Genomic DNA, 56,657 nt, shown 5'->3' with positions numbered 1-56,657 from the left:
GCCGAACGGGGATGCAAAAGTAGCCAGAAGATCCGGCTTTCCAACACCCGGCCCCAAAAAAAGACGTGCCAACACCGGAAACGGCTGAGTGAGAGCGGGAAATGTTTTCAGGGCTTCGCCTTTTGCTCTGCAGGGCTATCATAAAAGCTCCGGTTGCCCCAACTCCCCCGCCCTAGCTTTAACAAGAAAGCCCCGGCCTTACTGGGGCTGGGGCTTTCTGCCTTTGATTATCTCGTTTTATACTTTAAGCAATCACTGTTTCTCTTTTCAGCGTGCTTTTCCTGTCCGGCCCTACTGATACTATAGTAATAGGTACTTGCAGGTGCTTCTCCAGGAATGCCAAGTAGTTGTTAAATGCCTCTGGTAGCTTATCTACAGACTCTATTTTATTAAGGTCTACTTTCCAGCCTGGCAGCGACTCATACATTGGCTCCAGCTCTCCGACTTCCATAGAGTGAGGAACCTTGTCAGTTATCTCGCCTGAAGGTAACTTATAGTGTGTGCATACTTGTATGGTGTCGAACTCCGTCAGCACGTCAGCTTTCATCATGTTCAGCTGCGTAACGCCATTCAGCATGATGCTATACTTTAGACTTGGCAGGTCTACCCAACCACAGCGGCGCGGACGCCCAGTAGTAGACCCGAACTCACGACCAGCCTGACGAATCTCCTCCCCTACTGCATCCAGTAACTCTGTCGGGAAAGGACCGCTGCCTACACGTGTGCAGTATGCCTTAAAGATGCCGTATACTTCTCCTATATGTTTTGGAGCAACGCCCAGACCTGTACAGGCTCCGGCTACTATGGTGCTGGACGAAGTCACGAACGGATAAGTACCGAAGTCCACATCTAACAACGCGCCTTGTGCGCCTTCGGCCAGAATACGCTTCCCGCTTTGAAGGGCCTCGTTAATCATGTATTCCGAATCTACCAGCTTCAGTGTGCGCAAGTACGCCACGGCTTCAAAGAAGTTCTGCTCCTGCTCACCTAGTTCCAGCTCCTGGCCATAGAACTCTACAGTTTTGCGATGGCGCTCTACCAGTTTATCATACCGCTCCTGGAAATCGTCGGCCAGTATATCGCCTACTCTCAGGCCGACACGACCAATCTTATCCTGGTAAGTCGGACCGATACCTTTTAATGTTGAGCCGATCTTACCACTACCCAGCGCCTCTTCGGAAACGCGGTCCAGCACCTTGTGTGATGGAAGTATAAGCGATGCTTTTTTAGAGACAAACAGGTTTTGGGCAGCGTCTACGCCGCGGTCCTGCAGTTTCTGCATTTCGGTACGGAACACGATCGGGTCCAGCACCACGCCATTGCCAATAATGTTTTTGATCTCCGGATGGAAGATACCAGATGGGATCTGGTGAAGCACGTGCTTAGTGCCTTCAAACTCTAATGTATGTCCCGCGTTCGGGCCTCCCTGGAAACGGGCTACAATGTCATAGGTCGGAGCAAGTACGTCTACAATCTTTCCTTTGCCTTCGTCGCCCCACTGCAGACCTATTAAAATGTCAACTGCCATTTAAGTATTTAATATGTTGATTCCTTTAAGAATTGCGCTGCGAAATCATCGTTCTCAGCTATTGTAAATATCGCGTTCAGCTTGGTTACTATAAGCAGCTTACGGATATGGTCGGATGGCTTTATTAGCACCAACTCGCCGCCGCGGTTGCGGAACTTTGTTAGCAGCGATACCAGCACTCCCATGCCACTGCTATCCATAAACCGCACGTTAGACAGATCTACGGCACAAAGCAGCACATTGCCTTCTTGCAGCCCATCCACGCTATCGATCATCTGCTGCGTGTCTGTGCCGGCAATCAGGTCGCCCTCCATCCGTATAAACAGGATATCATCCTTTAGTTCTGTCTGATACTTCATGCTGTTGTTCCTCTGTCGCTTTTCTAGCGCGGCAATCGCCGCATACACCATATAGGTTCAGGGAGTGGTGCAAGATATGAAAATTTAATAGTTCACCCACCAAACTTTGAATCTGATGCACACGCGGGTCGCAAAACTCCACCACTTTGTGGCACTCCGTACAGATTACGTGGTCATGCTGCCGATAGCCGTACGATTTTTCGTACTGTGCCAGGTTACGCCCGAACTGATGCTTGCTTACCAGATCATTTTCCACCAGCAGGTCCAGCGTGTTGTATACTGTGGCCCGGCTTACGCGGTAGTTTTTGTTTTTCATATTAATGTAGAGCGATTCTACATCAAAATGACCGTCGCTGGAGTAAATCTCTTCCAGGATAGCATAGCGCTCAGGTGTTTTACGTAGTCCTTTGCTTTCTAAGTATGCCGTGAAGATCTTTTTTACTTCTTCGAACTTCCTTGTATCTAATGCCATTTTCTTCTTCTATAGTATAAATAAGGCCTGCCCTTAATCAAAACGCTCTACGGTAAGTATACCGTTTACCTTGCTCATGCGCTGTATGAGCTTTTCGAGGTGGCCTGTATCGTTCACGAAAACCATGATGTTTCCTTCAAATATGCCGTCGTTGGAGTCGATGGTGATGGAGCGCATGTTTACCTTTAAGCTGGTGGAGATGATCTTGGTCAGGTCGTTCACCAGACCCACGCGGTCAGTTCCTTTAATGCGGATACCCACCAGGAAAGCCAGCTCCTTCTGCTCCGTCCACTTGGTCTTTATAATGCGGTTGCCGTAGTTCGACATCAGTTCCATAGCGCGCTTGCAGTTGGTGCGGTGTATCTCTATCCCGTCATCTTCTGTCTGGAAGCCGAACACGTCATCGCCCGGAATCGGGTTGCAGCACTTGGACATGCGATACTCCCAGTTTGCCGTCGTCTCCCCTATCACCAGCATATCAGAATTCACGCCCCTGATCTTCTGCACCTCCCTGTCAAAGGTTTTCGGGTCCAGCATGGATGTGCTCTTATCTGAGGCAGCGGTAAAGATAACTTCTTTAATGTTCTTGATATCAATATGGCCGGTGGCGATTCTATAGTATAGGTCCTGAAGCGTAGCTACGTTAAAGAAGGCCTGTAGCTTATTCATATTCTGCTGGTTATCGACTACGCCCAGATGCTCCATACGTGCATCCAACATGGCCTTGCCCTGCTCGGCCTTGTTCTTCCGCTCTTCGCGCAGGGCATCCTTAATGCGTGTACGCGCCCTGGAGGTAACCACATACTGCAGCCACTCCTCGTTGGGCTTCTGCTTCTGTGAGGTCAGGATTTCCACCTGGTCGCCGTTCTTCAGCTTGTAGCTGAGCGGCACCAGCTTCTGGTTAACCTTAGCCCCCAGGCAGTGCAATCCTATCTGCGAGTGAATCTCGAAGGCAAAATCCAGGGCCGTGGATTTGTCAGGAAGTATGATCAGTTCGCCTTTCGGGGTAAACACAAACACTTCCTCCACAAAAAGGTTCTTGCGGAACTCGTCCATAAACTCGAGTGCGTTGGCTGTGTTGTTCTCCAGCATGTCGCGCACCTTGTTTATCCACTGCTCCAGACCCGACTCTGCCGAGGCCGCGCCTTCTGTTTTATACTTCCAGTGGGCAGCGTATCCGCGCTCGGCAATCTCGTCCATTCGCTTGGTCCGGATCTGCACCTCCACCCACTGCCCCGATTTACTCATCACGGTAGTGTGCAGCGATTCGTAACCGTTGGCCTTCGGGGTATTTACCCAATCGCGCAGGCGATCGGGGTTGGGTTGGTAGAAGTCTGTTATAATAGAGTATACCTGCCAGCAGGCGGCCTTCTCATTCTCCAGCGGCACGTCAAGTATGATCCTGATGGCAAACAGGTCGTAGATCTCATCAAAGGTGATGTTCTGCTTCTTTATCTTTTTAAGGATAGAGTAGATCGACTTCGGCCTGCCTTTGATGTTGAACTTAAAGCCATACTTGCGCAGCTCATCCTCTATAGGATGGGTAAAGTCCTTGATGAACTTGTTGCGGGCAGCACGCGTTTGGCGCACTTTCCTCGACAGGTCCTTGTAGGTTTCGGTGTCGGTATATTTTAAGTATAGGTCCTCCAGCTCCGACTTAATTGCATATAAACCCAGGCGGTGTGCCAGCGGGGCATACAGGTACATCGTTTCGGAAGCGATCTTGAGCTGCTTGTGGCGCGGCATACTGCCCAGCGTACGCATGTTGTGCAGGCGGTCGGCCAGTTTTACAAGTATAACGCGCACGTCGTCGCTCAGGGTAAGTAGCATCTTACGGAAGTTCTCCGCCTGCTGCGAGCTACCGTAGTCGAATACGCCGGAGATCTTGGTCAGCCCCTCGATGATTCGCGCCACGCTCGGCCCGAACTCACGCTCAATATCGGCCACCTCCAGGTCAGTATCTTCCACCACGTCGTGCAAAAGGGCAGCTACTATGGAAGTAGTGCCCAACCCTATCTCCTCCACCGCGATCTGGGCCACGGCCAGCGGGTGCAGGATGTACGGCTCGCCGGATTTGCGGCGCATGTCCTTGTGCGCCTCCAGCGAGGTGTTGAAGGCCTTCTTGATGATTTTGGCGTCGTTATCCTTCAGAAAGGGCTTGGCGTGCCGAAGCAACCTTCTGTAGTGCCGGAGTATCTCTTTGCGTTCTGCTTCTAAATCAATCATGTTATGCAACTGTGCCATCGTGTGGTGCCGGGTTTGGCGGCGCACACTATAAGTATAAATAAGCTAACGGCTTTATAAGTTTCAAATATAACTGATTATAAGATGCAACCAATACCCCTCCCCTAATCCCGGCGGAGAGGCCGGCTATATGCAGGATGAAAAATATTTAAGAAATTTTAAGGTGCCGTATTGCAATTAAAAAATCGTTGCTTACCTTTGCATCACTAAACGAGCACAATCAAGCGGATGTGGCGAAATTGGTAGACGCACTAGACTTAGGATCTAGCGCTGCGAGGCATGGGGGTTCGAGTCCCTCCATCCGCACACACAACACGAACCCTCAACAAAACTTGTTGGGGGTTTGTTTTTAGTAGGTATTTCTAAAATCTTAAATTTTTATAAGCCTTGAATATTACATTAAACCAAACCGACAGCACCAATGCGCAACTGAAGGTGGTACTGGAAGAGGCGGACTACGCACCGAAAGTAGACCAGCAGGTAAAAGAATACAGCAAGAAAGCCCAGATCAAAGGCTTCAGACCTGGAAAAGTGCCTGCAGGGCTTGTAAAGAAAATGTATGGCAAGAGCATCTTGGTGGAGACGATCAACAAGACGCTCCAGGAGGAAATCTCTAAGTATATCCGTGAGAACGATGTAAAGCTGCTGGGCGAGCCACTTCCGGAGAACGACCAGCCGGAGATCGACTGGGACAACCAGAAGACCTTTGAGTTTACCTACCAGGTAGGCCTGCTGCCAGACTTTAACCTTCCGCTTGATAAAAGCGTAGAGGGCGTTAAAGTTGAGCTGGACCAGAAGACAATTGACGAGGCTTACGAAAACCTGAAGCGCCAGTTTGGCAAAACAGTAAACCCTGAGACGTCTGAGCAAGGCGACTTTATCTCTGGCGAGCTGAAGCAGGTGGACGGTGAGTTCCAGTCTAAAACATTGATCCCAACCAGCCGCGTGGTAGAAGGCCAGGACAAGTTTGTGGGTGTGAAGACCGACGACGTGATCCGCTTCGATATCCGTAAGACTTTTGGTGATGACAACGCTGCCCTGGCCCACGTAACCGGCCTGAGCAAAGAAGTAGCGGCTGACCTGAACGGTGAGTTCGAGTTCATCGTGGAGAAGATCAACCGCACGGAGTCTGCTGAGCTGAACCAAGAACTTTTCGACAAGCTTTTCGGTAAAGACGAAGTAAAGACAGAGGAAGAGTTTGACGCCAAGATCCGCGAGACAATCCTGGAGAACTATGAGCGTGAGGCCGACAACCTGCTGTACCGCAATATCATGGACACCCTGATCGATAATGTGGAGGTAGAACTGCCAACAGAGTTCTTCAAGCGCTGGATACAGGTAACCAACGAGGGCAAGCTTACTACAGAGCAGATCGAAGAGAACTTCGATAAGTATGTACGCGAGCTGAAGTGGTCTATGATCAAGAACAAGGTGGTTGAGGAGAACGAGCTGAAAGTATCGAACGACGAGGTAGTAGAAGCTACTAAGGAGAAGATGCTGGCGCAGTTCAACATGCCGGAGATACCTGAAGAACTGGTGGAAAGCATGAACAGCTATGCCCAGCAGTATCTGCAGCAGGACAACGGCCGTAACTACATTAACGAGTACGAGCAACTGCTGGCCGAGAAGGTGCTCGCTAAACTTAAAGAGAAGATGACTGTTGTTGAGAAGACTATCTCATCAGAGGACTTCAGAAATATGTCGCTCTAACTAGCAGCGCACATACATAACTTTATAAAAAGTCCTTCATAATTAGAAGGACTTTTTTATTTTTGAGAAAACCGTAAACCTAAACAAGATGATGTTTAACAAAGACGAGTTCCGCAAATTTGCTGTAAAAGGCCAGGGCATGAGCGGCCTGGGCGTAGACCAATATATTAACCATGTGGAAGGCCGTGCCATGCACACCATTGAAAGTATGACACGCTCGGTAATCGAGGAGCGCCCGACTAACTTCCGTGAGATCGACGTATTTTCACGCCTGATCATGGACCGTATCATTTTCCTGGGTACGCAGGTTGATGACTTTATCGCCAACATTATTACAGCGCAGCTGCTGTTCCTGGAGTCAGCCGACGCGAAGAAGGACATCCTGCTATACATCAACAGCCCGGGCGGTTCAGTTTATGCTGGCCTTGGTATTTATGATACCATGCAATATGTGAGCCCTGATGTGGCCACGATCTGTACCGGTCTGGCTGCCTCTATGGGTGCCGTGCTGCTGGCCGGTGGCGCTAAGAACAAGCGCTCTGCCCTGCCCCACGCCCGTATCATGATCCACCAGCCAATGGGCGGCGCCCAAGGCCAGGCTTCTGATATCGAGATCACTGCCCGTGAGATCCTGAAGCTGAAGAAGGAACTTTATGAGATCCTGGCTGATCATTCAGGTAAGTCTTACCAGGAAGTATACGACAACTCAGACCGCGACTACTGGATGCGTGCTGAAGAAGCAAAAGAGTATGGCCTGATAGACGAGGTACTTACCCGTAAAACTGCTTAAGTATAAAGTATAACTTATATAGTATAAAAACCCGTAATATAACCTGTTACGGGTTTTTATTTTGCACATATTGCACTAATAAAAGATCAGCAAAGCCTGGCAAAGCTACCTGAAACAGCGTTTAGCCAAAAAAGTTATCCACATACGGTTGTGTATAGCAACAGCACATAACTATCTGTATTACAAAGTATTAAGCAAAAATAGTAAAATACTTATCTTAGAATTTATATTCATGTTTTAACAGAGTTTAGGCATTTGCATCAAAATTTTTCTACTTGTATAAGTTTTCAATTTTGTACCTTTGCTTTACGCGTTTTAAAAAGATGCGTAAAATACTCTGGACCAATCGTTTCTTATGGCAGAAATTACTTGCTCATTTTGCGGCAAAAACAAGAAAGATGTATCGGTGATGATCTCTGGCATCAACGCGCACATCTGTGACCGTTGTATCGGACAGGCACAGCAGATATTGAACGAAGAGAACAAGATTCGCGCTAGCAGCCGTACTCCGAAGTTCAACCTGATGAAGCCGAAGGAGATGAAGAATTACCTTGATCAGTTTGTAGTAGGTCAGGATGAGGCAAAGAAGGTGATGTCGGTGGCGGTTTATAACCATTACAAGCGCCTGATGCAGCAGCCTACCGAAGATGACGTGGTGATCGAGAAGTCTAACATCATTATGGTGGGTGAAACCGGCACGGGCAAAACATACCTTGCCCGTATGATGGCCGGTATCCTGCAGGTGCCTTTCTGTATTGCCGACGCTACGGTGCTTACTGAAGCCGGTTATGTAGGCGAAGACGTGGAAAGTATACTTACCCGCCTGCTGCAGGCCGCCGACTATAACGTAGAGGCAGCCGAGCGCGGCATTGTGTACATTGACGAAATTGACAAGATTGCCCGTAAGAGCGACAACCCATCCATTACACGCGACGTGAGTGGCGAAGGTGTGCAGCAGGCCCTGCTAAAGTTACTGGAGGGAACCACTGTAAACGTACCGCCGCAAGGTGGCCGCAAGCACCCGGAGCAGAAGATGATCACGGTGAACACCGAGAATATCCTGTTTATTTGTGGTGGCGCTTTCGTGGGCATTGACAGGCTGATCAAGAACAGACTGAATACCCGCCCTATCGGCTTCTCCAAGTCTAAAATGGATGAGATGGAAGAAAAAGAGAACTTCCTGAAATACATGACAGCCCAGGACCTGAAGAACTTCGGCCTGATACCGGAACTTATCGGCCGTTTGCCAGTTGCTACGCACCTGAACCCGCTGGATAAAGAAACGCTGCGCCTTATTTTGCTGGAGCCGAAGAACTCTATCGTAAAGCAGTACAAGCGCTTGTTCGAGATGGAGAACATCAATCTTTCTTTTGATGAGAGTGCGTTGGAATACATTGTCGAGAAGGCGGCAGAGTATAAACTTGGTGCCCGTGGCCTGCGCTCTATTTGCGAGGGTATCATGACAGATGCCATGTTTGAGCTGCCATCTGAGGAAGGCACCAAAGAGCTGGTGATTACCGGCGACTATGCCCGCGAAAAGTTTGAAAAATCAAGCCTGAAGCAGCTGAAAGTAGCCTAAGCAACACTGCACAACTTATAAACAAAGAGGGATGCCCTGAAAACGGGGCATCCCTCTTTGTTTTTTGGGAAATGTGTTTGGCTGCGATGCCTTACTGCAATCCCGGTGCTTCAAGTTCAGCTTCATTCAGAAATGGAGCAGTTGCCGCACCGATAATTAAAACAGATATAGCTACGCCAGTTAGCCCTAATGCAATAAAAATTGATTTCATAGTTTCTTAGCTTTAATGTAATAAAAGTATATTTCCTGCCTATACTTGTTAAAGTGATTTGCAAAATATACCTCTATACGGAAAGAAACCGAAGGCAGATAAGCGGATTTTTAAGAATGAGCTCTAGGCTTTTTCCTCTTTCAGGTATTTTACCATCAGCTCGGCGGCACGCTCTGCAGTTCTGAAATCGCCGATCTTCTTGCGTACCAGCGCATAGCCTTCCTGTTGCTTCTGCATAAAATGTTTGTCGAACAACACCCGCTTCAATTCAGCCACAATCTGCTTTGCCGTAAAATCATCCTGGATCAGCTCTGTCACCACGGGTTTATTGGCAATCAGGTTCACCAGCGAAATATAGGGCACCTTGATCACCATCTTCCCGATGGTGTAGGAAATAGGGCTGGTTTTGTAGCATACTACCTGCGGCACACCGAATAAGGCTGTCTCCAGGGTGGCGGTGCCGGATGTCACCAAAGCCGCCTTGGCATGTGAGAGCAAGTCGTAGGTCTGGTCGTAGATGATCTTGATATTGGGGTCTTTGTTGTACTGCTCGTAGTACTCTTTAGAAAAGTTACTCACGCCCGCCACCACGAACTGGTGATCGCGGAAATTGGGCAACACGCTCAGCATCACGTGCAGCATGTTCTCGATCTCCTGCCGGCGGCTGCCCGGAAGTATGGCAATGATGGGCTTGTTGTTGTAAAGCTTGTTCTTAGCCCTAAAATCCGTGGTAGGCACATGGTCCGAAACGGAGTCGTTTACAGGGTTGCCCACGTAGTCCACCTTATAGTCGAAGCGGCCGTAGAATTCCTCCTCGAAGGGCATGATCACGAACATGCGATCCACCACTTTTTTGATGCCGTGCACACGCCCCTGGTTCCAGGCCCAGATCTTGGGCGAGATGTAGTAGAACACCTTCATGCCCTGCTTTTTGGCAAACCTGGCGATGCGCATGTTAAAGCCGGCATAGTCTACCAGGATCACCACATCAGGCTGATATCTTTTAATATCCGCCTTCGCCTCGCCCAGGAAACCCAGGATCTTGCGCAGGCTCTTGAACACCTCGGCAAAGCCCATAAAGGCCATCTCCTGGTAATGGCGCACCAGGTCCATGCCGGCAGCCTGCATCATATCACCGCCCCAGCCCCTGATCTGCGCCTCCGGGTCTTGTTGGCGGAGCTGTTTGATGAGGTTGGAGGCGTGCAGGTCGCCGGAGCGTTCCCCGGCTATAATGTAATATTTCATGGGGTAAGGGTTTCTTTTGGAGCTGGTAAAATAAGTATAGCGGATGTAAAGTATAAGCCGCTTACTAAATTATTCTCCAAAATACTCCACGTAGTTGCGTGGGGTTTCGTAAAGCTTCAGGCTGTGCAGGGTAGCGATGTTATTTGATATTTCTTTCACGCGCGGCTCGAGGATTTTCCAGAACTCCACCACCAGGTTCTCGGTGCTGGCCAGTTTATCCTCCATAAAGGCCACATCCAGGTTCAGGTTCTTGTGGTCTACCTTATCGATGATGTGTGTGCGGATGAGCGTGCTGAGTTTTTTCAGGTCGATCACAAAGCCCGTGTCCGGGTCGGGCTTGCCCTTTACCGTCACGATCAGCTCATAGTTGTGCCCATGCCAGTTAGTGTTGGCGCATGGCCCGAAAACCTCCTTATTCTTGGCCATCGACCAGTTCGGGTTGAATAACTTGTGAGCTGCGTTGAAGTGCTCTAACCTGCTAACGTAAATCATTTATCCTCTAAAATTGTAATTCTTTTTGAACAGCAAATATACAAAGAAAGGAACACCAAAGAACGATGTAATAATTCCGATTGGCAGTCCGGCGGGCGGATAAATTATGCGGGACAGCAGATCGCAGAGCAACATGAACAACCCGCCGATAAAAGCGCACAGCAGCAGGTTGCCACGGCCCGTTGCGCCCAGCAGCCCGCGGGTTACGTGCGGAATGATCAGACCGACAAATCCGATTGGCCCCGAGGTGGCCACGGCAAAACCCGTCACGATAGACACGGTGGCAAGTATAACCCACCTGGTTTGGGCCACCTGTATGCCCAGTGCCTGGGCCCTGTCCTCGCCCAGCAACAGGATGTTGAGCTGCTTTTGATAGAAGGCAAATAACAGCAGGGCCAATAGCAGGGCCGCCGCAGGGTATGGCACCATGTCCCAGCTGGCCCGCTCAAAGCTTCCCATCGACCAGAAAATCACAGATTTCAGCTTGCCCTCAGAATCTGACAGGAACGTGAGCAGCCCGACGATGGCCGTGACTAGCGAGCTGAGCGCAATACCCGCCAGCAGCAACTGGGCCGGGATGATCTGCCGCTTGCGGTAGCCAAGCATCACTACCACCAGCGTAACGGCAAAAGCGCCGGCCAGGGCAAACACCGGCGGCAAGTATAAACCGGCCACGGTCATCGGCACAAATCCGAAGAAAACAATCACGGCACCCAGCGAAGCACCCGAAGCCGTGCCCAGCAAGTATGGATCGGCCAGCCCGTTGTTCACCATCGCCTGCATCAGGTAGCCGCAGAAAGCCAGTGAGGCTCCTACCGCCAGGGCAAGTATAAGTCGCGGCAGCCGCAGGTGAAGTATGGCGAAGTGCGTGGTATCAGCCTGGTTATAGCTAAAAAGGGCCTCAAATATTTTGGGAAGGTCGGTATCAAAAGAGCCAACGCGCAGCCCCACCGCCATGACTACCAGAATCAGCAGCAGGGCAAGTATAAAGTATAAACTGCGCCGCATCATGGGTACAGGAAACCCTCCAGCTCCCGCAGCGACTCCACCACGCGCGGCCCCGGCCGCGACATCAGGTTATCATCTGGTTTATAGATCCGGTTATTTTGGTAGGCCTTGATCCGGCGCAGCTCCGGGTACTGACTGAAAAAGGTTTTATCCAGCTCCTCCCTGGTGCCGCCCAGCAACACATCCGGGTTCAGTTTCAGGATATACTCCCGCGTAAGGGCCGGGTAGGGCTGGTCGAAAACCTCCTGCACGGCATTTTGGGCGCCAAGTATCCGTAGTTTGTCTGATAGGATGGTGTTCTGCCCGTACACGTAGATCGGGTCTTGCCAGGTGATGGCCAGCACCTGCTGCGGGCTTTTCTCCTGTTGATGCTTCTGCATTAACTGCGCTACCTCCTGCCGCAGCGAATCCATCAGCTGCTTTGCCTGTTGCTCACGGCCCATAATTCGGCCAATGTCCTCCAGACCGGTGAAAATATCCTCCACCGTCCTGTACTTCTGGTAGTATACCGGCACACCCAGTTGCTCCAGCCGCTCGGCCACCTCCAACGGGGTGATGCCCTCTATGGTAAAAATCAGGTCCGGCTTCAGGGCCAGCACCTGTTCGTAATCCACAGGGTAGTTGCTTACCACGGGCTTCCGGTACACGGCTTCCGGGAAATCATCGGTGGGGTTACGGGCGATGATGGTGCTGGTGTCGAGTACGGCGTAGAGCATCTCCGTCATGGAAGAGGCAAAAGCAAACACACGCTCGGGCTTTTTCTGAAGCACCAACTCGCGGCCCAGGTCATCGTGCAGCACCAGCGCTTGCTGCGCCTTCTTCTCCGGCTGGCTACAGGAGAACAGCAGCAGGCAAAGTACAGTATGAAGTATAAATCTCGCTTGTCTCAAAGTATAGTTGCCGTGCGCGGGGCAGGCGGCTCGGTTTATTTTTGTAAATTTAACGCAATTTTAGATACAGGCTTAACAAAGAAACATGATAGTAGTAACAGGTGCCGCCGGTTTTATCGCCAGCTGCCTCGTCAGCAGGCTGAACCAGGACAATTTCAACGATATCGTAGTGGTGGACAACTTCTCCGTTGCCAAAAAAGAAGATAACCTGAAGGGCAAGAAGATAAAGGAGTACGTGGACCGCGAGAACTTCTTCGAGTGGCTCGACGAGCATTACGAGGAGGTGGAGTTCATCTTTCACCTGGGCGCCCGCACCGACACCACCGAGTTTAACAAGGACGTGTTCGACCTGCTGAACCTGAACTACTCCAAGAAGATGTGGAATGCCTGCGCCGAGTACCAGATTCCGCTGGTGTACGCCTCCTCGGCGGCCACTTACGGCTCCGGCACCCTAGGCTACGATGACAACGAGGAAACAATCCCGCTCCTGAAGCCCCTGAACCCTTACGGAGACTCCAAGAACGATTTCGATATCTGGGCGCTGCAGCAAACGGCCAAGCCTTTCTTCTGGGCCGGCCTGAAGTTTTTTAACGTGTACGGACCAAACGAGTACCACAAGGGCAAGATGGCCTCCGTTATTTTCCATGCCTACAACCAGATAAAGGAGAAAGGCAGCATGAAGCTGTTCCGCTCGCATAACCCAAACTATGCCGACGGCGAGCAGATGCGCGACTTTGTGTACGTGAAGGACGTGGTGGACGTGTGCATGTTCCTGATGCACCACCGCAAGAACTCTGGCATTTACAACCTCGGTTCTGGCGAGGCCCGCACCTTTATGGCATTGGCGCTGAACACTTTCAAGGCTATGGGCGTGGAGCCGAACATCGACTTCATGGATACCCCGGAGAACCTGCGCGACAACTACCAGTACTTCACGGAGGCCAACATGAGCAAGCTGCGCTCCATCGGCTACGAAAAGCCTTTTTATACTTTGGAGGAAGGCGTGAAGGATTACGTGCAGAATTACCTGATGGAGGGGAAGTATTACTAGACAGATAGTAAAGGAATTCCATTGCTTAATGTGATATCCTGAAAATGTAAAGCGCAAGTGTAGCTGCCTATACTTGCGCTTTTGTTTATATGCCGTAACTTAATGCGTTCATACTTTAAAGTATAAAACAGATGGACCAGGCAGAGAAAACCATGATCGATAACCTGCACAAGAACACAGGAAAAACACTGGAGCAGTGGGTAGAACTGGTGCGGGCAAAGAATTTTGCGAAGCACGGCGAAATCATCAAGTTCCTGAAGGAGGAGCATGGCTTTACACATGGCTTTGCCAACCTTGTGGCGCACAAGTCAAAAGGTTCGGACGCCGGATCCGTAGAGAACAAGGATGGGTTGGTAGAGAAACAGTATCAAGGGAAAGAGCACTTTAAGCCGCTTTACGATACCCTGCTGGCGGAGATTCAGAAATTCGGGGATGACGTGGAGCTCGCGCCGAAAAACGCTTACGTGAGCCTGCGCCGCAAAAAGCAGTTCGCCATCCTTCAGCCGGCCACCAAAACCCGCTTTGAGGTTGGCCTGAACCTGAAAAACCAGGAAGCACAAGGTATACTTGAAGCGATTGATAAAGCCAACGCCATGTGCTCGCATAAAATCATACTTACCACACAAGATCAGATCACACCAGAGGTTATTGCCTGGATCAGAACTGCTTACCAAAACGCTGGCTAATTTTTGCTTATGAAACACCTTTTCTCCCTCGCCATACTTTGCTGCTTAGGCATTGCCGCCCAGGCCCAAATACAAAACCCGCACTACAACAAAACCCTGGCCTACTCGCTGGGCGCCGATGACTACGGCATGAAGTCTTATATGCTGGTTATCCTTAAAACCGGCTCCAACACCACCACCGACAAGGAAAAGCTGAATGAATATTTCCGGGGCCACATAGAGAACATCGGCAGGCTGGCCAAAGAAGGAAAATTAATTGTGGCCGGCCCGCTTGGCAAAAACGACAAGAACTACCGTGGCATTTTTATACTTGATGCCAAAACTGTGGAAGAAGCCCAGAAACTCGTTGAGACCGACCCGGCCGTAAAGGCTAAGATCTTTGACGTGGAGCTTTACCCGTGGTATGGTTCTGCCGCGCTGCCGGTGTACCTGGAGACGCACAATAAAATATCAAAAGAGAATCCATAGACCTAATCCGGGATTAAAGGGATTAATGCACAAGAGACCTCGCAGTGTTTCAAAGACCTGTGAGCGTCTTTACTGCTACGTAGCGAACCTCCCGCGCCATAATCAGCATGAAACGCCACTGAGATTAGGTAAGCTCAAACTGAGCAAACAGACACCTTACTTTGTAGTACTAGCCTTGCCTGATGCCACAGGAGCTATTTCTATGGGTTCCGGTAGTATGTCAACATGGTCTGAGACACGGGTAGCGTCGTTTTGCAAAGGCTGCAATCTTAAGTAAGTGGCAGATCGCCATAGCCATTCAACCGGGCCAAAACGATAGCGGGAAAGCCACCAGCGACTAAAAATCACCATGCCGGTAAACAGCAGCAAAGCATAGACTAGAGCAAATACCGGCTCAATATCAGCAAACCCAAATGCATAATTATTAAACAGAAGGCTAACTAAAGCAACCTGAATGATGTAGTTCGTTAGCGCCATTCGTCCTGCCCAACTAAAGTAAATTAGCCTTTTGAACAAATTGGGGCGCATAGATAACATCAGGATAACTCCCGCATAGGCAAACGTCAGCCACTCCATCCGGAAGAACATAAACCCATAGTTTAGGTAACTTATGAGCAGTTCGGTTGGATACGAGACATTAGGATACTGGTATTCTGTGGATGGTTCGAGAAAAGGAAGAAGCCAAGTAGCCACCATCCAACTTAGCAAGCCGAAAACCATAAACCCAGTTATTAGTTTCCGCCTTTGCCTGATGTGCTCAAAAACACCTGCCCGCACACTCAATAACCCAATTAGGAACAGCGAGAAAGTCCATGTATAATCAAGCAGCAGCCTTTCCCGGTCAGAAAAGAACTTTATAAAACTTTCTGTTCGTATGGACATTGCAGTAGTGTAGCTGGTAGTACTGCTGGCCTGAGCTATTCTTACATGATTTTCTTTCCAGAAATTCTGCATCTTACCCCTTTGCTGGTCATTATATAGTTTAGCGCTTTCCTGCCCGCTCACTATAGAATTCACAGTGCCAAGCGTAGTTTTGTAAACAGGAACAATCATGGCACACACTAAAGCAAGAGCTATTACTGCCTTGGTTGGCCACTTCATAATTAGCAGCAAGGGAACGCCACATAAAGCATACCTTACAAGTATATTGTAGCCAACAGCTATCTCTATAATTATCCCGAAGGCAAAAAGTATAAGCAAGCGCCGCAAATAGCGCGACACGAATGAACGCTCTGTGTTACCAGATTTTTTGAGTTGAAGAGCAAACCCGACACCAAACAAAATGGCAAACAATGTGTAGAAGCGGCTATCAACAAACAATTCGATACCCTTTGAAACAACTCCGTTAATCCCGGCTACGCTATAGTTGCTTTCATAGTAGAAATGAACAACGATCATTCCTATCAGAGCAAAACCACGAAGTACATCGATTACCTGAAGCCTTTCGCTTGCCTGTACAGGCTTAGCTGCTACTGTTGCCATACGTTACCTCAAATAAAGAACACAAATGGTATACGACAGCAAAATAATTGTGTTTATTTAACTTTGTTTGTACTTATTTAAATTTATAGATTTAGTATAAAAGTCAGTAGTGTACACTGCATAAAAATTCTGAAGTTTTGCTAAAACAAAACCGACACCTGCGTGCGCCCGGTATGCACCGCTCCTACCCCGTTGGCTTTTCTACCATCATAGTTCAGGGAGATATTGAGGCCATTGCTCAGGCGCTGCTGCATCACCAGCGACCAAGTCATGTTGTTGCCGGGGCGCAGGGCGTTCAGAATTTCATAGCCTACATACGAGGCTTCGTCCCCATCAAAATCAATGTTCACATATTTGATGTTACCTGTGATGGTGCGCTTGCCCACCTGGCTCAGCTTCGTCTCCAGCCCCAACTCATGGAAGGTTCCCTCCTGTTCCACCTCCGTTACCTGCAACACATCCTGCTTCAGCGATAACTGGTACTTGCCGGTAAAGCGCAGCCTGGTGTTGGGCTGGTAAGCAAGCTCCGGCGACAGCTCCCGCGACTGTATCTTAAAATTCTTAGAGCTTAGGAAGTTAGATTGGTTCTCGCGCACGTTATAGCCCAGACTCAGCTGCGAGCTCAGCACCTCGTTCAGGTTCAGGCGACCTATCAGCACATGGCTAAGTATATTTCGGGTTTCGGTACCGTTTTGCAGCAGCTGCTTCTGCTCGTTTTGCTGCACGGTGTACTCCATTCCATACTTGGGGCTGCTGCGGTTAAAGTATATCGTGTGGCGCAGCTGCTTTATCAACGAGATCAAAAAAGCATCCTCCACGTCCTCACTAAATGGGTTGAACCGCTGCTCCAGGTTATTGTCGGTTGTTTTTTTGTTGATACTCACAAAACTGAGCATCGAGAAGTTGGAAAGCGTGGCCTTTATACCCGGCTCGTTGCGCCAGCTGCGCGGGGTAACAGTGGTCAGGCGGTAGGTAAAGGTGTTGGTGTAGGCATTTACGTACTCATCGGTAGGCAGGTATATTTTAAAATAGCGGCGTTGGTCCACCGTCTGCGCCTCCAGGTAATCGTTCAGGTTGTTGGGGTCGCCGCCATCGCGAAGGTAGTGCGTGCCCTGCCCCGGCAGCGTCTCCTGGAAAACATAGACACGCTTCAGCTCCCGGCCAGTGCCGGTGGCATAACTTAGCTCCGAGCGGAAAGTCCCATCCACAAAACTGCCGTTCCAATCCACCCGCGACTGTATGGTTTCCTCGTCCTTATCCTTCTGCACATCCAGTTTGCGGTATGTGGCCTGCACTGCCAATGTCTGCTCCTGGCTTATTTTAGTTTGCAGCATGGCATTATATGTCTGCCCCACCTCCAGGTTACCCATGGTGCCGTTACCCGTCGGGAACCTGTCTCTGCGGTGGCTGTAATCTATTCTATACTTGGTTTTAGTGGTGTCGCCGCTTTCGAGGTAAAACTGGTGCTGCTCAAAGTACTGCGCCGATCCCACCACAGAATCAGTGTTAAGGGCCGTGAGGCGGTTTTTGTCGAAGCTGTAAGTATAGCCGGGAGATATGTTTCCTAGTTTATACTCCACGTTCATATCGCCGCGATACCACTGCGACTCGCGCAGCGCCTCTGTACTGTTGAGCAGGAAGAACCGGTTGCGCAGTTCCAGCTTACCCAGTTTCTTCATCACATCCAGGTGGTGCTGCACGCCATCCAGTTGCTCTTCGCGGCTCCTGCGGCTGATGCGGTAGTTAAACAGATTAGCCGCATCCTGCGCAGCTCCTACCGAGAAGTTAAAAATATGATCTTCCGCCTTTTTAGTGTTCGTCAAACTCCAGTCGCGGTCAAACTCGATGGGACGGTACCGGTCTATCGGTTCAAAAAACTCGTCGGTATACTCATAGTTCAGGGTGCTGTTCAGTTTATACTTGCCCAGAAAGGCCACTGGCTTATCCTGCACCACATAGCCTACCCGCAGGCCCTTGCCGTTATCATCCCCGGCATCCAGGTCCGAAAAGCGGTTGAGGTCGTATTGGGAAGCGGCCCCTTCGGCAAAAATGCTGATGCCCTGTTGTAGTTCATAGGTACCTCCAAAGTTAACCAGCTGCTTTTTTCGGGGAGTTGGCAGCACCCGTAACGGTGCATAGCTGCCCTGCCTCCTGCCGTTTACCGGAGCCACCCATCGGTAGGCGCGTCCGTTCACGGCTCCGTTTACAACCACATAGTCGCCGTTGCCAGGGCCAACATTGGTAAAGCTCACGCTGTAGTGTGCCGAGTCGGGGTTAGTGGAGTATACATAGATGCGATCCAGGCTCTGCCCGTTATTGTAGGAGGTGTCGCGGCGGGCATAAAGTACCTGTCCCGGATCATAGGCCACACTGTCGGCGCCGGAGGAAATTGCTTGGTTCAGGCTGTCGCCTATACTTGCCAGCAGGCGTTTCTGCTCTGAGCTCAGGTTCAGGTTGAGAAGGCTGTTCGGGTTATCGCTTTCGTTGTAGTAGTTGCCGTATACTTTCAGCTTGCCCAGGTTCTGGTAGTGGTTCAGGTGGTAAATGCCCCGGCTATAGTTCTGATCCGAATACTCAAAATCTACCCGCAATCTTGAGTTCTTGGTAATGACATGCCGCGTGGTGAAAGTGATTTCAGCCTGGTTGTAGTCTATCACATAGTCATAGTCATACCCCCGCTGCAGCAGTACCCCATCCAGGAACACGCGCTCTGAATTGGCCAGCACGATGATGAACAGCTCATTATTCGGGCCGCGCAGGCGATACGGCCCCAGCACGCCCTCATGCGGTGTGATGGTTTGCGAGGCGAACTTACCTTTCGACACCGATGCTGCCACCGTCGTAACACCCTGCCGCTCTTTGTCTTTGCCCGTCACATAGCTAAAAGCACCGCCCTGCACGTTCTTGTAAAACTGCATGAAGTATGAAGGCCTGCTTTTAAGTACCACATCACCCGCTGTGAGTTGCCACAGCCTGTGCTGTAGCGTTATGTATACTTTGTCGAACTCCTGAAGCTGCTGCGTGTTGCCCTCCGGCTGAAACGGGATATTTTGGTCGGTGATAGCAGCCGTTATACTTATGTCGTCAGTCAACTTACCGTCCAACTGTAAGTTAAGGGCAGAGTTAACGAAAACATTCTGCGTGTTGCCAAACGACACTCCCCGTGATATGCTACCTGTCTTGTTCAGCCCGGGCGTACGGAAAATTTCCTCTTTGGTGCTGATGTCCTCCTGGTAAAATTTATCCCGGTTGGAGTAAAGGTCTAACTTGGCAACATCGCGTTTGAAGGCAGGCCTTGTCAGGTTCATCGGCATTACCCTAAAGCATATTAACACCGAGTCTGGCAGGGCCTGCATCGTGCCCAGCGTATCGAGCGCCACAGAGTCAGGGGCCGGAAAACGGGTAAGCTGGAACTCGTTGGAAGTATAGTTGTAGTTGTAGCTGAACTGCTCTTTTTTGGGGTGCTGCAGCGTGATGGAGCTGGGCAGCAGCGTGAGTGTGTCGAGCTGCTGCGGCATATCGGTAACTGATATCCACTTGCAGCGCCTGTTATTAAGCGGCACCTGGGCGAGCAGCGGCAGGCTCAGCAGCCACAGCAGCAACAGTATGCCCAGGCCTCTACTGCTCATCCGCCAGCGGTAACTGTATAAAGAAGGTCGTGCCTTGTCCCTCTTTGGTCTGGAACCAGATCTTTCCGCCGGCGTTTTCAATCCCGCGTTTGGCCACGGCAAGCCCTATACCCGACCCAGTATACTTTGTACTGAAGTTCGGAATAAACACCTTGCCCTGAATCTCTTTCGGAATACCGCTGCCATTGTCTCTGATCGAAATCAACACATGCCGGTTATCTTGCAGTTCCAACCGCACCTCTATATGTGGCCTGCGGCTTGTCGGCACGGCCTGTATGGCGTTCAGCAGCAGGTTATTGAAAGTACGCACCATCAGGCTCTCATCTGCTTTCACGATTACATTACCCACCGGAATATGCTTGGTAAGTATGGCCGTGGCCGGATCGTTGTGCAGGTCGGCGGCTTTGTGCAGGGCAGCGGTAACATCCATCGGCTCGGCCTTCGGCTCCGGCATGGCCGTAAAGCTGGAGAAGGAGGACGCGATGTCGTTCAGGATGTTGATCTGTGTGATAAGCGTATGCGAGATCTTCTCAATAAGCTGTTCGGTGTTCGGGCGTTTCTCGGCAATGGCCTTCTGCAGGTACTGCAGCGAAAGCTTCATCGGCGTCAGCGGGTTCTTGATCTCGTGCGCCACCTGCCTGGCCATTTCTCGCCAGGCGGCCTCCTTCTCCTGCATCGCCAGTTCCTGCTTGTTCTGTTCCAGCGTCAGCAACATCCGGTTATACTCGTTTACCAGCATGCCAATCTCATCGGCTCCCTCATAAGCCAGCATCTCGTTTTTACCCGTCAGGGAAGTACGCTTCAGTTTATCGGCCAGCATACGTAGCGGCACAGTGAGGGCACGGGAGGCAAAGAAGGTCAGCACCATAAACGTGATGAACATCACCGAGAAAATATTCATGGTGGTTGTCACCAGCTCTATCAATTTCATGTCCAGCTCCCTCTCAGAGTCAAAAAAGGGGATGCCGATGAAGCCTGCCAGTTCAGCCGGATGGTCCTCGTCGCGGAGCGGCAGGTAAATGGAGTTAAAGCTGAGGTTGCCTGCCTGCTCCTGCAGCAACACCCGTAGGGCCTGCCGCTCTGCAATGGCCGCAAAAGCCTCCGGGTTTACCAACTTAGACAGCAGCCCTGTTTCAAAAATAAGCGGCTGGCTTGTAACAAGCAGCTTTCCATTGCGGTCGTAAATATTCACATCCGCCTCGGCAATGGCGGCAATCTCCGTTATACTTCGCTGTAGTAGCCGCTGCCGCTGCAGCAACCTTCTACTCAGTTGCTGCGACAGATGCTCCTGTATGGCCTCGCCCCGCTGCTCATACATCATCATCAGGTCCTTTTTATAGGAGGCCGTAACCAAACCTGCCGTGGCTATACTTACCAACAACATGGGCAGTAGGATACCGAAATTCAGAAACAGCTGTATTTTGGTACTAAAGTTAGGGCTGAACTCGCGCAGCCTATGGCGCTGCAGCATGAGGTACAGAAGCCCGCAGCAAAGCAAGCCAGCGATAAACACCAGGAACAGGAAAGAGAAATTAGACAGCACCTCTCGCCCGCCATACTTGTCTGTGGTGATGATCAGAGTTTGGCCGTTGTTATTCCTCACACCGTAATGATGATAATCATCCTGCGGAAGCCCTTGCCTGAAAAGATCACTTTTGTTTAACAGTTCCCGGTTAAAGTTTGTAGCATAATCATACTCTCCTTCGCTGTAACGCAGCTTATTGCCGGCGTAAATGGCATAGCTCAGCCTGTCCTGCCCAAACGGCTGGTTATACTTCTGGTCTACCAGCAGCTCGGGCACCACGCTGTTTGGCAGCAGTTTCTTAAGCGTAAGCTGCAGTGCAATAGTGCCTTTGTGCACGCTACTGATCGGCACCTGTATCAGCTTCAGGTAAGTGCGGGCATTATAGCGGGTCGGGTCCTTCAGCAGGAAAAGCTCCTTGTGCTCTGTTCTGGTCTGGGGTTGATCATACAGTTGCCGGAGTTCCTGCAGCGTGGCAACTGTAGAGTCGGCGCTTTCCAGTGTTCTGCCTTGCCCGTCAAATAGCATCACGGTTATCTCATACTTATCAAAGTAGTCGCTGAGGTATTGCCGGGTAATTTTACGTTTGATAAAGGAGGCATCCACGTATGGCCCCATCATCTTCATCTGTATCAACTCGTCTGCGGCTATCTCTCCTGCCACCTGGTTGAGTTGGTATTCGCCCAGCACGTCATTATCCTGTAGTATGTTAAAGGCGAGGTTCTGCTTATAGGTCTTCAGCACGTTATGGTAATGTGCGTATTGTGCCAAAGCGCCGGTCAAGGCACTAACGATTACCACCAGGAAAAAGAGCAGATAGGTGCGATAAGCCAGGCTCACCGCATGCTGGTGCTGCGCCGCAAGTATAATAATGGCCCAGAAAACTATACCAAGAAAGGCAGTGACAAAAAGCTCGGCAGCAAAAACAGCGGTAAACAGCAGCAGCACTGCAGCGGTGCCCAGCAGCATTTTATAGGGCCAGAGCCTGCTTTCCTTACGCACCAGCATCGACACGACCGTAGCCAGTATGTAGGTGAACATGCACAGGGCCACCGTATGCACGAGCATCACGCTATACAGCACAACCTTATACTTGGTAAAGCTTAACGATTGCGACACATCCAGCACCAGGGGAGTGTTGTAGAAAATGCTGTAGTAGAACTTGAAAAGCAGCAGCAGCAAGAAAAAGAAGATAAGTATACCTCCCACCAGCACAAAGCGCCCCCTTTCCTGCGACAGGTTCAGCACCCGTGTGGCTATCCTGTTCTTCCGGAAAAGGTATATGCCAGCACCGGCCACAGTGGCAAGCAGCAGCACATTCAGCAACAGGTCTCCGGCAGACGGCGACCAGAAGGACGCGGCATACAACTTCGGATCAAAAAGCTCAACATCGGTAATGGTAAACGGCAGGTTCAGGAGCAGCAATGCCACGCGCATGGCCCCAAGCAACAGCAGGAGCGTTAAAATACCTTTGCCATACGCCTGCTTCCCGACGTAATATTGGGTTACAGCCACAGCAAAGAGTATATACAACAGCAGCCCAAGTATAAATAAGACAAACTGCAGCCTAACATAATCCGCCGTTTTGTGGGTTTCCTCAAAATTAAGCGCGAACAGAAATTGCCCATCGCGCGTGTGCACCTGGGGTAACAAAGCCTCAGGGTTAAGTATAAGCTGGAGATTTGCCTGCTGAAACACTTCCTCATCCAGTTTTGGACTGAGGTAGGCATTTTTTATGCGGTAGTCGACCTGCAGCGGTATGTATACATCCACCGTGTACCTCCTTACCTCCTGACGCACCACTACAAAGCGGCCGTACTCATTCTCGATCGCAAAGGTGCCGCTCATCTCCTTCGGCATATCCGGCTCCGGCGCAATCGTGTGGTTCGACCAAAAGACAAGATTACCAGCCCTGTAAATAAAAACAGGATACTCAGCATGCTCCAGAAGTGTAGAAAAGGAAACAGTATTATCGCTTAAACGGGAAGCCAGGCTTTCTATCTGCTTGTGCGCCTTATCTATGCAATGGTGAACACGCTCTGTTATTTGAGCTGCCTCTTTTTGATGATCATGCCGGGTGCCCTCGGAAGAAAGGACATTATAGTGCATCGCTGCCATGGTCATAAAGCACAGCAGGGAGGCAAAAAGTAAAATAAGCGGGGTGATCTTCCTGTTCAAAATAAGGCAGTTTATCTACGAATGTAAGCAAAACGCAGGATAAGCGCTAGAGTCTCAAGAATCGTGCTAAGGTTTCGTGCTTTTTAAAGCAGCTTCTTACGACAGCGACTAGGAATTACTGATTAAGAATCTGATTTAACAGAAAAAGCCTTGCAGGTAACGCGTATTACCTGCAAGGCTTTCTAGTGGTATTGTAAGTATTGGATATAAGCCTCTTAAGCTTTTGGCGCGTTTTTGCGGCTGTTTTTGTACCATAAAAACCCTACGGTTCCTATCAAAATGTAGGGTACAACCATCAGGTAAAGGATACCCATGTTCAAGCCGCTGCCCACCTCGTTGTCAGAAGCATCGCTGCCTGTACCCACGTTAGACTCTACAGTAGCACGGCACATAGCACACTGGCTATAGGCATCTGTTGAGCCAAACATAAGTATAAACGCAAGCACTACGGCCGATCCTATTTTGCTTAATTTCTGTCTCATCACTCCTTTTGCTAAAATAAAAGGTTATTCTATGTGTAATACGGCGATATCATTAAGTATACTAAAACCCCTGTAACCGCCACATAAAGCCAGGTTGGGAACGTCCACTTAGAAATACGGCGGTGACGGCTCAGTTGATTCGTAATACCAAAGTAAACCGACAAAAGCACCAAAGGCACAATTACCACAGCCAACACAATATGCGTGAGCAGGATAAAATAGTAGATGTACTTCAGAAGCCCCACTCCTCCATACACGGTGCGCTGGCCCAGAAAGTGGTAGGTCACATACGATACCAGGAAAATGGCTGACAAGCCAAAAGCCACCAACATGGCCGATCTGTGAGCCTTGGTGTTACCTCGCTTTACATTAATGTAGCCTACAATAAGCGCTATGGCAGTTAAAGAATTTAGAATGGCATGAAAACCCGGCAAGTACGACACATCAACGCCAGGAGTACCTGACTTGGGCATAAAAAAAAGAACTGCTACCACTACCGGAATCGCAACCGAGAGTACCGCAATAAGGGTAAGGAACCTGCGGTCTTTCTTGCTCGTCAGGTTATTTTCTTTTACTGTATTCATCCAGTAACACGTTAATTTCAAGTATAAGCCGGTCTACATCCTCCGGGTCCGCGCCCTCGTAAACCCCTCGAATCTTTTTTTCTTTATCCACCAGAACCAGGCGTTGACTTGGTCGCAGGTCTCCGTCTTCCTGTCTAACAGGCTCCTGAAAGCCCTCCTTAACTAAGGTCTGGATAGGCTCTTTATCTCCTGTAAGCAGGTACCATTTGCCCTCCCTAATTTGATACTCTTTTGCAAGAGCATCTAAAGTAGAAGTACTATCGGCAGCAGGACTTACTTCTACCGAAACAATCTTTACCTGTGGATTGTTCGCGAACACCTCCTGTACCCGCACTAGCTGGGAGAACACTTTCTGGCAAGAATCTGCACAGGGCAGGTTAAAAAAGCTTGCCACGTAAAGCCCTTCGCTCAGGGCTTCTGATGTTACACTTGCGCCAGTATGCGAGTTTAGTTTAAAGTATGGCAGTTGTTGAAAAACCGTATCGCCGGCAGCATTGTACACTACCCGGCCTGCATCATCTAACTTAGGATAGTATGTTTTAAGCGAGAAATGGTGCGTGCCGAAGACACTGATAAAGATAAAAATAAGAATAGGCACTAATAGTAGGAGTCCTAATATTAGTGCCTTTATAGGTTTCATCAAGAAAGTAAGCTTATTTATCAAGAAAGTAAGCTTATTTGAAGTAGTTAGTGATTGACTCGTAATAATAGCTACCTTCTGCCAACAAGGCTACCATTAGCCACACAACCAGTGCCAGCGGAATAATGATAGACCAGATCAAAGACTTTGTTTCGTGCTTTAAGTGCATGAACTCAGCCACAATGTAGAATGCCTTAAAGAGTGTCAGGATGATGAAGATGGCGTTACGAGCCGTACCTGCATCCATGGTGAAAGCGATAAGGAACTCCAGTGCTGTAAGCGCTACAAGTATACCAAACGTTTTCCAAATGGCTTTTGTCTGCGGTTTTGGAATCTCGCCTGTTTGATGAAAATCGTTCTCTGTATGATGTGCCATAATCCAGTGATATGTTTTTGATAGCTGCACCGTCTGTTGGCAGCCGGTGCAGCTATGTATTGCTGTTTTTAAATTAGATCAGATAGAAGAAGGTGAACACGAATACCCACACAAGGTCTACAAAGTGCCAGTACAGGCCAATCTTCTCAACCATCTCGTAATGACCACGCTTCTGGTAAACTCCGTTCACGGTGCTGATGAAGGCGATAAGCAACAAGATCCAACCGGTGAATACGTGCGTACCATGGAAACCTGTGATGAAGAAGAACAGGTCCGCGAACAATGGCGGGCCATACTGGTTTACTGTAAGGTTTGCACCAAATACTCTTGTGCCGTCTGCAAGCAGCATACCTTCGTCAGTACCAGTGATAAAGTGCGCCCACTCCCAAGCCTGGCAACCAAGGAAAGTTGCTCCGAAAAGGATTGTCCACAACAGCCACTTCTGAACATCGTTTTTGTCCATACGGTGCCCCGCCTCTACTGCCAGTACCATGGTAACTGAGCTAAGAATCAGGATCATCGTCATAAGGGCCACAAACGCAAGCGGCAAATCTACCCCATGAAACCCTGGGAAGGCATTAAATACTTTTTCAGGAATAGGCCACCATTCTGTAGAGAAGGTAAACGCCTCAGGTTCCCCTGTGTAAGGCATGTGGGCATGGCGCGCTAGACCGTAAACAATAAGAAAGGCACCAAAAGTAAACGCATCAGAGAGCAGGAAAAACCACATCATGAGTTTACCATAGCTCGCTTTCATTGGCTCGTTACCACCGTCCCATGTACCTGAATTAGGTGCTTCCAGCGTAGTTGAAGTAGACATAGTTTATATAATGAAAAACGTGTTTAGTGATTTATTCTTAAGAATATGTACAAATATAGCCAAAGTCCGCCTAAAAAGTGCCAGTACACTGTGCACAATTGTATCCGGAGCATGTTTTTAGAATGAACTTTATATTTCAGGCTGCTAAGCAGAACCATCAGCACAAAGACTAATCCTGTAATCAGGTGAAAACCATGTACCCCTGTAAGAACATACAGAAAAGAGCCGGAAGGGTTACTTCCTGTACCTCCAAAGTATATATTGTTCTGCACAAGGTCAGCCCATCCGTACCACTGCCCTATCAAGAAAGCTATACCCAGGCCTAAGGTCACCATCAGCATCAACTTCAGTCTGCCAAGGCTGTTCTGCTTAGCCGAGTTGTAGGCCAGCTGCATCGATACGGAGCTAAACGCTATGATCACTGTGTTAATAAGAAGAATGTTCGGCAGATCAAATTCAAGCCAGTTTCCTTCTTCCCTTCTTACGATGTACGCGCTCGTAAAAGCTGCAAACATCATAATAATACTAATAATAATCAACCACAACGAAAACTTTAAAGGGTGTACCCCGCTGCGGCTACTTTGTTCTTCTATTGGAAAATTAGCCATGGCTACTCCTAAATTTTATCTAACACAAAGGCTATCTGCACAATCGGCAGATATAAAAATGAGCCAAACATGATACTCATGGCAGCCTTTTTGGAGCAGGTGCGCATCAGGTAAAACGTCTGGGCCAGAAACAACACACCACAAACAACGGCAATCATGGCCGAAGTAACTCCTGTCATACCGAATTGGAGCGGCAGCAGGCTCATCGGAATAAGCACCAGCGTATAGCTCATAATCTGGATGGCCGTCTTCAGGTTCTTTCCCCCAGACATAGGCAACATTTTAAAGCCAGCTTTCTTATAGTCATCATCCAGTACCCAGGCGATAGCCCAGAAATGCGGGAACTGCCAGAAAAACTGAATGCCGAACAGGATAATTGCCTCTATTTCGATAGCGCCGGTTGCGGCTACCCAGCCAATCAACGGAGGCATTGCTCCTGGAATGGCTCCCACAAATACACAGATCGGGCTAATGCGTTTCAGAGGCGTATATATGAACCCATAAAGCACCAGCGATAAAAGCGAAAGTGCGGCTGCAAGGGGGTTAAAGTATAAACTAAGCAGAGCGGTGCCTGCTACAGCAAGAAACACACAATAAACAGCAGCCTCTGTTACAGTTACCCTTCCTGTAGGAAGCGGCCGCTTGGCGGTCCGTTTCATATGCTTGTCCAGATCCTTCTCAAGTATCTGGTTAATGATATTGGCAGCACCTGTAACCATCATGCCGCCCAGCATCACCATGGCAATATCATACCACCTGGCGTTTGGGTAACCAAGTATAAAGCCAATAGCACTAGAAAAAGCAACAGTTAAACTTAAGCGAAACTTTAATAGCTGAAAATATGCTGTTACCTTATTAGCCATGGTAGAAACGTGCAGTAGTGTCTCAGAATTTCCTGTGTACATTAGTTATGAACTACTACTTGCGGTAAATGTGCCTTGCGAGAGGCATAATAATAAACGATCAACAGCTGAAACTGTACCCCAAATAACAACGCAGCAATTGTAAGGTGCAGCGGTTGTAATACCGGAGGTATGGCAAAATAAGCCATCACAATCCCGATCACTATCTCTGCCGCAACCAGCACCATCATTACGTTTGTCAGTACTGTTAATTGCCTTTTCCGTAACTTATAAAGCAGAAGGGCCACATAAATGTGCAAGGCCAGCAAAAGTATAGAAAACGATCTATGGATGTAAAAGCTCGCCCCTAAATTATCAACCCAATTCTCTCTTTCTGCGCCTCCCATGGAGAAAGAGATGATATCTACTTCCTCCCGCACCTGTGTTCCTAACAGTATCTGCCCGAAAGTTAACAAAGACAGGGCCCACAAAAGCAAGTTGAGTTTTGAGGAGAAGCTGTTTTCAGGTGTGATCTTATTTTGATTAGCACGTGCCACTGCATACTGTAGCATTGCTACAATTACTAGTGCCAATGCCATATGTATGGTTATCGTTACAGGGAGTAAATTAGTAGAGACCACAATAGAGCCTAACCACCCCTGGAACCCAACCAGCAGAAAGCTACCTAAAGCAAGGTAAAAAACTGTTTTATCCTCCTTCAGATAAGGCACTGCATACACTACCGTCAGGAAAATAAATATACCAATCAATACACCTACAAGCCGGTTAACATACTCAATCCAGGTTTTAGTAACGTTAAACTCCGTTTCTATATACTGGCTTGGATGAGAGAAAATAGCAGCTGACACTTCTTCAAATCCCAGCTTGTCCAGAAAGCCTGCAAGCTTCTGGTTCTTTTCTATACGCTTCTGTTTGTATACCTCTAGGTAATCCTCCGGAAGTTGGTTGACATCTGTCGGAGGAACCCAACTGCCGAAACACTTTGGCCAGTCTGGGCACCCCATTCCTGAACCTGTGCTCCTGACGATTCCTCCGACTAATATCAGGAAGTAAACAGCAAACACTGTTACTACTCCTATATTTCTAAATCTTTTATACTGAAAAGATTTGATAGCCATTAACAAACTTTATTCAAAGTCTTTCTCGTTCGGCAGGTTTGAAGACTGCGTTTGTGAGAAAGGTACTGTTTGTGGAATGTAATCTTCAGCAGAGCCAGGCTTGCTGTAGTCATATGGCCATCTGTAAACAGTTGGTATCTCACCTGGCCAGTTACCATGCCCAGGAAGTACTGGTGTAGTCCACTCTAGTGTGTTTGAGTGCCATGGGTTCTCTGTTGCTCTTCTTCCACGGAAAATGCTGTAGATGAAGTTAAACAGGAAGATAAACTGAGCAGTAAAGCCTAAGATAGCAGCAATACTGATGAAAGTGTTCATATCGGTGAAGATGTTGAACGCCTCAAAACCGGTCCAGTTGTAGTATCTTCTAGGGAAACCTGCAATACCGATATAGTGCATTGGCATGAACACCAGGTATACAGAGATAAATGTAAACCAGAAGTGTACGAAGCCAAGCTTCTCGTCCATCATGCGGCCAAACATCTTAGGGAACCAGTGGTACACACCGCAGAACATACCGAAGAAAGCAGCTGCACCCATTACAAGGTGGAAGTGCGCCACAACAAAGTATGTATCGTGCAGCTGAATGTCCAACGCCGAGTTACCAAGTATAATACCTGTTAAACCACCAGAGATAAACAGGGATACGAAACCAATGGCAAACATCATGGCAGCCGTGAAGCGGATGTTACCTCTCCAAAGCGTAGCAAGCCAGTTAAACACCTTCACCGCAGATGGAACCGCAATGATCAACGTCAGGAACATGAACACGGAGCCCAGGAACGGGTTCATACCCGTAACGAACATGTGGTGCGCCCATACTACGAAAGACAGAACCGAGATACCGAATAGTGAACCGATCATGGCACGGTAGCCGAAGATAGGCTTACGTGAGTTAGTAGCAATTACTTCCGAAACCAGACCCATTGCCGGCATAATCACGATGTATACTTCCGGGTGACCCAGGAACCAGAAAAGGTGCTGGAAAAGAATCGCGCTACCGCCAGTGTTTGTCAGGGCCTGTCCCGCGATGTAGATGTCAGACAGGAAGAAGCTAGTACCGAAGCTACGGTCAAAAATCAGCAGAAGAGCTGCAGAGAACAGAACCGGGAAAGCCAACAGACCAAGAATGGCAGTCAATAAGAAGGCCCAGATTGTCAATGGCAGTTTTGTCATTGACATACCCTTAGTACGCAGGTTTATTACAGTAGAAATGTAGTTTACGCCACCAAGGAGCTGCGACACGATGAACAACGCCATGGAGATCAACCACATCGTCATACCGTCACCTGAACCTTGGATTGCTTCCGGGAGGGCGCTTAGTGGAGGGTAAACAGTCCATCCACCAGCAGCAGGCCCTGTTTCCAGGAACAATGAGAAGAACATGATAACGCTGGAAATAAAGAAAATCCAGAAGGAAAGCATGTTCATGAAGCCTGAAGCCATATCTCTGGCACCAACCTGCAGCGGAATAAGGAAGTTACTGAACGTACCGCTCAGACCAGCTGTAAGAACGAAGAATACCATGATGGTACCATGCATCGTTACCAGGGCCAGGTAGAACTCCGGGTTCAGCTTACCGTTTTCAACCCATCCTCCCAGGATTGGCTCCAAGAAAGAGAATGTTGCCTCAGGCCAACCAAGCTGCAGACGGAACAGGACAGACAAAAAGCCACCTACAAACGCCCAGAAAATACCCATGAAAAGGAACTGCTTTGCAATTACTTTATGGTCGAGGCTGAAAACATACTTCTCAAAAAAATTCTGATCGTGATGATGATCGTGCTCCTCATGAGCGTGATGTACATCCCTGTTAATCGAAATATCTGTACTAGACATAGTCATTAGTAATTTAAATGCTATAACTCAGTTTTAACTTCTTCAGCCTTCTCCCCCGAATGTGCGTCCGCTACAAGTACTTCAGATGATTCAGTCTGAAATTTAGCCAGTACTTGAGGGTTCTGCTCTACAAACGGAGTCTGTTCTGCCAACCATGCTTCATACTCCTCTGGCTCATCTACCACCACAATGAAACGCATGGCAAAGTGACCGCGTCCGCAAATTTCTGTACAAGCTAGCTCATACTTGAAGTCCGGGTTGCCAGTTTCGTTGGCCATTTCGTTCGTGGTCTTTGTCGGCACGAACCAAAATTTTGTCGGCATACCTGGTACAGCATCCATCTTTAAACGGAAGTGCGGCATGAAAACACTGTGGATTACATCTCTGGAGCGGATCTTTAACAGCACCGGCTTTCCTTTCGGAACGTGAATTTCACGTGGCATGAAGTCATCCTGCGCCTGTGGGTCGCTGAAGTCAACACCCATTTCGTTAGTGGCATCAATCAGGGTATGCTTGGCTACACCCAGTTTACCATCTGCACCTGGGTAACGCACCATCCAATTAAATTGCTTGCCCATTACCTCGATCACAACAGCATCCTCAGGGGCAGCGCTCGTGATCTTAGTCCAGGTCTTCCAGCCACCGAATACTAACACAGCCATTACAACAGCAGGGATCATCGTCCAGATAATCTCCAGTTTGTTGTTGTGTGGGTAGTAGTAGGCACGCTTGTCGTCTTTGTGCTGGTACTTGTAAGAGTAAAAGAACAGCAAGACCTGCGTAATGACAAACACAATACCGATGATGACCATAGTAGTCCAGAACAGGTTATCTGTCCACTCACCGTGTAGCGAGCCCAACGGCTGGTTCATGTCGTCCCAGGCATCAGCAAATGACCAGGCAAATGCCGCTCCTCCTACTACCAGGAAAAGAAGAAGCAGCGTACCGTTAACACGGTTGCTTATTTTAGTTGTACCGGCTGCACGCTCCGAAGAACCTCGGAAGATAGACGTAAGCGTTCCGATCCTGAAAAGCAGGAACAGGATAACCAGTAATAGAAGTATGGATAAACCAATGGCGATCGTAATCATTATATAACGCTTTTAGTAAAGTCTCTAAACATGATGGTGAACACTCTCCTCCAGGAACGGGTGGTTCACTGGCACCAGGGAAGTTTTTGTCAATCCTTTAGTAAAGGTTAGCAGGAACACACCCAGGAAAATAAGAGCCGTGCCAATTTCAATGAATCCTAAACCAGCATCTGTACGCAGCGTTCCTGGCATCATCATCAGGTAGAAGTCAAACCAGTGACCGATCAGGATCGCGATTGTTACGATCTTCAGCATGATCATCTGACGCTTCGCATCTCTTGTCATCAGAACAAGGAATGGTAACACAAAGTTTACTACCAGGTTCATAAAGAAAATCCAGGCGAAGTGGCCTTCATTACCGCCAAGGCGCTCAATAAAATAGATTGATTCTTCTGGGATGTTAGCATACCAGTACAGAAGGAACTGCGAGAACCAGATATAGGTCCAGAAAATAGAGAACGCAAACACAAACTTACCTAAATCATGCAGGTGGTTTGAGTTTACCATTTTCAGGTAGCCATTCTGCTTCAGGATGATGACAGTAAGTGTGATAGCGGCAAGGCCAGATACCCACCAGCTAGCGAATACATACCAACCGAACATGGTAGAGAACCAGTGCGTGTCGATGGACAGTACCCAGTCCCAAGCTGAAGTAGAGGAAGTGATACCAAAAATCACAAGGAAGATTGCTGAAATACGGATGCTCTTGTGATAGTAATTAGTACCACCGTTCAAGTCCTCGTTCATAGACTCTTTTCTCAACCACATGGAGAAACCAATCCATAAAGCGAAGTAGATGATCATACGGATCACGAAGAACCAGAAGTTCAGGTATCCGGATTTACCCGCAATGATCGGGTCGTACTCAGGATGATTTACATCATAAAGATATTCATGGGTCCAGTGGAAAATGTCATGGCCTCCGAAAAGGAATACCAGCAGCATTACCACACCGCCAACTGGCAGGTAGTAGTTCAGAGCCATAGGAATTCTCTTGATCAATACTGACCAGCCCGCGTAGGCTACGTACTGAACGGCTACGAAAAACGTACCGATCAGAGCTATACCTGTAAAGTATACGTTGTTAAGCCATAGGTTCACGAACAAACGCTTTGTCCATGAAGCAGCTTCATGACCTGCAGCAGCGGCCTCACCGTGGCCACCTTCTGCATGATGCTCTGCTCCCCCGCCTGCGGCCATAAAAATGATACCTGCTATAAGTAGAACTACACCTACAGCTATCATTAAGAAAAACTTGTTGTTCGTTTTTCTGGAAATGATGAGTCTTTCTTCTGTCATTACCCTTATTTATTATGCCTTAGACTTAGTTTTTAGGAGTTTCCTTGTTAGGTGTACCCTCTGGAGTTCCAGTTACCGGATTGTCTGTTACAGACTCTCCGCCAGCTTCATTCGCAGCCTCTGAACCGGCAGACACGGCTGTGCCAGTCTCCCCTTTCTGGAGCTGCTGTACGTACATCACTATCTTCCATCGTTCAGTTGGGTCAACCTGTGAGCCGTGCGGCATCATTCGGCCTCTACCATAGGTTATCACATGGAAAATGTGGCCGCCTGGCAACTCCGCTACGCGTCCTGCTGTGTAAGAAGGAACACCTTTGAATTTTTGTCCAACCAGCCCCTGCCCGTCACCTTCTGCACCATGGCAAGGTGCACAGAAGCGGCTATACAGCACTTTACCTTCTTCCAGGTTTTCTGTGGTTCTAGCTAGCGGGTTCTTCAACTCCGCACCTGCCGCTTCAGCGTTATCTTCAGACAAGTATAAGTTATACCCTTCCTTGCCACGCGCTACCGTACCTTTAGCAGGTTCGCGCATGTTCATTCCGGCCGGGTTAAATTTATTTTCCTTGATCTGTGAATAAGGATCCAGCGGAACAGAATGGTACATGTCCGGAGCATACTCCAGCCCTGGGTCTTGCTCATTGCTGCAGGAAATGAGAATTGCAGCAGAGAAAAGTATAGCTGAGGCCTTAAAGCCTGTGTTTATAAGTCTTTTCATTATTTTACTACCTCCTTCTCATTAACTTCTATAGCACCGTTAGAGCGCAGCAGGTCGTTTAGGGCAGTCATGTTGGTTACGCCGTCCTTTACTTCTATTGCCATCACAAATTTGTCGTCTGTAGAGCGCTTATCAAACACATTCACTTTCAGTGACGGCTTCAACTTCGAAACGATGAAGAAGGTGATTACCATGCTGAATGCACTAACAAGTACGGTCAACTCGAAAGTTACCGGGATGAATGACGGAAGTGCGATGTGTGGCTTACCACCGATAATCATCGGCCAGTCGAAGCCCATCATCCAGATCTGCATCCACAACGCGAACGACATACCGAATAAACCTCCAAAGAAAGCTACAATCGGGAGTCTTGATCGCTTGATACCTAACACATCATCGATGCCGTGTACAGGATAAGGAGAAAACACGTCATAAATCTTAGTTCCGGCTGCGCGGATATTCTCGATGGCTGTTAACAGCACATCTTCATCATCATAAATACCTAGAACAAACTTCTTATTCATTGCGATGTGTATTAGAGTTCAAATCCTTGTCAGTAGCATGCATAGTTGCAGCTGCGCCATGGTGGTGTTTCACTTCTGAAGAGGACTTCAGGATAGCCTTCACCTCGGCCATGTTCACTACTGGGAAAAACTTCGCAAACAGCAGGAACAGTGTAAAGAAAAGTCCGATGGTACCAACGTATACACCAATGTCGATGATGGTTGGCGAGAACATTGCCCAGGAAGAAGGCAGGAAGTCTCTGTGTAGGGAGGTTACGATAATAACGAAACGCTCGAACCACATACCAATGTTCACGAAGATGGAGATGATGAATGTGGCTGTTAAGCTTCTTCTGATTTTTCTGAACCAGAAAAGCTGTGGCGTAATCACGTTACAAGTCATCATCGACCAGTAAGCCCACCAGTAAGGACCGAAAGCACGGTTAATGAATGCGTACTGCTCATACTCTACTCCTGAGTACCAGGCGATGAAGAACTCTGTAGTATAGGCAATACCTACAATCGAACCCGTCAGGATGATTACCTTGTTCATCGACTCCACGTGCTCCAGTGTGATGTAGTTCTCCAGGAAGAATACTTTTCTGGTGATGATCATCAGGGTAAGTACCATTGCGAAACCTGAGAAGATCGCACCTGCCACGAAGTATGGAGGGAAAATGGTTGTGTGCCAGCCCGGGATCACGGACGTTGCAAAGTCCATGGATACGATCGTGTGAACCGAAAGTACCAGTGGTGTTGCTAAACCGGCAAGTATAAGGGAAACTGTCTCGTAACGAGACCATGCTTTAGCGGAACCAGTCCAACCGAATGAAAGGAAAGCGTAAGCTCTTCTTGCAATTGGTCCTGTCGCGCGGTCACGGATGGTAGCAAAGTCAGGAATAAGACCGATGTACCAGAAAACCAGTGATACCGAGAAGTAAGTTGAGATCGCAAATACATCCCAAAGAAGCGGCGAGTTAAAGTTAACCCAAAGCGAACCGAATGTGTTTGGCAACGGAAGTACCCAGTAAGCCAGCCACGGACGGCCCATGTGCAGAACCGGGAACATCGCGGCGCAAATCACGGCGAAGATCGTCATCGCCTCTGCTGCGCGGTTAATCGAAGTTCTCCACTTCTGACGGAACAGCAGGAGGATGGCGGAGATCAGCGTACCAGCGTGACCGATACCTACCCACCACACGAAGTTGGTGATGTCCCATGCCCAACCTACTGTTTTGTTAAGGCCCCACTCCCCTATACCATACCAAAGCGTGCGGTATACAGAGTAGATAAATATAGCTAAGCCTACCAGTGCAACGGCAAGGGCAGCGGCCCAACGTGCGTTGGGCTTGGCCTCCACTTGTCTGCAGACATCTTCGGTGATGTCGTGGTATGTTTTCCCCCCCGTTACAAGAGGCTCTCTTATCGGAGATACATGCTGCATATTGCTCTCAGTATTAAATGTTAAGCTAAGTTTCTAATTTTAGTCAGGTACGTCACGTTTGGCTGGGTGTTAAGCTCTTCCAGAACGTGGAATGCGCGCTCTCCCTGCTGACGGGCAAGTACCTTCGAAATACGGCTCTCCGGATCTTTCATATCGCCGAACACAATAGCCTCTGTAGGGCAAGACTGTGCACAAGCTGTAACGATCTCACCATCCTTCGGTCTTCTGTTCTCGCGTTTCGCCTCCAGCTTACCTAGCTGCACACGCTGTACGCAGAAGGAGCATTTCTCCATCACACCTCTGCCACGAACGGTTACATCCGGGTTCAGTACCATTTTGCCAAGGTCTGTGTTCATTGGCTCATTGAAGCCAAACTTCTCGTTGTTGGCGTATGCGAACCAGTTGAAACGGCGTACTTTATAAGGGCAGTTGTTTGCGCAGTAACGTGTACCAACACAGCGGTTGTAAACCATTTGGTTGATACCCTCTGAACTGTGCATTGTTGCTGCAACCGGACAAACAGTCTCACAAGGGGCGTGGTTACAGTGCTGGCAAAGCATTGGCTGGAAAATTACAGATGGGTTATCCGCTGGATGCTCCATCTCTGCATAATCCTTCTCCTCGTGCTCTTTTGCGCTGTAGTATCTGTCAATACGCATCCAGTGCATTTCACGACGGTTCAGAACCTCCGCTTTACCTACAACCGGAATGTTGTTCTCCACATTACAGCTCATGGTGCAAGATCCACAACCGATACAGGAGTTCAGGTCGATAACCATACCCCAATGGTGGTTCTTGTACTCGTAATCATCCCAAAGGGAGATAGTGGCTGGTTTAGCAGGTCCTTCGTGTGTGGCAAGACGGATGTACTCCGTTACACCTTTTGGATCCTCTTTATACTTAGCCAGTGTGCTCTCCTGCACTACAATACGGTCCATAATCGTATGGTGCGTCTGTGTCTGTGCGATTGGAGAAGTGGCATTTGTTTTTTCCAGCTTAACACCGCTAGTATACAATACGGTGTTATCAGCAACCGTTGCAATAGGGAAGGCGTTAGCGCCCGAGCCTTTTGCTACAGGCATTGCCTCCAGGTCACGGCCATAGCCCATGGCAATAGCCACAGTGCCGTTTGCCTGGCCTGGCTGGATCAGCGCAGGAAGTTCGATGCTCTCATTGTTAGCAAACGTTACCTTCAGCACGTCTCCCTGCACCACCTGCATCTCCTCTGCCATCAGACGAGGCATCGCTACATAGTTACCCCATGTCGCTTTAGAAACCGGGTCAGGAAGCTCCTGCAGCCAAGGGTTGTTAATAAACTCACCTGCACCGATGCTTACTTTTTCATACAGTACAGCCTCGATTGCGGCTGGTTGTATCTTTTTAACAGAAGTAGAGGCAGAAGCTGTTGTGGTGGTTACCTTTAGTAAGCTTGAGCCGTTCTCTAGAACACCATCATGTACTGCTTTTTCCCAGAACTTATTGAAGTCTCCACTCGCTACTGATCTCCAGTTGCTGCGGATGTACTCGTAGAAATCTGTTTTGCTATCGCTCCACACCAACAGGCTGTCCTGCATCTGGCGGGTAGTAAAGATTGGGCTGATAGCTGGCTGAGAAAGGCTCAGGAAGCCTTTTTTCGGCTCAAAGTCGTTCCAAGACTCCAGGTAATGGTGGTCTGGCGTTACGAAGTCAGCAAACTTGGCTGTTTCCTCTACTCTATCGGCAAAAGATACTTTCAGGCCTACCTTGTTCAGACCGGATACCACTTTCGCGGAAAGCGGGTGGTTGTATACCGGGTTAGCGTTGTAGAAGAACACGGCTCCTACAGAACCAGCGTTCATTTCATCTATCAGGCGGATCATAGCCGCATCGTTACCCTGCTTCACATAGTATGGAGCAGCTGTATCGATCGTAGCCCCATCAGCACCTAAGGCACTGTTGATAGCCTTTACCATCGCCTGAACACCCGGATCATTAGAACCAGACACCACAAGGGCTTTGCCCTGGTTTGCCTTCAGGTCTTTAACAGCCGCCGCCAGCACTTTCGCGTCAGCAGCAGATCCTGAAGCAGCGCCCTGACCTGTGATGGCGTTGTAAAGCGCAGTAACTACAGCAGCCTCGTCAGAAGGCTTGATCGGAACGCGAACGTCTGCGTTGGAGCCAGTCAGTGACAAGGCCGTCTCGAACTGGTAATGACGGGACATAGATGGGTTGTCCGCGTCTACTTTTCTTGTTTGTATATATTGCTTCGCAAAAGGAACCGGGGCTACCCATGTTCCCAGGAAGTCTGCATTGATGCTTACAATGATGTTTGCCTTGCTGAAGTCATAGCCAGGTATAACGCCGCCGTTGGCCTGAAGCAGACCGGAAGCGGAGTTGGCATCATACGTTACGTGCTCGAAGTTGCTGAAGCGGGCTCCGAACTCATCAATCAATTTCTTAGTAGATGGGCTAATGATTGTTGAAGAAACGAAAGCCACTTTGCCGCTCACGTTGGCAAGACGGGACTTGATTTGCTTATCAACATCTTCCCACTTCGCCTCTTTACCGGCAATCAGCGGGTAACGCAGGCGGTTGGTGTCATAGAGGCCAAGCAGTGCCCCCTGCGCTTTCGGGCTTGTACCAAGCGGTGTAAGGCCAGAGCTTGGGTTTGGCTCTATTTTAATTGGTCTTCCTTCACGGGTCTTTACAAGGATGCTGTTGTAATCTCCATTCAGGTAAAATGTAGAGGCATACCAGTTTGCTACACCTGGCTCCACATCTACCGGCTTGTTCAGATATGGAATAGCCTTGCGCACCGGAGCCTCGCAAGAAGCCAGTGATACGGCAGCCATACTAAATCCTAAAAGCTTCAGGAAGTCGCGACGGCGTGTTTTACCGTTTGCAGACGACTCACCCCCTTCGACTTCGTTAACCGGCAGGAATTCTGGAAACTCATTATGAGCATGCTTCTCGAATTCCGGAGCATTTTCCAGCTCCTCAATTCCTTTCCAGTATTTTATTCTGTCTTGCATATTATATCTAGAAAACTCGAATACTTAATTGAAATAGAGATTGATTAGTAGTGACACTTAGAGCACTCCGTACCACCGTTTGAAGACACCGTGAAAGCACCTTTAGATGATGACTCGTGCAGTTCCACCAGCTTATCGTAATAACCATTGCCCTCTGTGTTCAGCGGCGTCTCGCGGTGACAGTCGATACACCAGCCCATGGTAAGTGGAGAATACTGGTAAACCACATCCATTTCTTCGATTGGGCCGTGGCAGGTCTGGCACTCTACACCACCCACCTGGGTATGCTGCGAGTGGTTAAAGTAAGCCAGATCAGGCAGGTTATGGATACGCACCCACTGAATTGGCTCGTTACGTTCGATGGCTTTGTATATCTTCTGAATCTCAGCTGATTCCGTCTTAATCTGACTGTGGCAGTTCATACAGATGTTAGCAGAAGGAATGCTCGCGCTTCTGCTTTCATACACAGTAGTATGGCAGTAGTTACAGTTGATCTGGTGCTCTCCTGCGTGCAGCTTGTGCGAGAAAGCAATCGGCTGCTTAGGCTGATATCCTTCCTGTATACCGATACCCATTACTTTATCCAGAGACAGGTCTAGCAGCACCACCACAAAGATGAGCACAACCAGCGTACGAACAGCCTTAGATCTATAGATCTTAGAGAAGTCAAAATGCTGGTTAACAACCTCTGCGTCATACTCATTCAGCGTACGGTTCTTGTTCAGGTAGTTCTTAAGCAGCGACGTGATCAGCAACAGCGTAACCACCAGCACAATCAGCACGATGATTAACACGACCAGCACGATATCCAGGTAACCGCCGATAGCACCGGCAGCACCGATCGCCTCTGTACCTACATTCTCGCCTGCAGTAGCACCCGGTACTCCGGCTGCCGGCGCAGTAGCCACTCCCTGACCAGACTCAATGTAAGCTAGTATAGACTTCACCTCATCATCAGAGAAGGCGAAAGAAGGCATCGCCTGCTTGTTGTACTCATTGTAAACAGCTATTGCATCCGCATCGCCTGACTGAATGAGCGCCTGTGAGTTTTTGATCCAGCTGATCAGCCATGATTCGCTGCGTTTATCTGTTACACCCTGAAGACCAGGACCAACAATCACGTCGCTTCCAGCAGAGTGGCAAACAGCACAGTTGTTCTTGAAAAGTGCCTCTCCCGCTGAAATCACTGCCGGGTCTCCAGAAGACGCTGTTGCACCCTCGGTAGCGCCTGGCTCTACACCTTTTTGGGCTACCTGTGCTTGCTCTGTGGCTTGTGCGTACGCACCGAACGAAACCACTAAGGCTAGCAGGAAGGTGTACAAAATTTTTGCTTGAGTTTTAAGTATACAGCTAATCATAGCCAAGATCACTTGTGTTTAGTATATGATATGGTGAATTTACTTTACGGGCACAAATCTACTATGCGAATTCCATTATTCAAACAGAATAAGTTTATTATTTGGCCTCAGCTGCACCACCACCTCTTTACACAGCTACCTGCTACCAAAAACCCATTTCTAATGCAATTTAAGCGATTTTATTTAAATCGATTCTAAATAACATCGCTTCTACCACCTTTTAAGCTATATATAAATAATGATACAATTTCCATCTTTAACACCAAACGTTACAATCCAATTTTATGTTTGTTTAATTTGCACTTACCAAAGTATAAATTGTCCTATTATTTACTTTCAGGATCTTCTCCTATTTGTTTTTGCAGAAGCTCTACCAAGATTTTTCACACCTATATATAATAAGGTGTAGCCATACCTCCGTCATACCTGTTACTCACACAAGCAGCATTGGCTTTCGCTTAATTATCTCCTCCTCTATTGCTATTTATAAATAAGCGCCTTACCTTTGCAGGCTAAAATTATAACCATAAATCGAACCGATGGAATTGAGAAATTACGAAACTGTCTTCATCCTGACGCCTCTGTTGAACGAGGTGCAGATGCAGGAAACGGTCGAGAAGTTCAGAGAGGTGCTAAAGGAAAATGGCGCCGACATTATTCATGAAGAGAACTGGGGTCTTCGCAAACTGGCTTATCCAATCCAAAAGAAGTCTACAGGTTTCTATCACCTGATCGAATTCAAAGCGCCTACTAACGTAGTTGACGCTCTGGAGCTGACCTATCGCCGTGATGAAAAAGTAGTTCGTTTCTTAACAACTGCCCTTGACAAGCACGCTGTGGCTTACAACGAGCGCAGAAGAAACGGCGAGTTCAAATCACAAGCTAAAAAAGAGGAGGTTAAAGGATAATGAGCTTAGTTAACGAAAGAGTACACAAACAAGAAAACCGTCAGAAATACTGCCGTTTCAAGAAGAGCGGTATCAAGTATATCGACTATAAAGATGGTAACTTCCTGCTGAAGTTCGTGAACGAGCAGGGTAAGATCCTTCCTAGAAGACTTACTGGCACAAGCCTGAAGTTCCAGCGCAAAGTGTCTCAGGCTGTTGCCCGTGCAAGACACCTTGCCATTTTACCTTATGTAACGGATTCTTTAAAATAAGGAGGTCGAACGATGGAAGTAATACTTAAAGACGACGTTAAAGGCCTCGGCTACAAGAACGATATTGTTGAAGTAAAGCCAGGTTACGGCCGTAACTACCTGATCCCACAGGGTCTGGCAGTTATTGCTGACAAATCAAGCAGAAAAGTTGTAGCTGAAAACATCCGTCAGGCTGCACACAAGGCTGAGAAGATCCAGAACGATGCACAGGAGCTGGCTAACAGCATTGGTGACATCACGCTTGAGCTTCCTGCTAAAGTGGGTGAGACTGGTAAGATCTTCGGTTCTGTAACTACTAACCAACTTTCTGAGGCCCTGAAGGCGAAAGGATTTGATGTAGACCGTAAGCGTATTTCTTTTGACCAGGACGTGAAAACAGCCGGTGATTACACTGCTACACTGAACCTGCACAAAGAAGTGAAGCACCAGGTTAACTTCAAGGTAGTTGCTGAATAAGCATATCCGAAAAGACTACTACTAAAGCGTCCTGCCTTACCGGCAGGACGCTTTTTTTTCGCCATATTGCACGTATATCCTCCTAGCTAAACTCTACCGCGCTATGTTCCGGACTGAAGTACAGGTACCCCGCTCTGGCCTTGACCTTACCCTGCAGCACAAGGTGCTGACCATTGGCTCCTGCTTTGCAGATGTTATCGGCAGCAAGCTACAGCAGCACAAGGTGGATGTACAGGTGAACCCCTTCGGCACGATCTTCAACCCCATCTCTGTAAGCATGCTGCTGCAGGCTGCCGCTGGCCGGCCTTATACTTTTGAGGAGCACCTGGTGCAGCATAATGGCATTTGGTACGCTTACGACCTCCACTCCTCCCTCTCCAGCACGAGCAAAGAGGAGCTCCTGCAAAGTATACAGCAGCGTTTGCACCAAACAGGAGAGCAGTTAAAGAACGCTTCACTCCTGATCGTGACACTGGGCACGGCCATAGCCTACCGTTTACAGGACAGCGGCAAGGTAGTGGCCAACTGCCATAAGCTACCTGCCGCTAATTTTAAGCGCGTGCTGCTCACGATGGAGGAAATGTCAGCCGCATTTGAGCAGATGCTGACGCAACTTAAGCAGGTAAACCCATCCCTGAAAATACTACTGACGGTTAGCCCGGTGCGGCACATTAAAGAGTCGATCGAGATGAACAGCGTGAGCAAGGCCAGCCTGCGTTTGCTGTGCCATCAGTTGCAGGTAGCCCATCCACAGGTTTTATACTTCCCTGCTTACGAGATCATGATGGATGACCTGCGCGACTACCGTTACTATAAAGAGGACATGCTGCACCCTACGCCGCTGGCCGAAGCGTATATCTGGCAGAAGTTTGTAGAGGCATACTATACTGCGGACTTCCGGCAATTTATAGGCAAGTGGGAGAAAATACAACGGGCTGTGTCCCACAGGCCGTTCCACCCACACACCGAGGCACACCAGAAGTTTCTGCGAAACACCCTGCAACAGCTGCAAGCCATGGAGCAGCAGTACAATATTGATGTAAGCAGCGAAACCGAAGCCCTGCAAAATCAGCTGTTACCTTAGCCATACCAGCCCAAAGAACACTTTTGCCTGCCTTGTGCGTAGAACTGAATCACACAAACAGACAAAAGACACAGCAGTTTATACGTGGCCAGCCTCCAGTTATACTTTGGCATGGTTCCTTAAAGTATGATCTATACTTTGCTGGATGAAGTATAGAACTGCTGGGTCTTTTCGCTAACCGTTTAGAGCTATGGCAGGAGACAAGAAACCCAACCGACTTCTACAGGAAAGCAGCCCTTACCTGCTGCAGCACGCTTATAACCCGGTGGACTGGTACCCCTGGGGCGAGGAAGCACTACAGAAAGCGAAGCAGGAAGGCAAACCCATACTTGTGAGCATTGGCTACGCCGCCTGCCACTGGTGCCACGTAATGGAGCATCAGTCGTTTGAGCAAAAAGGCATAGCCGAGGTAATGAACAAACACTTTGTATGTATAAAAGTGGACCGCGAGGAGCGCCCTGATGTGGATGCTGTATACATGGATGCCCTTCATGCCATGGGTTTGCAGGGTGGATGGCCGCTGAACGTGTTCCTCAACTCCGAGGCCAAGCCGTTTTACGGCGGCACCTACTTTCCGCCAAAGCAGTGGAAGACCCTGCTTACTAACATCGCTGAAGCGTATAAAAAGAACCGGGATGAGTTAAATGAATCGGCGGAGCAGTTTGTGCGGCACCTAAACCGCAACGAGTTGGAGAAGTATGGCCTGGAGCAGCAGAACTACCATGTGCGCGAGGAGGACTTTAAGCTGATCGGCCACAACCTAAGCACGCAGTTCGACAAAAGAACGGGCGGTTTGGGAGGAGCTCCAAAGTTCCCGATGCCCGCCAACTACCTCTTCCTGCTACGCTACCACCACCACACCAGCGACCAGACCATCCTGAACCACCTGCACCTGACACTCCGGGAAATGGCCTACGGCGGTATATACGACCAGATTGGCGGTGGCTTTGCCCGTTACTCCGTGGATGCCGAGTGGCTGGTGCCGCACTTCGAGAAGATGCTCTACGACAACGGCCAGCTCGTGAGCCTTTACGCCGAAGCTTACCAGGCTACGCACGAATCGCTGTACCATGATGTGGTGTATGAGACAATCGCTTTTGTGGAGCGGGAGCTCATGAGCCAGGAAGGTGGTTTTTACTCTTCCCTGGACGCTGACAGTGAGGGCGAGGAAGGCCGTTTTTATACTTTCACGAAGGATGAGCTGCATGATATCTTAGGCGCTGAGGAACCGATTTTCTCCAAGTATTACCACGCCACCGCCTCCGGCAACTTTGAGCATGGCCGAAACATCCTGCACCGCCGCATCTCTGACGAAAAGTTTGCCAGTGAGAACGAGCTGGAGATGGACGTGCTAGAGGAGATGGTGCAGACCTGGAAACAGAAGCTGATGGAAGTACGCGCCAACCGCATTCGCCCGGGGCTGGATGACAAGATCCTGACCTCCTGGAACGCACTGATGCTGAAAGGCCTTGCCGATGCCTATTATACTTTCGGCAACAAGCATTTTCTGGAGCTGGCCCTGAAGAACGCCCAGTTTCTACTTAAACACCTGAAAAAAGAGGACAAACTCTATCATAACTATAAAGAAGGCAACACTACCATAGATGGCTTCCTGGACGATTATGCCCTACTGGTCCGTGCGCTGATACGCCTGTACGAGGTAACGTTTGATGAGCAGTGGCTGCTGGAGGCGAAACGGTTAACGGATTATACTTTGGAGAACTTCTTTGACGAAAAAGAGAGCCTATTCTTCTTCACCGATAAAAATGCAGAGCAGCTCATTGCCCGTAAAAAGGAAATCTTCGACAACGTCATCCCCTCCTCCAACTCTGTGATGGCCACCAACCTGCACTTCCTAGGTTTATACTTTGATGACGAACGATACTCCTCCCTTTCTGACGAGATGCTGGCGCGGGTAAAAGACCTGCTGCTGAAGGAGCCGTCGCACCTGGGTAATTGGGCGTCTTTATACTTCCACAAGCTTACGCCTACGGCCGAGATCGCCATCGTAGGTCCGGAGGCACCGGAGATGCGTGCCGAGCTCACCTCCTTTTTTATCCCAAACACCATCTTGCTCGGTGCCACAGATGCAACAGGCACGAAAATTCCGCTACTGGAGGATAGAGTGGCGATCAATGGCAAAACCACCGTGTATGTGTGCTATAACAAAACATGTCAGATGCCGGTACATACTGCCGCCGAGGCGCTGAAACAACTGAAGGGTGCGGAGCAACAGCCTAAGTTTCCTTCGTTGTAGGCTTTGCTTTCACTGATTTCATACTTTGGGGGCAGCCAGCGCATACTTTAAGCTCTGGCTGCCCACCTTTTAAAGTATAAACCTGCCGATCTGTAAAACTTGGGTTCAGGAAATTGACTCAAAAAGGCGCTTTGTCCTGTGTCCTCCCCTACTTATCTATATCTGTTGTTACTTCGTCTAAGGAGCTTTTGTCTGTGCGGGCAAATGTGTAAATTAGGGGCTCAAACCAACTAATCTCCAATCTACTGATGACGAAACGTACCTATCTGAGTGTGGTACTGGCTGCGGCGCTTGCTCTCCCTTTCGGCGCGGCACATGCTCAGGACAAAAAGAAAGAAGACACCAAATGGCAGGTTGATGCCGAACACGGCCCACAGAAAGAGGTCTCCCTCACCACCGACGAAGGCACCTGGATGAGCCTGGACGTAAGTCCGGATGGCAAAGAGATCGTATTCGATCTGCTCGGCGATATCTACATCCTGCCTGCCACAGGTGGCAAGGCTAAGCTACTTCGCACGGGTCGACCTTACGAAGTGCAGCCACGTTTCAGCCCTGATGGCCAGTTTATCTCGTTCACTTCGGATGCAGGCGGCGGCGACAACATCTGGATCATGAAACGCGATGGCTCTGATGCCAAGCAAATTACTACCGAGAATTTCCGACTACTGAACAACGCTGTCTGGACGCCGGATGGCCAGTACCTGATCGCGCGCAAGCACTTTACCAACACCCGCTCGTTGGGTGCCGGTGAGATGTGGATGTACCACAGATCAGGCGGTGCTGGCGTGCAGCTGACCAAGCGTAAAAACGACCAGCAGGACGCTGGTGAGCCATTTGTATCACCGGACGGAAAGTATGTATACTACTCCGAAGACATGAGCGGCGGCTCTACCTTTGAGTACAACAAAGACCCGAACGGCCAGATCTATGTGATCCGCAGAGTAGACCGCAACACAGGTGAGATTGAAAACATTGTGACTGGTAACGGTGGCTCTGTGCGCCCAACCATCTCTAGAGATGGCAAGCACATTGCTTTTGTGCGTAGAGTGCGTACCAAGTCGGTGCTTTTCGTACAGGACCTGAAAACCGGCGAGCAATGGCCGATCACAGACAACCTGAGCAAAGACCAGCAGGAAGCCTGGGCTATCTTCGGTGTATACCCATCTTTCTCTTGGACACCAGACAACAAAAGCATCGTGTACTGGGCGAATGGCAAGATCAATAAAGTAGATGTAGCCACGCAGAAAGTAACCAACATACCTTTCGAGGCTACTGCCACGCATTACATTGCTGATGCCGTGCGCCACGATTTCAGCAAGAACGGTGGTGTATCTCCAAAGCAGTTCGAAGCGAAAGCTATTCGCCATGCCTTGACTTCTCCGGATGGAAAGCTACTGGTATTTAACGCTGCCGGCCATATCTACAAGAAAGAACTGCCGAACGGTAAGCCGGAGCGCATCACCAACAGCCAGGACTTCGAGTTCTACCCTGCGTTCTCTCCTGATGGCAAGTATATCGTTTATGCTACCTGGAACGATGACAGCTACAGCAACATTATGAAGCTGGACATCCGCAAAAAGAACGCAAAACCAACGAAGCTTACTTCTGAGAAAGGTTTCTATTCAAACCCGGTGTTCTCGCCAAACGGGAAGCTTATTGTTTACAACAAGGAAGGCGGCAACAATCACATGGGATATGCGCATGGTAATGATCGCGGTATATACTACATGAGTGCTGATGGCGGTAAGCCGACTTTTGTACAGAAAAATGGTTCTTCCCCACTTTTCAATGCTGCTTCTGACCGCATTTTCTTCACGGCCCGTACCGGCGATAAGTATGCTTTCAAAAGCGTAGACCTGAAAGGGAAAGAAGAGCAGACGCATTATACTTCTAAGTATACGGAGCAGTTCTACCCAAGCCCTGATAACAAGTGGATTGCTTTCGTAGAGTTGTTTAATGGCTATGTGGCTCCGTTCACAGCCAATGGTTCTGGTCTGGAACTAAGCGCAGAGACAAAGGCAGTTCCGGTTGCCCGCTTCACCCGCGATGCCGGTACAAGTGTGCATTGGTCAGGCGACAGCAAAAAAGTAAACTGGGTACTGGGCGATGAGTATTTCTCCAACGACCTGAAAGACCGCTTCACATTCGTAGAAGGCGCTCCGGATAAACTGCCTGCCATCGACACAACGGGTACTAAGATCGGCCTAGTGCTGAATACAGATACGCCGGAAGGTAAAGTGGCATTCACGAACGCGCGCATCATTACCATGAAAGGCGATGAAGTAATTGAAGGCGGAACGATTGTAGTAGACGGTAACAGAATTGTAGCCGTTGGCAAAAACGTAACCGTACCGAAGGATGCCAAAGTAATTGACGCTGCCGGTAAAACGATTATGCCGGGTATAGTGGATGTGCATGCACACTTAGGTACTTTCCGATTAGGTATGAGCCCGCAGAAGCAATGGTCATACTATGCTAACCTGGCTTATGGTGTAACCACTACCCACGACCCGTCTTCCACTACCGAGATGGTGTTCAGCCAGTCTGAGGCCGTGAAGGCCGGTAACATGGTTGGTCCGCGTATTTTCTCTACAGGTACTATCCTTTACGGTGCCGATGGCAACTTCAAAGCTGTTGTAAATGGCATTGACGATGCCCGTTCGCACCTGCGCCGTTTGAAGGCAATTGGTGGATTCTCGGTGAAGAGCTATAACCAGCCGCGCCGTGAGCAGCGCCAGCAGATCATTCAGGCTGCCCGCGAACTGGACATGACCGTGGTACCGGAAGGTGGTTCTACGTTCTTCCATAACATGAGCATGATCCTGGATGGCCACTCAGGCATTGAGCACAACATACCTGTTGCACCGCTTTACAAAGATGTAGTAGAAGTATGGAAGGCATCTGAAACTGGCTATACCCCTACCCTGATCGTGAACTATGGCGGTAACTCCGGTGAGTACTACTGGTACCAGAAAACCAACGCCTGGGATAAAGAACGCCTGCTTAAATTCACGCCACGTTCTATCATTGATGGCCGTTCACGCCGCGTGACTTTAGTACCAGACGAAGAGTATAAGCATGGCCACATCCTGACATCAGAAGCTTGTAAGCAACTAACTGATGCCGGTGTAAAAGTAAACTTAGGCGCTCACGGTCAGTTACAAGGCTTAGGTGCACATTGGGAACTATGGATGCTGCAGCAAGGCGGCATGACAAACCTGGAGGCACTTCGCGCCGCTACATTAAACGGTGCTGAGTATCTGGGCATGGGTAATGAGATCGGCTCCCTGGAAACTGGCAAACTAGCTGATTTAATCGTACTGGACCAGAACCCGCTGGAGAACATCCAAAACACCGAGCACGTGAAGTATACGATGGTGAACGGCCGCCTGTACGATGCCGCAACCATGGTTGAAACAGGTAACTACAACAAACAACCTGGCAAGTTCTGGTGGGAAAACAGCCGTACAGCTACTGCCTTTGATTGGCACGAAGGCACCGACACCCGTTTTGAGGGTATCGCCGGTGAGCACTGCACTTGCCGACACTAAGAAATTATTAGCATAAAGTATAAAACGGCTGCTCCTGTTGGGGCAGCCGTTTTTGTTTTACATGGCGCGAGCGTCCACGCTCGTGACGTACTATAGCGGGGCCTCTGGCCCCTTTTGCTTTTATACTTTGTGCTAAATTCCACGTACTAACCTGCATGTCTGAAAAGTATAAAATACACCCTGAAGGCACCTTCTTTATCACACTAACAGTAGTAGGCTGGATTGATGTATTTACAAGAAGAGAATATGCTGATGAAGTAATTGCAAACTTAAACTACTGTATTGAACATAAAGGACTTAAATTATACAACTATTGCATCATGCCAAGCCATCTGCATATGATTTGTTCGGCGGAGAATGGCAATCTAAGTGACATACTTCGTGATTTCAAAAGCTATACTGCCAAGCGAATTATCTCCCTTATTGAAAGCAATCCAACTGAAAGTAGAAAAGATTGACTGTTATACTTATTTCGGTTTTTCAGGCAGCATACGATGCATAACAAAGAGTTTAAATTCTGGCAACAGCACAATCATCCCATTGACCTGACTGATGCAAAGCTGTTCGATCAAAAGTTAAACTATATAGAACAGAATCCTGTGGTTGCTGGCCTGGTGACTGAGGCTACTTACTATACTTTTAGTAGTGCTAATCCGGATGGTTTGGTGATATTAGCTGAGATTTGAACTAGTAACGGGGCCAGAGGCCCCGCTATAGCCGGTCACGAGCGTGGACGCGCGCGCCTTGGTTGCTACAATCAGCCACTACTCCCTCAGCGCCGCCAGCACGCGCTTAAACAGCTCATTCTGCTTGCCATCATGCCAGCGCCATACGATCACGATGTCGTGCTCTGGGTCTACCCAAACGGTGTTCTGGCCTGCGCCCAAGGCTGCGTAGCTGGTGGTGGGGGCATCAGGCCAGGCTTTGCCTTCGGTGTTCAGCCACCACAAGTAACCATAGTCAGGACCAACCGGGCCACGGGATGTAGTAGCTTCTTTAACCCATTTTTCAGATATCAGCTGTTTATCTTCCCAACGGCCATGGCGCAGAAACAGGTAGCCGAAACGGGCTTCGTCGCGGGCACTGATCCAGAGGCCGCCACCCCAGCGGGTACCGCCGCTTACCGATGGCATCTGCTTCCCGTTTATCTCTACTGTAGAATTTCTGTAGGGCACCCATCGCAAGGTTTCGGAGGCATCCATCGGGTCCATAATCTCGTCTTCCAGCACCTCCGGCAATGGCTTCTCCCACAGGCGCAGCAGCGATAAAGCAAAGCGGTTAATTCGGGTGTCGTTGTACTCGTAGAAAGTACCTGGCTCCTGAATCTCGCGTGGCTTGCGCTCTCCACGTCCAAAGGCTTCTTTGCCGATAAAGTCATCTTTCTTGCCCCACATCTCGCCCTGCCACTCGCTGGTCTGGCGGGCGTGGTGCTCCCAGGCAATTTTTCTGTTATGCTCTGAGTCGTAGCCTCCATCCTGCACATACTTTGCCACAGGGTCGTTTATACTTTGGAGCATGCCTTTATCCAGCGTAAGGCCGAGAATGGTAGATAAAAAGCTTTTGGCAACACTATAGGTCGGGTCCGCGGCTTTGGTATCGCCCCACTCTGCCACAATGTAACCATCCTTAAGTATAATGCCATTGGTATTGGCCCTGCTGGCTGGCAAAGGCCCAAGCGGCTCGCCGAATATCTCTTTCTGCGTTGAGAAGTCTTTCTCGATCTGGGTTGTCTCCTGCAGCTTGGCCCACTCCACAGCCTCCTGCAGCAAAGCAGGGTCCATGCCTAGATCTTCGGGGGTGCGGCGCTCCCAGTCATCTCCTTCGCCAGGGTAATAGTAAGTCGATCGGGTTTGCTGCGCTTCTGCAGTGGCAGTAGTGCTTTGTTGCGGCTGCGGCTGACAGGACGAAAAGCCCAGGGCAAGCACCAGCGCCAGGTAAGTATGTTTTAGCATAGGTCTATGTTGTTTCCTTCTACAATCTATAAAAAATTGCTTACTCTGCTAGCGTTGAAAACAAAAGTGGTGGCGCAACTGTATGAAAACATGCAACAGCAAATAAAATCAATGTTACAGATACAGGTATACTCCGACTATGTTTGCCCCTACTGCTTTTTTGGGGAGGTGGTGCTGGAGCGGGCACTGAAAGGACTGGAAGACAAAGTGCAGGTAGAGTGGATGCCTTTTGAGCTGCGCCCCTACCCCACGCCCACGCTGAAACCAGAAGAAGAGTACCTCCAAACCACCTGGAAAAACTCGGTTTACCCGATGGGAGAGCAACTGCAGGTGCCGATCGTGTTGCCAAAAGTTTCGCCGCAGCCGTACACGCACAAGGCTTTTGAGGGGTACCAGTATGCTAAAGAGTATGGCTTGGGCGAGGCATACACGCACCGCATGTTCACGGCCTTTTTTCAGGAGGAGCAGGATATTGGCGACATAGAGGTGCTCGTGAAATTAGCCGGAGAGGTGGGGCTGGATAAGCAGGAGTACCGGGAGGCGCTGGAGAAGAACAAGTATAAGGCAGCTCACCTAAAAGAGTTGAAGCATGCCTATGAGGAAGTAGACATATCGGCTGTTCCTACCTTCATCATCGGTAACAAAATAGTGCGGGGCCTGCTGCGTCAAGACGACCTGCGCCGGCTGATAGAACAGGAGATCGGCTAAAAGAGCCTGAGCATTATAGTGTTCCAAATCCTATTCTACTAAAAGTATGATTTTTCCGGCAGCATGCCCCTGCTCACTGTAGCGGTGTGCTTCGGCTGCCTCTTGCAGGGGATATTCTCTGTCGATGACAGGCTTGACTTTACCGGCCTTTATCCAGGAGGTGATAAGCTCAAGATCCCGGATCCTATCATGGGTAAACATGGCTTTGAGTTTCTTATCTGAGAACACGGAAAGCGCGAAGCCAAATACTATGTCCTTTGGATCGGGTACGGTGGTGACGTAGCGGCCATGGTGGCGCAGGCTTCCTTTACTCTCTAGGTATGAGCTTTTGGCCACCGCATCAAAGATAAGGTCGTACCGATCCCTTGCTGCTGTGAAATCCTCCCTGGTGTAGTCTATCACTTGGTCTGCCCCCAGACTTTTCACCAGTTCCATGTGGTTGGAACTGCAGACGCCTGTTACCTCCCCAGCGCCCAGTGCTTTGGCAATCTGCACGGCAAAAGAGCCCACACCGCTGGAGGCACCGTTTACTAGCACCTTCTCGCCCTGCTCCAGCTCCCCTTTGTCCCGCACTCCCTGCAGGGCTGTGAGCGCGGCAAGCGGCACGGCTGCAGCATGGGCATAGGTGAGGTTAGAGGGCATCAGCGCGGCGGTGTCTGCTGTGATGAGCGCAAACTCCGCATTGGCCCCTCCTATCCCGTCCGTCATGCCATACACCTTGTCGCCGGTATTAAACGCTGTTACGTTAGCTCCCACCGCTGCTACCTCTCCGGCTATATCGCGTCCTGGAATCTTCGGAAAACTGAGACCCGACACAGGGAGCAGCTTGCCAGAGCGGATCTTCCAGTCTACTGGGTTAACGCTGGAGGCATGCACCCGCACCAGCAGTTGGTTATCTCCCGGCTCCGGCTTTGGCTGCTCGCCGTACTGCAGCACACCGGCGTCGCCATACTTCTCGTAAAATATTGCTTTCATAGTACTGGTGTTGTTGATATGAGTTCTTGTGCGTACGACCCGGAACGTGTGCTGTTGATTTTATACTTGTATAAGCAGCAAAACACACCTAAAGCATACACATCGTACTAAATACCCCTAAGTTTATACTTCCTCCTGCACTTGATGCCCTGAACCGTACCATTTAAAGTACAGATTGCTTACCTTCAGGGTTTAGACCTTAAACCATCACTTCTAAACCAAACCTATGACCAAAACAAAAGAGCTGCTCCGGCCAGTTATGCTGCTGCTGGCACTCTGCCTCTGCGCCTTCCAAAGTATGGCGCAGCAGGTAAACGAAGACTCGCTTTATATCCGGCAGAACTATGAGAAGGCAGAGTACCAGATACCGATGCGCGACGGAAAAAAGCTGTTTACGGTGGTGTACTCGCCAAAGGAGAAAGGCAAGAAATACCCGATCCTGATGAACCGCACGCCTTACTCGGTGGGGCCTTACGGAGAAGGTTACAAGACCAGCCTCGGCCCTAGCCCTACCCTGCTACGCGAAGGCTATATTTTTGTGTACCAGGATGTGCGCGGCACCTACATGTCGGATGGTGAGTTTGTGAACATGACGCCGCATTTGGCCAAAAAGAAAGGCAAAAAGGATGTGGACGAGAGCACCGACACCTACGACACCGTGGACTGGCTGGTGAAAAAGCTGGATAACGACAATGGCCGCGTAGGCCAGTGGGGCATCTCCTACCCGGGCTTCTACGCCGCCGCCGGGCTCATGAGCAATCACCCTGCCCTGAAAGCTGTGTCGCCGCAGGCCCCGATTGCCGATTGGTTCTGGGATGATTTCCACCATAACGGGGCTTTCTTCCTGCCGCACGCTTTTAACTTCCTGGCCAGCTTCGGCCTGCCGCGCCCCGAGCCTACTACGCAGCGCAACCCGCGCTTCGACCACGGCACCCCGGACGGCTATGAGTTCTTCATGCGGATGGGTCCGCTCAAAAACGCTAACGAAAAGTACTTGAAAGGCAACGTGGCCTTCTGGAACGATATGGTGGAACACCCGAACTATGATGAATTCTGGCAAGCCCGCAACCTGCTGCCACATCTTAAAAACATCAAAGGCCCGGCCGTGATGACGGTGGGCGGCTGGTACGATGCCGAGGACCTGTACGGCCCGTTGAAGATTTACCAGACTATCGAAAAGAACAACCCAAAACTGACGAACATGATCGTGATGGGCCCTTGGGTACACGGCGGCTGGGCCCGCACCGACGGCACCAGCCTGGGTAATGTATACTTTGGGCAGAAAAACTCGCCCTGGTACCAGCAGGAGGTAGAGGCAAAGTTCTTTAACCACTACCTGAAAAACGATGCTAAGCAGCCGGTAAAACTGCCGGAGGCTATTATGTTTGAAGGCGGCAACAACAAATGGCGCGAGTTTGAAGTATGGCCGCCGAAGCAGGCGCAGGAGCGCACCTTATACTTCCACGAAGATGGCAAACTGAGCTTTGAGGCTCCTAAGGCAGGCGCGGCAGAAGCCAGTGAGTACATCTCCGACCCGGCCAAGCCAGTACCTTTTACAGAAGCAGTTGCCACCGGCATGACGCGCGAGTATATGACCGATGACCAGCGCTTTGCCAGTCGCCGCCCCGACGTGCTTACCTTCCAGACGGACGTACTGACGGAGGACCTGACATTGGCAGGCGAGATTCTGGCCCAGCTAAAAGTTGCCACCACCGGCTCCGATGCCGACTGGGTAGTAAAACTGGTTGACGTGTATCCCGACACGGCGCAGGCCAACCCTCATCAGCCCGGTAAGAAGATGGGTGGATACCAGGCCATGGTGCGCAGCGAGGTGTTCCGCGGCCGTTTCCGTAACAGCTTTGAGAAGCCGGAGGCATTTACGCCAAACCAGGTAACGCCGGTAAACGTGGAGCTGCAGGACGTGCTGTATACATTTAAGAAAGGCCACCGCGTGATGGTGCAGATCCAAAGCACCTGGTTCCCGCTCGTAGACCGCAACCCGCAAAAGTACGTGGACAACATTTTTGAGGCCGATGAGGATGACTTCATCAAGGCCACGCACAAAGTATACCACTCGCCGCAGCACCCCACTAGCCTAAAAGTTAAAGTATTGTAAAGTATACTTGTGGAAGTATAAAGTATGAGCCCGCAGCATTTCGGATGCAGCGGGCTCATTTTGTTTTAAAGTATAAGTTGCTGATTTACCCGTTGTAGGGACAGGTCGCGCCCAATGCCGTTACCTTAAGAAAAAAGCTCTTCCAGACATCTCAATCTGGAAGTCAATGCCAACGGACATCCTTGTCCCTGTAACCTTAAACGCGTACAAGGATGTCCTCAGCAACTAATGTTCTGGACAAACATATCCGAAACAGCAACAACTTATTAACCAAAACCCTTAAGTTGAAGGCATTGGGTCCCGACATGTCCCTACAAACATTTTCACCTACTTCTATAAATGCAAAAAGCCGGGCAAGATACCCGGCTCTTTTTCTTTAAACCCTATTACTCTATTTCTTCAAAAGCTTGAAATTGTTGGCGATGCCATTCATTTCGGTGCGTACGAAATAGATACCTTTTGGCAGTGATTGCCATAAAACTATTTTCTCAGTAGAACGACCTTTGCTTACAGTGAACTGCTCTGTCAGCACTGATCTGCCCATGGCATCCAGCACCTGCACGTTCAGTTTACCGGCTTGGTCTGCATTTAGTTCCAAGCTCACCTCGCTCTCAAACGGGTTCGGGAAAGCCTTCAGGCTATAGCTGCTCACTTCACCGAAGCTTACCGCCTTGGTAGTGAAGTACTCGAATTTACCATCCATATCTATCTGCTTCAGGCGGTAATAGCGGGTGCCATACTTACCGTTTTCAGTGTCTTTATAAGTATAAACCTGCTTCAGCACAGTGTTGCCATTCTTGGTCGGCACGAAGTCCAGCTTTCTGAAGTTGAAGCCGTCCTGCGACACCTGCACCTCGAAGCCCGTGTTGTCTCGCTCAGAGGCTGTGGCCCACTCCAGCAGCACGTTGTTGCCCTGCTTGGCCGCGTTGAAGTAGATGATCTCTACTGGGAGGGGGGTGAAAGTTTCGGAAGAAATTCTTAAAGTTGCTGGTCTATAGCACAGGCCTTGGCTAGGAGTAATTTCGCATCTCAGAGTAAATTTATCTTCTGGAGCAGTAAACGTTACCTCATTATAAGTTTCCGCGCCGACAGTAAATGTGGTTCCACTACCAAGTGCAGTAGCCTCTCCACTTTCTGAAATTCTAAACCAAGAAATTCCATAAGCATGACCTCTATCTTGGATATCGGAAGTTACACGATAAGTTACCTGCTTATTCTTTTCTACACTAGGACTCATTAAGTCTATAAAACCATTTGAGGTTAACTCTTCCTGCACCTCAATATAAATTGAGTTTGACGTTGCAGTACAGTTGTTGCTATTTTTAACAATTACCTTATAGTTCCCAGTGGCCACAGGAATAAAGTTAAATCTTGTTTCTCCGGAAAGAGCTTGGTCACCATTGTACCACTGGTAACTATAACCTGTTCCTGTTGGAACCGATAGTTCTGTGCGTGTCTGTGTAGTTGAAGGACAGTATGAAACGGGACCAATAACTGTCATATTCGCCGATGGTGTAGGTAGTACTGCTGCTGTTACTTCTCTTCTGTTACTTTCACAGCCTTCTGCTGTAACTGCAGACACATAGTATTTAGTATTTACATCAAGTGTTGGAGTTGTATATGTTGCACCTACTACCGTTATAGTTTGGGTAGTAGAGGATGTGTACCAGCGGTAAGTGCCGTTACTTGGACCACCTGAAGCTGTCATAGTTACTGCGCTTGGGCTACATGCTGGTGCAGACATAGTAACTGTAGGCAGAGCAATTGAGCTTACATTACATGCCGTTCTAGTGATAATTATATCATCAACATACATGTAAGATTTGTTAGCTGTTGGAGCGTGCAACCTAAAACCTACAAATAAGCTTTGTGAAGCAGAAGTCATTATACTACCCTTGAAAGTCGCTGAAAAAGGATTGGAAGGATAAGTATTTGCTGTTACAGATATATTCGCATGCTCATTTCTTATAGCGGGAAGTGCAGTAAAATCCTCTGAACTTGTAAGGAAGGTTATAGTGGCTTGTGAGGCGGCAGTTTCATTCGCAACTCTTGCAGCTCCCCTTGCTTTTAAGGTTATAGTATAAAGATATCCTTTTTCAAATACAAT

46 protein-coding genes and 1 tRNA gene (1 of these 47 cut by a window edge) are annotated in these 56,657 nt (G+C 49.1%); 17 read left to right on the top strand and 30 right to left on the bottom strand.

Annotated elements, in window-relative coordinates:
- Window positions 1-244: 244 nt before the first annotated feature.
- Genes OO017_RS03365 through OO017_RS03350 form a run of 4 tightly spaced genes read right to left on the bottom strand, consistent with a single transcriptional unit; the run spans window position 245 to window position 4,585 of the window.
- Entirely contained in the window at window positions 245-1,528 is a 1,284-nt protein-coding gene (locus tag OO017_RS03365) for an adenylosuccinate synthase (RefSeq protein ID WP_266051015.1), read from the bottom strand.
- A gap of 8 nt (window positions 1,529-1,536) precedes the next feature.
- On the bottom strand, window positions 1,537-1,887 hold the full coding sequence (locus OO017_RS03360; protein ID WP_266051014.1) for an STAS domain-containing protein: 351 nt from the start codon (window positions 1,885-1,887) through the stop codon (window positions 1,537-1,539).
- Window positions 1,859-2,359 (bottom strand): Fur family transcriptional regulator, encoded by a 501-nt coding sequence (locus OO017_RS03355; RefSeq protein ID WP_266051013.1) that lies wholly within the window; start codon window positions 2,357-2,359, stop codon window positions 1,859-1,861. The genes OO017_RS03360 and OO017_RS03355 overlap by 29 nt, the downstream gene beginning before the upstream one ends.
- A gap of 33 nt (window positions 2,360-2,392) precedes the next feature.
- Window positions 2,393-4,585, bottom strand: coding sequence for a RelA/SpoT family protein (locus OO017_RS03350; RefSeq protein WP_266051012.1), 2,193 nt, complete (start codon window positions 4,583-4,585; stop codon window positions 2,393-2,395).
- Between the two features lie 242 nt (window positions 4,586-4,827).
- Between OO017_RS03350 and OO017_RS03345 the strand changes: the two genes are divergently transcribed.
- From OO017_RS03345 to clpX, 4 genes are all read left to right on the top strand, one after another.
- Window positions 4,828-4,909 (top strand) — tRNA-Leu (locus tag OO017_RS03345).
- Window positions 4,910-4,990: 81 nt separating this feature from the next.
- Complete coding sequence (gene tig / locus OO017_RS03340; protein ID WP_266051011.1) at window positions 4,991-6,313, top strand: trigger factor; 1,323 nt, start codon at window positions 4,991-4,993, stop codon at window positions 6,311-6,313.
- A gap of 91 nt (window positions 6,314-6,404) precedes the next feature.
- Window positions 6,405-7,103 (top strand): ClpP family protease, encoded by a 699-nt coding sequence (locus OO017_RS03335; protein ID WP_266051031.1) that lies wholly within the window; start codon window positions 6,405-6,407, stop codon window positions 7,101-7,103.
- 355 nt (window positions 7,104-7,458) lie between these two features.
- A complete protein-coding gene (gene clpX / locus OO017_RS03330; protein ID WP_266051010.1) occupies window positions 7,459-8,682 on the top strand; it encodes an ATP-dependent Clp protease ATP-binding subunit ClpX in 1,224 nt (407 codons plus the stop codon).
- A 334-nt stretch (window positions 8,683-9,016) separates the two neighbouring features.
- Here the strand turns inward: clpX and lpxB are convergent, their stop codons facing one another.
- From lpxB to OO017_RS03310, 4 genes are all read right to left on the bottom strand, one after another.
- On the bottom strand, window positions 9,017-10,138 hold the full coding sequence (lpxB, locus tag OO017_RS03325; RefSeq protein WP_266051009.1) for a lipid-A-disaccharide synthase: 1,122 nt from the start codon (window positions 10,136-10,138) through the stop codon (window positions 9,017-9,019).
- A 69-nt stretch (window positions 10,139-10,207) separates the two neighbouring features.
- On the bottom strand, window positions 10,208-10,630 hold the full coding sequence (locus tag OO017_RS03320; RefSeq protein WP_266051008.1) for a 6-pyruvoyl trahydropterin synthase family protein: 423 nt from the start codon (window positions 10,628-10,630) through the stop codon (window positions 10,208-10,210).
- The gene (locus OO017_RS03315; RefSeq protein WP_266051007.1) at window positions 10,631-11,641 is read right to left on the bottom strand and encodes a FecCD family ABC transporter permease; all 1,011 of its coding nucleotides are present in this window, start codon (window positions 11,639-11,641) and stop codon (window positions 10,631-10,633) included.
- On the bottom strand, window positions 11,638-12,528 hold the full coding sequence (locus OO017_RS03310) for an ABC transporter substrate-binding protein (protein ID WP_266051006.1): 891 nt from the start codon (window positions 12,526-12,528) through the stop codon (window positions 11,638-11,640). The genes OO017_RS03315 and OO017_RS03310 overlap by 4 nt, the downstream gene beginning before the upstream one ends.
- Window positions 12,529-12,613: 85 nt before the next feature.
- Here OO017_RS03310 and rfaD point away from each other — a divergent pair, with 85 nt between their 5' ends.
- The 3 genes from rfaD to OO017_RS03295 all read left to right on the top strand — a co-directional run bounded on the left by rfaD (window position 12,614) and on the right by OO017_RS03295 (window position 14,733).
- Window positions 12,614-13,579 carry an ADP-glyceromanno-heptose 6-epimerase gene (rfaD, locus tag OO017_RS03305; protein WP_266051005.1) on the top strand — a complete coding sequence of 322 codons (966 nt, stop codon included), beginning with the start codon at window positions 12,614-12,616 and terminating at the stop codon, window positions 13,577-13,579.
- 131 nt (window positions 13,580-13,710) lie between these two features.
- Complete coding sequence (locus tag OO017_RS03300) at window positions 13,711-14,265, top strand: DUF4287 domain-containing protein (RefSeq protein WP_266051004.1); 555 nt, start codon at window positions 13,711-13,713, stop codon at window positions 14,263-14,265.
- Between the two features lie 9 nt (window positions 14,266-14,274).
- Window positions 14,275-14,733 (top strand): YciI family protein, encoded by a 459-nt coding sequence (locus tag OO017_RS03295; RefSeq protein ID WP_266051003.1) that lies wholly within the window; start codon window positions 14,275-14,277, stop codon window positions 14,731-14,733.
- Window positions 14,734-14,889: 156 nt separating this feature from the next.
- On the opposite strand, the gene OO017_RS03290 is transcribed toward OO017_RS03295, so the two are convergent.
- The 19 genes from OO017_RS03290 to OO017_RS03200 all read right to left on the bottom strand — a co-directional run bounded on the left by OO017_RS03290 (window position 14,890) and on the right by OO017_RS03200 (window position 40,259).
- Window positions 14,890-16,215, bottom strand: a complete 1,326-nt coding sequence (locus OO017_RS03290) for a DUF418 domain-containing protein (RefSeq protein ID WP_266051002.1) — start codon at window positions 16,213-16,215, stop codon at window positions 14,890-14,892.
- 140 nt (window positions 16,216-16,355) lie between these two features.
- Window positions 16,356-19,844 carry a DUF8818 domain-containing protein gene (locus tag OO017_RS03285; RefSeq protein ID WP_266051001.1) on the bottom strand — a complete coding sequence of 1,163 codons (3,489 nt, stop codon included), beginning with the start codon at window positions 19,842-19,844 and terminating at the stop codon, window positions 16,356-16,358.
- Window positions 19,834-23,544, bottom strand: coding sequence for a sensor histidine kinase (locus OO017_RS03280; RefSeq protein ID WP_266051000.1), 3,711 nt, complete (start codon window positions 23,542-23,544; stop codon window positions 19,834-19,836). The genes OO017_RS03285 and OO017_RS03280 overlap by 11 nt, the downstream gene beginning before the upstream one ends.
- 215 nt (window positions 23,545-23,759) lie before the next feature.
- On the bottom strand, window positions 23,760-24,026 hold the full coding sequence (locus OO017_RS03275) for a hypothetical protein (protein WP_266050999.1): 267 nt from the start codon (window positions 24,024-24,026) through the stop codon (window positions 23,760-23,762).
- Between the two features lie 29 nt (window positions 24,027-24,055).
- Entirely contained in the window at window positions 24,056-24,610 is a 555-nt protein-coding gene (locus OO017_RS03270) for a DUF420 domain-containing protein (RefSeq protein WP_266050998.1), read from the bottom strand.
- Window positions 24,588-25,208 (bottom strand): SCO family protein, encoded by a 621-nt coding sequence (locus tag OO017_RS03265; protein ID WP_266050997.1) that lies wholly within the window; start codon window positions 25,206-25,208, stop codon window positions 24,588-24,590. The genes OO017_RS03270 and OO017_RS03265 overlap by 23 nt, the downstream gene beginning before the upstream one ends.
- A 76-nt stretch (window positions 25,209-25,284) precedes the next feature.
- Window positions 25,285-25,626, bottom strand: a complete 342-nt coding sequence (locus OO017_RS03260; RefSeq protein WP_266050996.1) for a cytochrome C oxidase subunit IV family protein — start codon at window positions 25,624-25,626, stop codon at window positions 25,285-25,287.
- Window positions 25,627-25,699: 73 nt separating this feature from the next.
- The gene (locus tag OO017_RS03255; RefSeq protein ID WP_266050995.1) at window positions 25,700-26,446 is read right to left on the bottom strand and encodes a cytochrome c oxidase subunit 3; all 747 of its coding nucleotides are present in this window, start codon (window positions 26,444-26,446) and stop codon (window positions 25,700-25,702) included.
- 23 nt (window positions 26,447-26,469) lie between these two features.
- Complete coding sequence (locus OO017_RS03250; RefSeq protein ID WP_266050994.1) at window positions 26,470-27,054, bottom strand: cytochrome c oxidase subunit 3; 585 nt, start codon at window positions 27,052-27,054, stop codon at window positions 26,470-26,472.
- A gap of 8 nt (window positions 27,055-27,062) precedes the next feature.
- On the bottom strand, window positions 27,063-27,959 hold the full coding sequence (gene cyoE / locus OO017_RS03245; RefSeq protein ID WP_266050993.1) for a heme o synthase: 897 nt from the start codon (window positions 27,957-27,959) through the stop codon (window positions 27,063-27,065).
- Complete coding sequence (locus tag OO017_RS03240; protein WP_266050992.1) at window positions 27,959-29,035, bottom strand: COX15/CtaA family protein; 1,077 nt, start codon at window positions 29,033-29,035, stop codon at window positions 27,959-27,961. The genes cyoE and OO017_RS03240 overlap by 1 nt, the downstream gene beginning before the upstream one ends.
- Before the next feature lie 9 nt (window positions 29,036-29,044).
- Entirely contained in the window at window positions 29,045-30,871 is a 1,827-nt protein-coding gene (locus OO017_RS03235; protein WP_266050991.1) for a cytochrome c oxidase subunit I, read from the bottom strand.
- 20 nt (window positions 30,872-30,891) lie between these two features.
- Window positions 30,892-31,962, bottom strand: coding sequence for a cytochrome c oxidase subunit II (locus OO017_RS03230; RefSeq protein ID WP_266050990.1), 1,071 nt, complete (start codon window positions 31,960-31,962; stop codon window positions 30,892-30,894).
- Window positions 31,963-31,986: 24 nt separating this feature from the next.
- On the bottom strand, window positions 31,987-33,261 hold the full coding sequence (locus OO017_RS03225) for a quinol:cytochrome C oxidoreductase (RefSeq protein WP_266050989.1): 1,275 nt from the start codon (window positions 33,259-33,261) through the stop codon (window positions 31,987-31,989).
- Between the two features lie 25 nt (window positions 33,262-33,286).
- Window positions 33,287-33,976 carry a c-type cytochrome gene (locus tag OO017_RS03220; RefSeq protein WP_266050988.1) on the bottom strand — a complete coding sequence of 230 codons (690 nt, stop codon included), beginning with the start codon at window positions 33,974-33,976 and terminating at the stop codon, window positions 33,287-33,289.
- Window positions 33,976-34,500, bottom strand: a complete 525-nt coding sequence (locus OO017_RS03215) for a DUF3341 domain-containing protein (RefSeq protein WP_266050987.1) — start codon at window positions 34,498-34,500, stop codon at window positions 33,976-33,978. Before OO017_RS03215 ends, OO017_RS03220 begins: the two co-directional genes overlap by 1 nt.
- A complete protein-coding gene (gene nrfD / locus OO017_RS03210) occupies window positions 34,493-35,923 on the bottom strand; it encodes an NrfD/PsrC family molybdoenzyme membrane anchor subunit (RefSeq protein ID WP_266050986.1) in 1,431 nt (476 codons plus the stop codon). The genes OO017_RS03215 and nrfD overlap by 8 nt, the downstream gene beginning before the upstream one ends.
- Before the next feature lie 20 nt (window positions 35,924-35,943).
- Complete coding sequence (locus OO017_RS03205) at window positions 35,944-38,934, bottom strand: TAT-variant-translocated molybdopterin oxidoreductase (protein WP_266050985.1); 2,991 nt, start codon at window positions 38,932-38,934, stop codon at window positions 35,944-35,946.
- 44 nt (window positions 38,935-38,978) lie between these two features.
- Window positions 38,979-40,259, bottom strand: coding sequence for a c-type cytochrome (locus OO017_RS03200; RefSeq protein ID WP_439651296.1), 1,281 nt, complete (start codon window positions 40,257-40,259; stop codon window positions 38,979-38,981).
- Window positions 40,260-40,831: 572 nt separating this feature from the next.
- Between OO017_RS03200 and rpsF the strand changes: the two genes are divergently transcribed.
- The 8 genes from rpsF to OO017_RS03160 all read left to right on the top strand — a co-directional run bounded on the left by rpsF (window position 40,832) and on the right by OO017_RS03160 (window position 49,485).
- A complete protein-coding gene (gene rpsF / locus OO017_RS03195; RefSeq protein WP_266050983.1) occupies window positions 40,832-41,200 on the top strand; it encodes a 30S ribosomal protein S6 in 369 nt (122 codons plus the stop codon).
- Window positions 41,200-41,451 (top strand): 30S ribosomal protein S18, encoded by a 252-nt coding sequence (rpsR, locus tag OO017_RS03190; RefSeq protein WP_007652662.1) that lies wholly within the window; start codon window positions 41,200-41,202, stop codon window positions 41,449-41,451. Before rpsF ends, rpsR begins: the two co-directional genes overlap by 1 nt.
- A 12-nt stretch (window positions 41,452-41,463) precedes the next feature.
- Complete coding sequence (gene rplI, locus OO017_RS03185) at window positions 41,464-41,907, top strand: 50S ribosomal protein L9 (protein ID WP_266050982.1); 444 nt, start codon at window positions 41,464-41,466, stop codon at window positions 41,905-41,907.
- Window positions 41,908-42,010: 103 nt separating this feature from the next.
- Window positions 42,011-42,991, top strand: coding sequence for a GSCFA domain-containing protein (locus OO017_RS03180; RefSeq protein WP_266050981.1), 981 nt, complete (start codon window positions 42,011-42,013; stop codon window positions 42,989-42,991).
- Window positions 42,992-43,181: 190 nt separating this feature from the next.
- Window positions 43,182-45,248, top strand: coding sequence for a thioredoxin domain-containing protein (locus OO017_RS03175; protein WP_266050980.1), 2,067 nt, complete (start codon window positions 43,182-43,184; stop codon window positions 45,246-45,248).
- A gap of 248 nt (window positions 45,249-45,496) precedes the next feature.
- Window positions 45,497-48,799, top strand: a complete 3,303-nt coding sequence (locus tag OO017_RS03170; protein WP_266050979.1) for an amidohydrolase family protein — start codon at window positions 45,497-45,499, stop codon at window positions 48,797-48,799.
- Window positions 48,800-48,954: 155 nt separating this feature from the next.
- Window positions 48,955-49,257, top strand: a complete 303-nt coding sequence (locus tag OO017_RS03165; RefSeq protein ID WP_266050978.1) for a transposase — start codon at window positions 48,955-48,957, stop codon at window positions 49,255-49,257.
- A 36-nt stretch (window positions 49,258-49,293) separates the two neighbouring features.
- Complete coding sequence (locus OO017_RS03160) at window positions 49,294-49,485, top strand: hypothetical protein (protein WP_266050977.1); 192 nt, start codon at window positions 49,294-49,296, stop codon at window positions 49,483-49,485.
- Window positions 49,486-49,563: 78 nt separating this feature from the next.
- Here OO017_RS03160 and OO017_RS03155 read toward each other — a convergent pair whose 3' ends face one another.
- On the bottom strand, window positions 49,564-50,751 hold the full coding sequence (locus tag OO017_RS03155) for a serine hydrolase domain-containing protein (RefSeq protein ID WP_266050976.1): 1,188 nt from the start codon (window positions 50,749-50,751) through the stop codon (window positions 49,564-49,566).
- A gap of 111 nt (window positions 50,752-50,862) precedes the next feature.
- On the opposite strand from OO017_RS03155, the gene OO017_RS03150 reads away from it, so the two are divergent.
- Window positions 50,863-51,459, top strand: coding sequence for a DsbA family oxidoreductase (locus OO017_RS03150; protein ID WP_266050975.1), 597 nt, complete (start codon window positions 50,863-50,865; stop codon window positions 51,457-51,459).
- A 30-nt stretch (window positions 51,460-51,489) separates the two neighbouring features.
- Here the strand turns inward: OO017_RS03150 and OO017_RS03145 are convergent, their stop codons facing one another.
- Entirely contained in the window at window positions 51,490-52,434 is a 945-nt protein-coding gene (locus tag OO017_RS03145) for an NAD(P)-dependent alcohol dehydrogenase (RefSeq protein WP_266050974.1), read from the bottom strand.
- Between the two features lie 226 nt (window positions 52,435-52,660).
- Here OO017_RS03145 and OO017_RS03140 point away from each other — a divergent pair, with 226 nt between their 5' ends.
- A complete protein-coding gene (locus OO017_RS03140) occupies window positions 52,661-54,550 on the top strand; it encodes a CocE/NonD family hydrolase (protein ID WP_266050973.1) in 1,890 nt (629 codons plus the stop codon).
- A 391-nt stretch (window positions 54,551-54,941) separates the two neighbouring features.
- On the opposite strand, the gene OO017_RS03135 is transcribed toward OO017_RS03140, so the two are convergent.
- Window positions 54,942-56,657: the 3' portion of an Ig-like domain-containing protein gene (locus tag OO017_RS03135; protein ID WP_266050972.1), read on the bottom strand. Its footprint extends 267 nt past the window's final position; the window shows 1,716 of its 1,983 coding nt (coding positions 268-1,983); its start codon lies off the right edge, out of view; its stop codon occupies window positions 54,942-54,944.

Source organism: Pontibacter anaerobius, from assembly GCF_026241195.1.
Taxonomy (GTDB): domain Bacteria; phylum Bacteroidota; class Bacteroidia; order Cytophagales; family Hymenobacteraceae; genus Pontibacter; species Pontibacter anaerobius.
The sequence above is the reverse complement of the archived record's forward strand: the minus strand, read 5'-3'. Positions and strand labels throughout refer to the sequence as shown.

Coding starts and splice junctions, on each gene's coding strand:
- OO017_RS03365 (WP_266051015.1), bottom strand. CDS start 1,528: ATGGCAGTTGACATTTTAATAGGTCTGCAGTGGGGCGACGAAGGCAAA.
- OO017_RS03360 (WP_266051014.1), bottom strand. CDS start 1,887: ATGAAGTATCAGACAGAACTAAAGGATGATATCCTGTTTATACGGATG.
- OO017_RS03355 (WP_266051013.1), bottom strand. CDS start 2,359: ATGGCATTAGATACAAGGAAGTTCGAAGAAGTAAAAAAGATCTTCACG.
- OO017_RS03350 (WP_266051012.1), bottom strand. CDS start 4,585: ATGATTGATTTAGAAGCAGAACGCAAAGAGATACTCCGGCACTACAGA.
- OO017_RS03335 (WP_266051031.1), top strand. CDS start 6,405: ATGTTTAACAAAGACGAGTTCCGCAAATTTGCTGTAAAAGGCCAGGGC.
- clpX (WP_266051010.1), top strand. CDS start 7,459: ATGGCAGAAATTACTTGCTCATTTTGCGGCAAAAACAAGAAAGATGTA.
- lpxB (WP_266051009.1), bottom strand. CDS start 10,138: ATGAAATATTACATTATAGCCGGGGAACGCTCCGGCGACCTGCACGCC.
- OO017_RS03320 (WP_266051008.1), bottom strand. CDS start 10,630: ATGATTTACGTTAGCAGGTTAGAGCACTTCAACGCAGCTCACAAGTTA.
- OO017_RS03315 (WP_266051007.1), bottom strand. CDS start 11,641: ATGATGCGGCGCAGTTTATACTTTATACTTGCCCTGCTGCTGATTCTG.
- rfaD (WP_266051005.1), top strand. CDS start 12,614: ATGATAGTAGTAACAGGTGCCGCCGGTTTTATCGCCAGCTGCCTCGTC.
- OO017_RS03300 (WP_266051004.1), top strand. CDS start 13,711: ATGGACCAGGCAGAGAAAACCATGATCGATAACCTGCACAAGAACACA.
- OO017_RS03295 (WP_266051003.1), top strand. CDS start 14,275: ATGAAACACCTTTTCTCCCTCGCCATACTTTGCTGCTTAGGCATTGCC.
- OO017_RS03290 (WP_266051002.1), bottom strand. CDS start 16,215: ATGGCAACAGTAGCAGCTAAGCCTGTACAGGCAAGCGAAAGGCTTCAG.
- OO017_RS03285 (WP_266051001.1), bottom strand. CDS start 19,844: ATGAGCAGTAGAGGCCTGGGCATACTGTTGCTGCTGTGGCTGCTGAGC.
- OO017_RS03275 (WP_266050999.1), bottom strand. CDS start 24,026: ATGAGACAGAAATTAAGCAAAATAGGATCGGCCGTAGTGCTTGCGTTT.
- OO017_RS03270 (WP_266050998.1), bottom strand. CDS start 24,610: ATGAATACAGTAAAAGAAAATAACCTGACGAGCAAGAAAGACCGCAGG.
- OO017_RS03260 (WP_266050996.1), bottom strand. CDS start 25,626: ATGGCACATCATACAGAGAACGATTTTCATCAAACAGGCGAGATTCCA.
- OO017_RS03255 (WP_266050995.1), bottom strand. CDS start 26,446: ATGTCTACTTCAACTACGCTGGAAGCACCTAATTCAGGTACATGGGAC.
- OO017_RS03250 (WP_266050994.1), bottom strand. CDS start 27,054: ATGGCTAATTTTCCAATAGAAGAACAAAGTAGCCGCAGCGGGGTACAC.
- cyoE (WP_266050993.1), bottom strand. CDS start 27,959: ATGTACACAGGAAATTCTGAGACACTACTGCACGTTTCTACCATGGCT.
- OO017_RS03240 (WP_266050992.1), bottom strand. CDS start 29,035: ATGGCTATCAAATCTTTTCAGTATAAAAGATTTAGAAATATAGGAGTA.
- OO017_RS03235 (WP_266050991.1), bottom strand. CDS start 30,871: ATGTCTAGTACAGATATTTCGATTAACAGGGATGTACATCACGCTCAT.
- OO017_RS03230 (WP_266050990.1), bottom strand. CDS start 31,962: ATGATTACGATCGCCATTGGTTTATCCATACTTCTATTACTGGTTATC.
- OO017_RS03225 (WP_266050989.1), bottom strand. CDS start 33,261: ATGACAGAAGAAAGACTCATCATTTCCAGAAAAACGAACAACAAGTTT.
- OO017_RS03220 (WP_266050988.1), bottom strand. CDS start 33,976: ATGAAAAGACTTATAAACACAGGCTTTAAGGCCTCAGCTATACTTTTC.
- OO017_RS03215 (WP_266050987.1), bottom strand. CDS start 34,500: ATGAATAAGAAGTTTGTTCTAGGTATTTATGATGATGAAGATGTGCTG.
- nrfD (WP_266050986.1), bottom strand. CDS start 35,923: ATGCAGCATGTATCTCCGATAAGAGAGCCTCTTGTAACGGGGGGGAAA.
- OO017_RS03205 (WP_266050985.1), bottom strand. CDS start 38,934: ATGCAAGACAGAATAAAATACTGGAAAGGAATTGAGGAGCTGGAAAAT.
- rpsF (WP_266050983.1), top strand. CDS start 40,832: ATGGAATTGAGAAATTACGAAACTGTCTTCATCCTGACGCCTCTGTTG.
- rpsR (WP_007652662.1), top strand. CDS start 41,200: ATGAGCTTAGTTAACGAAAGAGTACACAAACAAGAAAACCGTCAGAAA.
- rplI (WP_266050982.1), top strand. CDS start 41,464: ATGGAAGTAATACTTAAAGACGACGTTAAAGGCCTCGGCTACAAGAAC.
- OO017_RS03180 (WP_266050981.1), top strand. CDS start 42,011: ATGTTCCGGACTGAAGTACAGGTACCCCGCTCTGGCCTTGACCTTACC.
- OO017_RS03175 (WP_266050980.1), top strand. CDS start 43,182: ATGGCAGGAGACAAGAAACCCAACCGACTTCTACAGGAAAGCAGCCCT.
- OO017_RS03170 (WP_266050979.1), top strand. CDS start 45,497: ATGACGAAACGTACCTATCTGAGTGTGGTACTGGCTGCGGCGCTTGCT.
- OO017_RS03165 (WP_266050978.1), top strand. CDS start 48,955: ATGTCTGAAAAGTATAAAATACACCCTGAAGGCACCTTCTTTATCACA.
- OO017_RS03160 (WP_266050977.1), top strand. CDS start 49,294: ATGCATAACAAAGAGTTTAAATTCTGGCAACAGCACAATCATCCCATT.
- OO017_RS03155 (WP_266050976.1), bottom strand. CDS start 50,751: ATGCTAAAACATACTTACCTGGCGCTGGTGCTTGCCCTGGGCTTTTCG.
- OO017_RS03150 (WP_266050975.1), top strand. CDS start 50,863: ATGTTACAGATACAGGTATACTCCGACTATGTTTGCCCCTACTGCTTT.
- OO017_RS03145 (WP_266050974.1), bottom strand. CDS start 52,434: ATGAAAGCAATATTTTACGAGAAGTATGGCGACGCCGGTGTGCTGCAG.
- OO017_RS03140 (WP_266050973.1), top strand. CDS start 52,661: ATGACCAAAACAAAAGAGCTGCTCCGGCCAGTTATGCTGCTGCTGGCA.